Annotated in this window: 52 protein-coding genes and 1 pseudogene (1 of these 53 only partly in view); 32 read left to right on the forward strand and 21 right to left on the reverse strand. The window is 71.9% G+C overall.

From position 1 onward, the window contains the following. Positions 1-119: 119 nt before the first annotated feature. Positions 120-497 carry an ATP-binding protein gene (locus ABZ441_RS28215; RefSeq protein ID WP_358979254.1) on the reverse strand — a complete coding sequence of 126 codons (378 nt, stop codon included), beginning with the start codon at positions 495-497 and terminating at the stop codon, positions 120-122. Positions 498-802: 305 nt separating this feature from the next. Further along, positions 803-1699, reverse strand: coding sequence for a hypothetical protein (locus tag ABZ441_RS28220; protein ID WP_358979256.1), 897 nt, complete (start codon positions 1697-1699; stop codon positions 803-805). 62 nt (positions 1700-1761) lie between these two features. Between ABZ441_RS28220 and dapE the strand changes: the two genes are divergently transcribed. Together dapE and ABZ441_RS28230 are read left to right on the forward strand one after the other, a co-directional pair. Then, on the forward strand, positions 1762-2841 hold the full coding sequence (gene dapE / locus ABZ441_RS28225; protein WP_358979258.1) for a succinyl-diaminopimelate desuccinylase: 1080 nt from the start codon (positions 1762-1764) through the stop codon (positions 2839-2841). A gap of 85 nt (positions 2842-2926) precedes the next feature. Beyond that, entirely contained in the window at positions 2927-3712 is a 786-nt protein-coding gene (locus tag ABZ441_RS28230; RefSeq protein ID WP_358979260.1) for a TIGR00730 family Rossman fold protein, read from the forward strand. A 47-nt stretch (positions 3713-3759) separates the two neighbouring features. On the opposite strand, the gene folP is transcribed toward ABZ441_RS28230, so the two are convergent. After that, positions 3760-4632, reverse strand: coding sequence for a dihydropteroate synthase (gene folP / locus ABZ441_RS28235; protein ID WP_358979262.1), 873 nt, complete (start codon positions 4630-4632; stop codon positions 3760-3762). Positions 4633-4794: 162 nt separating this feature from the next. Here folP and ABZ441_RS28240 point away from each other — a divergent pair, with 162 nt between their 5' ends. Both ABZ441_RS28240 and ABZ441_RS28245 read left to right on the forward strand, forming a co-directional pair. Then, positions 4795-5187 carry a DivIVA domain-containing protein gene (locus ABZ441_RS28240; RefSeq protein WP_358979343.1) on the forward strand — a complete coding sequence of 131 codons (393 nt, stop codon included), beginning with the start codon at positions 4795-4797 and terminating at the stop codon, positions 5185-5187. After that, a complete protein-coding gene (locus ABZ441_RS28245; protein WP_358979264.1) occupies positions 5184-5765 on the forward strand; it encodes a DNA-3-methyladenine glycosylase I in 582 nt (193 codons plus the stop codon). Before ABZ441_RS28240 ends, ABZ441_RS28245 begins: the two co-directional genes overlap by 4 nt. A gap of 5 nt (positions 5766-5770) precedes the next feature. On the opposite strand, the gene ABZ441_RS28250 is transcribed toward ABZ441_RS28245, so the two are convergent. Next, positions 5771-6583, reverse strand: coding sequence for an enoyl-CoA hydratase-related protein (locus tag ABZ441_RS28250; RefSeq protein ID WP_358979345.1), 813 nt, complete (start codon positions 6581-6583; stop codon positions 5771-5773). A 321-nt stretch (positions 6584-6904) separates the two neighbouring features. On the opposite strand from ABZ441_RS28250, the gene ABZ441_RS28255 reads away from it, so the two are divergent. Next, complete coding sequence (locus tag ABZ441_RS28255) at positions 6905-7072, forward strand: DUF3117 domain-containing protein (protein WP_003966491.1); 168 nt, start codon at positions 6905-6907, stop codon at positions 7070-7072. A 177-nt stretch (positions 7073-7249) separates the two neighbouring features. Here the strand turns inward: ABZ441_RS28255 and ABZ441_RS28260 are convergent, their stop codons facing one another. Further along, entirely contained in the window at positions 7250-7915 is a 666-nt protein-coding gene (locus ABZ441_RS28260) for an O-methyltransferase (protein ID WP_358979266.1), read from the reverse strand. 177 nt (positions 7916-8092) lie between these two features. On the opposite strand from ABZ441_RS28260, the gene sigE reads away from it, so the two are divergent. From sigE to ABZ441_RS28285, 5 genes are all read left to right on the forward strand, one after another. After that, the gene (gene sigE, locus ABZ441_RS28265) at positions 8093-8854 is read left to right on the forward strand and encodes an RNA polymerase sigma factor SigE (RefSeq protein WP_205018669.1); all 762 of its coding nucleotides are present in this window, start codon (positions 8093-8095) and stop codon (positions 8852-8854) included. Then, the gene (locus tag ABZ441_RS28270) at positions 8851-9798 is read left to right on the forward strand and encodes a zf-HC2 domain-containing protein (protein ID WP_358979268.1); all 948 of its coding nucleotides are present in this window, start codon (positions 8851-8853) and stop codon (positions 9796-9798) included. Before sigE ends, ABZ441_RS28270 begins: the two co-directional genes overlap by 4 nt. A 90-nt stretch (positions 9799-9888) precedes the next feature. Next, positions 9889-11808 carry a trypsin-like peptidase domain-containing protein gene (locus tag ABZ441_RS28275; protein WP_358979270.1) on the forward strand — a complete coding sequence of 640 codons (1920 nt, stop codon included), beginning with the start codon at positions 9889-9891 and terminating at the stop codon, positions 11806-11808. 109 nt (positions 11809-11917) lie between these two features. After that, positions 11918-12394 (forward strand): sec-independent translocase, encoded by a 477-nt coding sequence (locus tag ABZ441_RS28280; RefSeq protein WP_358979272.1) that lies wholly within the window; start codon positions 11918-11920, stop codon positions 12392-12394. A 126-nt stretch (positions 12395-12520) separates the two neighbouring features. Further along, complete coding sequence (locus ABZ441_RS28285) at positions 12521-13180, forward strand: hypothetical protein (RefSeq protein WP_358979274.1); 660 nt, start codon at positions 12521-12523, stop codon at positions 13178-13180. Between the two features lie 70 nt (positions 13181-13250). Here the strand turns inward: ABZ441_RS28285 and ABZ441_RS28290 are convergent, their stop codons facing one another. The 3 genes from ABZ441_RS28290 to ABZ441_RS28300 are packed head-to-tail and all read right to left on the reverse strand — an operon-like array spanning position 13251 to position 16252. Continuing rightward, on the reverse strand, positions 13251-14384 hold the full coding sequence (locus ABZ441_RS28290) for an Mrp/NBP35 family ATP-binding protein (protein ID WP_031091168.1): 1134 nt from the start codon (positions 14382-14384) through the stop codon (positions 13251-13253). 25 nt (positions 14385-14409) lie between these two features. Further along, positions 14410-14988, reverse strand: coding sequence for a DUF1003 domain-containing protein (locus ABZ441_RS28295; protein WP_358979277.1), 579 nt, complete (start codon positions 14986-14988; stop codon positions 14410-14412). After that, positions 14978-16252 (reverse strand): CBS domain-containing protein, encoded by a 1275-nt coding sequence (locus tag ABZ441_RS28300; RefSeq protein WP_358979279.1) that lies wholly within the window; start codon positions 16250-16252, stop codon positions 14978-14980. Before ABZ441_RS28300 ends, ABZ441_RS28295 begins: the two co-directional genes overlap by 11 nt. A gap of 170 nt (positions 16253-16422) precedes the next feature. Between ABZ441_RS28300 and ABZ441_RS28305 the strand changes: the two genes are divergently transcribed. Next, positions 16423-17175, forward strand: a complete 753-nt coding sequence (locus ABZ441_RS28305; RefSeq protein WP_358979282.1) for a hypothetical protein — start codon at positions 16423-16425, stop codon at positions 17173-17175. 42 nt (positions 17176-17217) lie between these two features. Here the strand turns inward: ABZ441_RS28305 and ABZ441_RS28310 are convergent, their stop codons facing one another. Beyond that, positions 17218-17736, reverse strand: coding sequence for a hypothetical protein (locus ABZ441_RS28310; protein ID WP_358979284.1), 519 nt, complete (start codon positions 17734-17736; stop codon positions 17218-17220). Between the two features lie 30 nt (positions 17737-17766). Next, positions 17767-18882 (reverse strand): magnesium and cobalt transport protein CorA, encoded by a 1116-nt coding sequence (locus tag ABZ441_RS28315; protein WP_358979286.1) that lies wholly within the window; start codon positions 18880-18882, stop codon positions 17767-17769. Positions 18883-19295: 413 nt separating this feature from the next. Between ABZ441_RS28315 and ABZ441_RS28320 the strand changes: the two genes are divergently transcribed. After that, positions 19296-19880 carry a suppressor of fused domain protein gene (locus ABZ441_RS28320; RefSeq protein ID WP_358979348.1) on the forward strand — a complete coding sequence of 195 codons (585 nt, stop codon included), beginning with the start codon at positions 19296-19298 and terminating at the stop codon, positions 19878-19880. Positions 19881-19942: 62 nt separating this feature from the next. Here the strand turns inward: ABZ441_RS28320 and ABZ441_RS28325 are convergent. Continuing rightward, a pseudogene (locus ABZ441_RS28325) lies at positions 19943-21160 on the reverse strand (MFS transporter); the annotation flags it as partial. Positions 21161-21317: 157 nt separating this feature from the next. Here ABZ441_RS28325 and ABZ441_RS28330 point away from each other — a divergent pair. From ABZ441_RS28330 to ABZ441_RS28340, 3 genes are all read left to right on the forward strand, one after another. Further along, on the forward strand, positions 21318-21962 hold the full coding sequence (locus ABZ441_RS28330; RefSeq protein ID WP_358979288.1) for a DUF6758 family protein: 645 nt from the start codon (positions 21318-21320) through the stop codon (positions 21960-21962). Between the two features lie 115 nt (positions 21963-22077). Continuing rightward, positions 22078-22944, forward strand: a complete 867-nt coding sequence (locus ABZ441_RS28335; protein WP_358979290.1) for a PHP domain-containing protein — start codon at positions 22078-22080, stop codon at positions 22942-22944. 110 nt (positions 22945-23054) lie between these two features. Next, positions 23055-23660, forward strand: coding sequence for a MarC family protein (locus tag ABZ441_RS28340; protein ID WP_358979292.1), 606 nt, complete (start codon positions 23055-23057; stop codon positions 23658-23660). A gap of 112 nt (positions 23661-23772) precedes the next feature. On the opposite strand, the gene ABZ441_RS28345 is transcribed toward ABZ441_RS28340, so the two are convergent. Further along, positions 23773-23925 (reverse strand): hypothetical protein, encoded by a 153-nt coding sequence (locus ABZ441_RS28345; protein WP_167359504.1) that lies wholly within the window; start codon positions 23923-23925, stop codon positions 23773-23775. A gap of 209 nt (positions 23926-24134) precedes the next feature. On the opposite strand from ABZ441_RS28345, the gene ABZ441_RS28350 reads away from it, so the two are divergent. Next, positions 24135-25055, forward strand: a complete 921-nt coding sequence (locus ABZ441_RS28350; protein ID WP_358979295.1) for an NYN domain-containing protein — start codon at positions 24135-24137, stop codon at positions 25053-25055. Positions 25056-25165: 110 nt separating this feature from the next. Here the strand turns inward: ABZ441_RS28350 and ABZ441_RS28355 are convergent, their stop codons facing one another. After that, positions 25166-26020 carry an alpha/beta fold hydrolase gene (locus tag ABZ441_RS28355; RefSeq protein WP_358979297.1) on the reverse strand — a complete coding sequence of 285 codons (855 nt, stop codon included), beginning with the start codon at positions 26018-26020 and terminating at the stop codon, positions 25166-25168. A gap of 97 nt (positions 26021-26117) precedes the next feature. Then, on the reverse strand, positions 26118-28088 hold the full coding sequence (locus ABZ441_RS28360) for a DEAD/DEAH box helicase (protein ID WP_358979350.1): 1971 nt from the start codon (positions 28086-28088) through the stop codon (positions 26118-26120). 473 nt (positions 28089-28561) lie between these two features. Between ABZ441_RS28360 and ABZ441_RS28365 the strand changes: the two genes are divergently transcribed. Further along, entirely contained in the window at positions 28562-29308 is a 747-nt protein-coding gene (locus ABZ441_RS28365; RefSeq protein WP_358979299.1) for a ferritin-like fold-containing protein, read from the forward strand. Positions 29309-29322: 14 nt separating this feature from the next. Here the strand turns inward: ABZ441_RS28365 and ABZ441_RS28370 are convergent, their stop codons facing one another. The 4 genes from ABZ441_RS28370 to ABZ441_RS28385 form a co-directional block, all read right to left on the reverse strand. Next, positions 29323-29595, reverse strand: coding sequence for a hypothetical protein (locus tag ABZ441_RS28370; RefSeq protein WP_358979301.1), 273 nt, complete (start codon positions 29593-29595; stop codon positions 29323-29325). 204 nt (positions 29596-29799) lie between these two features. After that, positions 29800-30027 carry a DUF3107 domain-containing protein gene (locus ABZ441_RS28375; RefSeq protein WP_031091197.1) on the reverse strand — a complete coding sequence of 76 codons (228 nt, stop codon included), beginning with the start codon at positions 30025-30027 and terminating at the stop codon, positions 29800-29802. A 126-nt stretch (positions 30028-30153) separates the two neighbouring features. Beyond that, positions 30154-30795 carry a TetR/AcrR family transcriptional regulator gene (locus ABZ441_RS28380; protein WP_205018688.1) on the reverse strand — a complete coding sequence of 214 codons (642 nt, stop codon included), beginning with the start codon at positions 30793-30795 and terminating at the stop codon, positions 30154-30156. Positions 30796-30963: 168 nt separating this feature from the next. Further along, entirely contained in the window at positions 30964-31179 is a 216-nt protein-coding gene (locus ABZ441_RS28385; RefSeq protein WP_205018689.1) for a hypothetical protein, read from the reverse strand. A 110-nt stretch (positions 31180-31289) separates the two neighbouring features. On the opposite strand from ABZ441_RS28385, the gene ABZ441_RS28390 reads away from it, so the two are divergent. The 12 genes from ABZ441_RS28390 to moeZ all read left to right on the forward strand — a co-directional run bounded on the left by ABZ441_RS28390 (position 31290) and on the right by moeZ (position 45715). Then, a complete protein-coding gene (locus ABZ441_RS28390; protein ID WP_358979304.1) occupies positions 31290-32255 on the forward strand; it encodes an alpha/beta hydrolase in 966 nt (321 codons plus the stop codon). Between the two features lie 8 nt (positions 32256-32263). Next, entirely contained in the window at positions 32264-33589 is a 1326-nt protein-coding gene (locus ABZ441_RS28395; RefSeq protein WP_358979306.1) for a DUF3152 domain-containing protein, read from the forward strand. 88 nt (positions 33590-33677) lie between these two features. After that, positions 33678-33773 carry an Ms4533A family Cys-rich leader peptide gene (locus ABZ441_RS28400; RefSeq protein WP_315985674.1) on the forward strand — a complete coding sequence of 32 codons (96 nt, stop codon included), beginning with the start codon at positions 33678-33680 and terminating at the stop codon, positions 33771-33773. Between the two features lie 203 nt (positions 33774-33976). Further along, entirely contained in the window at positions 33977-35707 is a 1731-nt protein-coding gene (locus tag ABZ441_RS28405; RefSeq protein ID WP_358979309.1) for an ABC transporter substrate-binding protein, read from the forward strand. A 2-nt stretch (positions 35708-35709) separates the two neighbouring features. Then, positions 35710-36717 carry an ABC transporter permease gene (locus ABZ441_RS28410; RefSeq protein WP_358979311.1) on the forward strand — a complete coding sequence of 336 codons (1008 nt, stop codon included), beginning with the start codon at positions 35710-35712 and terminating at the stop codon, positions 36715-36717. Further along, positions 36714-37703, forward strand: coding sequence for an ABC transporter permease (locus tag ABZ441_RS28415; protein WP_358979313.1), 990 nt, complete (start codon positions 36714-36716; stop codon positions 37701-37703). Before ABZ441_RS28410 ends, ABZ441_RS28415 begins: the two co-directional genes overlap by 4 nt. Then, complete coding sequence (locus ABZ441_RS28420) at positions 37700-39340, forward strand: ABC transporter ATP-binding protein (protein WP_358979315.1); 1641 nt, start codon at positions 37700-37702, stop codon at positions 39338-39340. The genes ABZ441_RS28415 and ABZ441_RS28420 overlap by 4 nt, the downstream gene beginning before the upstream one ends. A gap of 189 nt (positions 39341-39529) precedes the next feature. Beyond that, positions 39530-41302 (forward strand): DUF3492 domain-containing protein, encoded by a 1773-nt coding sequence (locus tag ABZ441_RS28425; protein ID WP_358979352.1) that lies wholly within the window; start codon positions 39530-39532, stop codon positions 41300-41302. Continuing rightward, a complete protein-coding gene (locus ABZ441_RS28430) occupies positions 41295-42536 on the forward strand; it encodes a hypothetical protein (protein ID WP_358979317.1) in 1242 nt (413 codons plus the stop codon). Before ABZ441_RS28425 ends, ABZ441_RS28430 begins: the two co-directional genes overlap by 8 nt. A gap of 135 nt (positions 42537-42671) precedes the next feature. Continuing rightward, positions 42672-43637 (forward strand): NAD-dependent epimerase/dehydratase, encoded by a 966-nt coding sequence (locus ABZ441_RS28435; RefSeq protein WP_358979319.1) that lies wholly within the window; start codon positions 42672-42674, stop codon positions 43635-43637. After that, positions 43625-44452: a spherulation-specific family 4 protein gene (locus tag ABZ441_RS28440; RefSeq protein WP_358979321.1), complete on the forward strand. Its 828-nt coding sequence runs from the start codon at positions 43625-43627 to the stop codon at positions 44450-44452. The genes ABZ441_RS28435 and ABZ441_RS28440 overlap by 13 nt, the downstream gene beginning before the upstream one ends. 84 nt (positions 44453-44536) lie before the next feature. After that, a complete protein-coding gene (gene moeZ, locus ABZ441_RS28445; protein ID WP_358979323.1) occupies positions 44537-45715 on the forward strand; it encodes an adenylyltransferase/sulfurtransferase MoeZ in 1179 nt (392 codons plus the stop codon). Positions 45716-45781: 66 nt separating this feature from the next. Here the strand turns inward: moeZ and ABZ441_RS28450 are convergent, their stop codons facing one another. The 3 genes from ABZ441_RS28450 to ABZ441_RS28460 all read right to left on the reverse strand — a co-directional run bounded on the left by ABZ441_RS28450 (position 45782) and on the right by ABZ441_RS28460 (position 51843). Beyond that, a complete protein-coding gene (locus tag ABZ441_RS28450) occupies positions 45782-47323 on the reverse strand; it encodes an alpha/beta hydrolase (RefSeq protein WP_358979325.1) in 1542 nt (513 codons plus the stop codon). Positions 47324-47399: 76 nt separating this feature from the next. Further along, positions 47400-48998: an alpha/beta hydrolase gene (locus tag ABZ441_RS28455; protein WP_358979327.1), complete on the reverse strand. Its 1599-nt coding sequence runs from the start codon at positions 48996-48998 to the stop codon at positions 47400-47402. Between the two features lie 76 nt (positions 48999-49074). After that, on the reverse strand, positions 49075-51843 hold the full coding sequence (locus tag ABZ441_RS28460; RefSeq protein ID WP_358979330.1) for a lysylphosphatidylglycerol synthase domain-containing protein: 2769 nt from the start codon (positions 51841-51843) through the stop codon (positions 49075-49077). Positions 51844-52067: 224 nt separating this feature from the next. On the opposite strand from ABZ441_RS28460, the gene ABZ441_RS28465 reads away from it, so the two are divergent. The 3 genes from ABZ441_RS28465 to ABZ441_RS28475 form a co-directional block, all read left to right on the forward strand. Beyond that, positions 52068-52478: an MGMT family protein gene (locus ABZ441_RS28465; RefSeq protein ID WP_358979333.1), complete on the forward strand. Its 411-nt coding sequence runs from the start codon at positions 52068-52070 to the stop codon at positions 52476-52478. A 311-nt stretch (positions 52479-52789) separates the two neighbouring features. Beyond that, complete coding sequence (locus ABZ441_RS28470) at positions 52790-56302, forward strand: ATP-dependent DNA helicase (RefSeq protein WP_358979335.1); 3513 nt, start codon at positions 52790-52792, stop codon at positions 56300-56302. Positions 56303-56362: 60 nt separating this feature from the next. Further along, positions 56363-57090, forward strand: the beginning of a protein-coding gene (locus ABZ441_RS28475; protein ID WP_358979337.1) for an ATP-dependent DNA helicase. Its footprint extends 2743 nt past the window's final position; the window shows 728 of its 3471 coding nt (coding positions 1-728); it begins with the start codon at positions 56363-56365; its stop codon lies off the right edge, out of view.

Consider the following 57090-nt stretch of genomic DNA (forward strand, 5'->3'; position numbering starts at 1 on the left):
GCCCAGAACGACCGCTGAGCGGCCGTCAGTAGCGGGTGATCGCGGTCGGCCCGGACGCCGTACCGACCGCGATGTGAGGCCGGCGGACCGGGCCCACGCGTTGCCGCGGTCCGGTGCGATCAGCCGATCGGCAGGCCCTTGGTGGGCAGGTTCCCGGTCTTCAGGTCCTTGGTGGGCAGGCCCTTGGTCGGGAGAGAGTCCTCCGTCAGCTCGCCGTCCGCCACGGTGCCTGCTTTCCCGAGGGTCTTGCCCGCGGCGGGAAGGGTCGTGCCGACCACCTTGCCGCCGGTCTCGTTCGCCACCCCGGAGCCCTGCTTCGCGGCCGAGTCGAGCGTGCTGCTGACCCCGGCACCGTCGAGCGAGGTGAGGCCGCCGAGCGCGGGCGTCTGCGGGAGCCCCGCGGCGCCGGCGGCACCGGCCGCACCGACCACGGGGGCCGCGCCTGCGGCGATCAGCAGCGCGGCACGGGCGATCCTGCGGGTCAGGGGGAGGGACATGATGCTCCTTCGACGGGACGTCAGCGGTTTCGCGGATGTGGAATCCGCCTGTCCGGTGATCGGACGCACTGAACAACCGGTCCGGGGGCGGGGAAGGTTGCGGGGCACACGGGCAAAGACTGGGTAATGCGTCAGATAATCCGCAACGGAGCAACCCGGACGGACGGCGCATTCCGGTCGCTGCTGATGAACCGTCACTTCGCCCTGGGCGCAACGAAACTCGTACCTGTCGCCGGCTTCGGGGGAGCGGCGGCGGGAGCGGGGTCCGGGAGACGCCGGACGCCCCGCACGGATGACGGGTCGTACTACTGCGCGAGCCGCATCCGGACCGTGGTGCTGCCCGATTCCTCGCGTTCCGTCCGCCAGCCCGTGTCGGCGGTCCACACCCGGCCCGCGTACGCGACCTCCGTGATCCGCAGGGTCCCGGCCCGCGCGACCGCCCAGTGGGCGAGCTCCCAGCCGCGCCGGGACGCGGCGTCGCCCTCGGCCCGTGCGGGCACCGACACCGTGCCCGCCGCGGAGGCACCCGCCGAGCCGGCGGAAGGCAGGACGTCCTTCCCGAAGGCGCGCAACAGATCGGACCGCACCTCGGCCGCGTCCCCGGGGCCCTCCGCCGACGCCGCCGGCGGCGAGCAGGTCAGTGAGGCGGGGGCGCGTCCGGTCAGGGCCGCGGCCAGCAGCGAGGCATCCGGCTCGTGCTTCGCGTACGCCTGCGGGAACCCGCTCTTCTGTACCCGCTGGGCCGCTTCCGTCAGCGGAAGCCGCGAATAGCCCGGCACCTCGGCGAGGTGCTTGTAGAACTCCCCGGACGAGTAGACGGGGTCCATGATCTGCGCGGGCGTCCCCCACCCCTGCGAGGGACGCTGCTGGAAGAGCCCGAGCGAGTCCCGGTCACCGTGGTCGATGTTGCGCAGCGCGGACTCCTGCAGCGCGGTCGCCAGCGCGATCGTCACCGCGCGCTCCGGCAGCCCGCGCGTGGTGCCCACGGCGGAGACCGTGGCGGCGTTGGCTGCCTGCTCGGGGCTCAGCTGGTACGTACGGCCCTCGCCGCCGCCGGCCGGGCCGACGGTGCAGCGGGGGGCGCCCTTGTAGCCGGAGAGGTACTGGACGGCCAGATAACCGGCCACTGCCACGAGCACGAGGAAGGCGGCCGCGACACGGAGGGTGCGGCTACGGCGAGGAGGTGAGCTGGTCCGGGGCACGAGGCCCACCGTACTGGAGGGTACGAGCGGTGCCGATGCCGAAGTCCCTTAGGGTCGTGGCCATGGATGGACACACGCTTGACCTCGCCCTGGACGGTCCCGAGCTCACCGCCCGGCTGGTCGACTTCCCGTCGGTCAGCGGGCAGGAGAAGGACCTCGCCGACGCCATCGAGGCGGCCCTGCGCCCGCTGCCGCACCTGACCGTCGACCGCCACGGCAACAACATCGTGGCCAGGACCCAGCTGGGCCGTGGCGAGCGCGTCGTCCTGGCGGGGCACATCGACACCGTCCCGATCGCGGACAACGTGCCGTCCAGGCTCGACGGCGACGGCGTCCTGTGGGGCTGCGGCACCTCCGACATGAAGTCGGGCGTGGCCGTCCAGCTGCGGATCGCCGCGACGGTGCCGGAGCCCAACCGCGACCTCACGTTCATCTTCTACGACAACGAAGAGGTCGCGGCCCACCTCAACGGCCTCGGACACGTGGCCGAAGCGCACCCCGAATGGCTCGACGCGGACTTCGCCGTCCTCCTGGAGGGTTCGAACGGCGAGGTCGAGGGCGGCTGCCAGGGCACGCTCCGGGTCCATCTGCGCTTCGCGGGCGAACGGTCGCACTCCGCCCGGGGCTGGATGGGGTCCAACGCGATCCACGCGGCCGCCCCGGCGCTGGCCCGGCTCGCCGCGTACGAGCCGCGCCGGCCGGTCATCGACGGGCTGGAGTACCGCGAAGGGCTCAACGCCGTGGGCATCGAGGGCGGCGTCGCCACCAACGTCATCCCGGACGCCTGCACCCTGGTCGTCAACTACCGCTACGCACCCGACCTCACCGCCGAGCAGGCGGAGGCACACGTCCAGGAGGTCTTCGCGGACTGCGGCGTCGCCGAGTTCGTCGTGGACGACCACACCGGCGCCGCCATGCCCGGTCTGTCGCACCCGGCGGCAAAGGCGTTCATGGACGCGGTCGGCGGCATCGCACTGCCCAAGTTCGGCTGGACGGACGTCTCCCGGTTCGGCGCCCTGGGCGTCCCCGCGGTGAACTACGGCCCCGGTGACCCGCTGTTCGCCCACAAGCGGGACGAGCACGTGCGCGTCGAGCGGATCACGCACTGCGAGGAGCGTCTCCGCTCCTGGCTCACCAGCTGACTCACGGCATTCCCCTGCGCGTAACCTCCACCGATCTACGCTGAAGCGACACACGCACATCGCAGGTCGGCGGAGGGAGCAGGTCATGGGCAACCCGGAGGGCACACGGATCCCTGAGGGCGCGCAGATTCCCGAGGGTGCGCCGAAGCCCGACGAACAGCGGCTGGGGCCCGTACTGCGCCGCAGGGACCAGGTCCAGCCCGGCACGACCGATCAGCGGCTGCTGGACACCGAGGGCGACTCGGAGTGGGTGCACACCGACCCCTGGCGGGTCATGCGGATCCAGTCCGAGTTCGTGGAGGGCTTCGGCGCGCTCGCGGAGCTGCCGAGCGCCATCAGCGTCTTCGGCTCGGCCCGCACCCCGGCCGGCGGGCCGGAATACGAGGCGGGCGTACAGATCGGCAAGGCGCTGGTCGAGGCGGGCTTCGCCGTCATCACGGGCGGCGGTCCGGGCGCGATGGAGGCGGCGAACAAGGGGGCGCGGGAAGCGAAGGGCGTCTCGGTGGGACTCGGCATCGAGCTGCCCTTCGAGTCGGGGCTCAATCCACATGTCGACATCGGCGTCAACTTCCGCTACTTCTTCGTCCGCAAGACGATGTTCGTGAAGTACGCGCAGGGCTTCGTCGTCCTCCCGGGCGGCCTCGGCACGCTGGACGAACTGTTCGAGGCGCTGACCCTGGTGCAGACGGGCAAGGTGACGCGCTTCCCGATCGTCCTGTTCGGCACGGCGTACTGGGGCGGGCTGGTGGACTGGCTGAGGGACACGGTGATCGCGGGGGGCAAGGCGTCCGAGCGGGACCTGATGCTCTTCCACGTCACGGACGACGTGGAGGAGGCGGTCAGGCTGGTGACGAAGGAGGTCGGGCGCTAGGTCCTCCGTCCGGGTCCGGGTCCGGGCCGGCCGGTCCGGGGCCGGACCTACGCCAGCCCCCGCCGGGCCACCGAGGGCGCCCGGTGGCCCGCGATGGACGCCACCATGTCCAGCACCTGGCGGGTCTCCGCCACTTCGTGCACCCGGTACACCTGTGCCCCCAGCCACGCCGACACGGCCGTCGTCGCGAGCGTGCCGATCACGCGTTCCTTGACGGGCTTGTCGAGCGTCTCCCCGACGAAGTCCTTGTTGGAGAGGGAGACCAGTACGGGCCAGCCCGTCGCCGTCATCTCGTCCAGCCGACGCGTCGCCTCCAGCGAGTGCCGGGTGTTCTTGCCGAAGTCGTGACCGGGGTCGATCATGATCCCGTCCGGCCTGACCCCGAGGTCCACGGCCCGCTCGGCGAGCCCCACGGTCACCCGCAGGATGTCCGCCATGACGTCGTCGTACGAGGTCCGGTGCGGCCGTGTGCGGGGCTCCACGCCGCCCGCGTGCGTGCACACGAGCCCTGCTCCGTACCGGGCGGCCACCTCCGCGAGCTTCGGGTCGACACCGCCCCACGCGTCGTTCAGGAGGTCGGCCCCGGCCTCGCAGACGGCCTCGCCCACGTCGTGCCGCCAGGTGTCCACGCTGATGACGACGTCCGGATGGCGGCGGCGTACCTCGGCGACGAAGCCGACCGTGCGGCGCGCCTCCTCCTGCGCCGTCACCTCCTCGCCGGGGCCTGCCTTCACCCCGCCGATGTCGATGATCGCGGCGCCCTCCGTGACGGCCTGCTCGACCCGGGAGAGCGCGGCCTCGTCGTGGAAGGTCGCCCCCTGGTCGTAGAAGGAGTCAGGGGTCCGGTTCACGATCGCCATGATCACCGGCTCGTGCGGCCCGAACTCCCGTCGCCCCAGCCTGAGCGCCCCGCTTCGCATTCCCGCTTCCTCCCTGTAGCCCGCCTGCGACCTTAGGCCCTCTCCTGATCACCCGAGGGCCCCACGCAGCGCGTGCGGGCCGTGGCGACCCGGACGAAAAACCCTAACTGTCGGTGCCGCATGGCACGATTCGACCCGGACTGGTTTTCCGCTTCCGGGGAGATGCACGTGTTCTGGTTCTTGCTGCTCACGATGGCCGTGGTCGTGGCCGCGGTCACCCTGGCGGTGGTCGGCGGAGGCAAAAGCGCGGTGCTGCAGGACGTCGAGCCCGAGCGGCTCACCGACCCGCTGCCCGCGAACCGGCCCGTCGGCCGCGCCGATGTCGAGGCCATGCGGCTGCCGATGGCCGTGCGTGGCTACCGCATGACCGACGTGGACGAGGCCCTCGGCCGCCTGGGTGCCGAGCTCGCCGAGCGGGACGCCCACATCGCCGAGCTGGAGTCCGCGCTCGCCGGGGCCCAGGCGACCGCGGTGAACGGCCCCGACCTGTTCAAGAGGCAGGACGAGCCGCCCGCCGCCGAGGACGGCCCGCGGGACGAGGAGGGCGGGCGGTGAGCGGCGCCGAGGCGGCGCCGGACGGCCGCCTGCGCTGCCCGTGGGGCCTGTCCACGGACGACTACCTCGCCTATCACGACACCGAGTGGGGCCGCCCCCTCCACGGCGACGACGCCCTCTTCGAACGGCTCTGCCTGGAGGCCTTCCAGTCAGGGCTGTCGTGGCTGACGATCCTGCGCCGCCGCGAGGGCTTCCGCAGCGCTTTCGCCGGATTCAAGATCTCCGCCGTGGCGGAGTTCACCGACACCGACAGGGAGCGGCTCCTCACCGACACCGGAATCATCCGCAACCGCGCGAAGATCGACGCCACCCTCGCCAACGCCAAGGTGCTGGCCGGCTGGGGCGAGGGGGAGCTGGACGCGCTGATCTGGTCGTACGCGCCGGACCCGGCCACCCGGCCCGCCCCCCGCACCCTCGGCGACGTCCCCGCGGTCACCCCGGAGTCCACCGCGCTGGCCAAGGACCTGAAGAAGCGCTCCATCCGCTTCATCGGTCCCACGACCGCGTACGCCCTGATGCAGGCCTGCGGCCTGGTCGACGACCACCTGGCCGACTGCGTGGCCCGGGGCGGCAGCTAGCGGGACTACCTGCCGAGGTACTTCGGCCGCTGCTTCGCGAGGAACGCCTCGACCGCGATGGTGTGGTCCTGCGACGCGCCCGCCTTCGTCTGGAGCTCGTCCTCCTTCTCCAGGGTCTCGGCGAGCGTGTGCCCGGCCCCGTACGCCACGGAGGCCTTCAGGGCCGCGTACGCCACCGTGGGGCCGTCCGCGAGGGCGCGGGCCACCGCGTGGGCCTCCTTCGCCAGGTCGGCCGCCGGTACCACCTTGTTCGCGATGCCCAGCTCGTAGGCGTCCTGGGCGGAGATCGAGCGGGGGAAGAACAGCAGGTCGGCGGCGCGGCTTGCGCCGATCAGCCGGGGCAGGGTCCAGGACACGCCCGAGTCGGCGGTCAGCGCCACCCCCGCGAAGGACGTGTTGAAGACGGCGGTGTCGGCGACCACGCGGTAGTCGGCGGCCAGCGCGAATCCGAAGCCCGCCCCGGCCGCGGCACCGTTCACCCCCGCCACCACCGGCTTGTCCATCTCGGTGAGGGCACGCACGATCGGGTTGTAGTGCTCCCGCACCGTGCTGAGCGCGTTGCCGCCCTCCGACCCGCGGGCCTCGGCGAGCTTGGCGACGTGCTCCTTGAGGTCCTGGCCGACGCAGAAGGCACGCCCGGTGGCGGTGAGCAGGACCGCCCGCACGGCGGGGTCGTCAGCGACGGTCCTGAGGGCGTCGCGGAGAGCGACCTTGGCTGCGGTGTTCATGGCGTTCATCGCGTCGGGGCGATTGAGCGTGATCGTGGCGAGCCCGTCGCTCACGTCCATGAGCACGCTGTCAGCCGTGGTGTCGGCCATGTCGGCCATCGAAGGTCTCCTTACGGTCCGGCGTCGTACCTGTCCGGGCAAGCATGGCGGACCTCCGGCGCGCCGCACATGTGACCTGCGTCTAACGATTGGACCTCGGCTGAGGGCCGACGGCGGCGCAGTATCGCAGCCGGATCGCCGAATTGGGTGGTTATGAGAGAGCGCGTTGCGCAAGCGATGCCGACCGATGTTGGTCATCGGGGTCCCTGATGCGGGATAATGCGGAGGAAGCATTGTGTTCGACGCCGGTGAGGCAGCGCCTGTCATGGAGCCGCCGGCTGCGATGAGCTGGTTTCAGGAAGGGGAACGAGCATGGCGGCCATGAAGCCGCGGACGGGCGACGGCCCGCTCGAGGTGACAAAGGAGGGGCGGGGCATCGTCATGCGCGTTCCGCTCGAAGGCGGCGGTCGACTTGTCGTCGAGCTGACTCCGGACGAGGCCGATGCACTCGGTGACGCGCTGAAGAAGGTCGTCGGCTGAGGCGGAGCGCCCACACTTCACCACTGCCCCGGCACGGATTCCGTGCCGGGGCAGTGGTGCGTCCGGGGCCGGGATCCGGCAGGGCGCGCCAGGGCCGGCAGGCGGGCACGCACGCCGGTGCCGGATCGCGTACGCCGTGTCCGGGCCGCATCCCGCAGGTGTGTCCGGGCCCGACGGTCAGCCGCGCCGCACGGCGCACAGCAGCCCGTCGCCCACGGGCAGCAGCGTTGCCATGAGCTCCTGACTCTCGCGCACGGCCCGGAGCAGTTCGCGCAGGCGCAGCACCTCGGCCGGCTGTGCGGCCGAGTCGATCGTCCGGCCGTCCGCGAAGACGCCCTCGAAGCAGACCAGGCCGCCGGGACGCAGCAGGCGCAACGATTCAGCGAGGCACTCCAGGCTCTCGAGCCGGTCGCCGTCGCAGAAGACGAGGTCGTAAGCGCCGTCCGCGAGCCGCGGCAGTACGTCGAGTGCGCGGCCCGGGATGAAGCGGGACCGGTTCGTCGCGAAGCCCGCGGCGCGGAAGGCCTCACGGGCGAACTGCTGGCGCTCGGGTTCAGGGTCGACGGTGGTCAGTACGCCGTCGGGGCGCATGCCCTGCAGCAGGTAGATGCCGGACACGCCTGTGCCGGTGCCGATCTCGGCCACCGCTTTGGCATCCGCGGTGGCAGCGAGCAGGCGCAGTGCCGCCCCGGTGCCTGACGACACGGGGCGGAGCCCTGTCTCATGGGCCCGGTCCCGGGCCCAGAGCAGAGCTTCTTCCTCGGCGACAAAGGCGTCGGCGAATGCCCAGCTCGTCTGCCGGTTGGCGGTAATGACCCTCTCCTGTCCCCGTAGTTGGCGCAACGGTGACTGTATCCGCTGGACCCGGGAACCCGCAGATGGGACCGGGCGTTAGGAGAGGGCAGAGGGGAACACGCGGACCGGGCCCTGCGGCCTGGCCCGGAATGTGCCTCTTGGTCCCGGGGACACCGGGGCGCCAGCAGGCAAAAGGCTTATCCGGAGCTAACGGGCGAGGTGGCTATGGTAGGGGCTCCACTGGACACCACCAGAGCCGATAGGGGAGGTGCGGCTGCGCCTGTGGACCGGAGAGGTGCGCTGCGGCGCTTTCTCAGGCCGGCGGGTGAGCCGAAATCCGTGACCGACATTGCTGACCGTTCTTCCAACGATTCCGCACCGACCGCGACCTTCGCCTCAGATGCGGATTCCCAGGCGTGGACCCCGCCCTCATGGGAAGAGATCGTCAGCACGCACAGCGCTCGCGTGTACCGCCTCGCCTACCGGCTGACGGGTAACCAGCACGACGCCGAAGACCTCACCCAGGAAGTCTTCGTCCGTGTCTTCAGATCGCTGTCGACCTACACGCCCGGCACGTTCGAGGGCTGGCTGCACAGGATCACGACGAATCTCTTCCTGGACATGGTCCGCCGCAAGCAGCGGATCCGTTTCGACTCCCTCGGCGACGACGCGGCCGAGCGGCTGCCCAGCCGGGAGCCCTCCCCGCAGCAGGTCTTCAACGACACGCACTTCGACGCGGACGTACAGCAGGCGCTGGACACCCTCGCGCCCGAGTTCCGTGCCGCGGTCGTGCTCTGTGACATCGAGGGCCTCTCGTACGAGGAGATCGCCGCCACGCTCGGCGTCAAGCTCGGGACGGTGCGCAGCCGCATCCACCGAGGCCGGTCGCACCTGCGCAAGGCGCTCCAGCACCGTTCGCCCGAGGCCCGCGCCGAGCAGCGTTCCCTTGCCGACGCGGTCCTTGCGGGGGAGGGCGGAGCGGCATGAACGTCACAGGTCCGACCCCTGCGGAACAGCATCTGGGGGACCGGCTCGCCGCGCTCGTCGACGGCGAGCTGAAACACGATGCCCGCGAGCGGGTGCTGGCCCATCTGGCGACCTGCGCGCGGTGCAAGGCCGAGGCCGACGCCCAGCGGCGGCTGAAGAGCGCCTTCGCGACGTCCGCGTCCCCTTCGCCCTCCGAGGGTTTCCTCGCACGTCTGCAGGGGCTCCCCGGGGGCCCCAGTGGCGGTGACGACGGCACGGGCGGCGGCCGGCGCTTCGGGGACGGCCTATTCCCCGTGCTGCAGCCGGGCACGCCCGCGGAGCCGGGGCGCTCACCGCTGGGCGGCCTCGGGTACCTCCCCACCGCCCACGGATCGACCGCCGTGCTGCCGGGCGACGCGCCCCGGTCCGGGTTCCGCATCCACGACGTGGGCCGGGAGGCCGACCGCTCGCCCTGGCGCGCCCGGCGCTTCGCGTTCGTCGCGGCCAGCGCCGTCTCGCTCGCGGCCATCGCGCTCGGCGGATCGCTCCCGCTCGACTACGGTCCCGAGTCGCCGGTCAGCGCCGAGGGCGCGGGCAGCAACACGACTCCGCTCGCCGCCGAGGAACGCACCGGCGGTGCGGGCGTCGCGGCCAGCCGCAGTGGCGGCGGTGCCCTCGCGGCCGGAGAGACCCCGGGCGCCCTGCCTGGCCCCGCGCCGTACGTGTCCGCCCGCCCCGTGCTCGCCTCCGCCCCCTCGCTGCTGAGCACTTCGGCGCTCGCGGGAGGCACTTTCACCTTCCCCGTGCTGAACGTCACGGTGCCGCCCCTGATACGCCCGACCGACGCCGGCCCGCTGTACTCCGCCACCGGTGGGGAAGCGGCCCCGAAGCCGTCCGCACCGTCCGCGACGGCTTCCGCCTCACCGCTGCACGAGCGGGCGATGCCGCTTTCCCCGCTGCGCTGACCGGGACCCTGCGCGCGGATTCGCAAACCTGGTTGAATTCCCGCAAGGACGCCTCTGTGGGGGCGTGCAAGGGCCAGTTGCGGGGAGAGCATGGACGACGGGAAGCCCAGCGGGCCGAAGACGAAGTGGTGGAGCCGCCCCTCCGCGGAACGGAACCGCCCTGCCGGGCCGGACGACGCGGCGGCCGTCACCGGCGTGGGTGCGGCGTCGCCCGCCCGCACGGATCCGGACGCCGACGGGGCCACGGGACCGATGGCCGCCGAACCGCGCACCCATGTGACACCGGACGGCGACTACACGCCGGCACCCCCGGCCCCCGGGCCGTACACGCCGACGGTCACGGGGCCGCCCACGCCCGCACCGGATGCCACCGTGCCGGCCACGTACGTACCGTCGGCCGCCGAGCAGGGTGCACCCGCGCCCGGCGCCACCGAGCCGGCCGCGCCCGCACCGCCGCCGGCCGAGCCGCTCGTGCACCGTACGCAGCCGTTGCACGCGACCGACGAGTACAGCACCCCGCCCTACGGCGGCCCGGGGCCGTGGGCCCCCGCGCCTCCCGTTCAGCGCCCGGTGGCGACTCCGGCCCACGGGACCCCCGTACCGCCGCCGTACGCCGGGGCCGAAGCCGCGCCCCTTCCCGCTCCTCCCGCGGTGCCCGGCGGGCAGGGGCACGCCGAGACCTGGCCGCCCCCGCCGGCGCCGCACACCGTGCCGCAGCAGCACGCGGCCCCTCAGGACTCGCGGACCTTCGCGACGAGTCAGACGTCCCAGCAGACCCCGCAGGCCGCCCAGACCTCCCAGCAGGCCCCGCAGCAGCCCTCCCAGTGGCTGCGTTACGACCCGTGGGGCGCGGCCCAGCCGCTGACTCACCCCGGTCCCGGCCCGGACCCCCGGCCGCGCAGGGGCCGCCGGGGAACCGTCCTCGTCGGGGCCGCGCTCCTTGCCCTCGTCGCCGGCGGGATCGGCGGCGGGATCGGTGCCTACGTCGAGCGCAACGGCGGCCTGACCACGGTCGAACTGCCCCAGTCCGGCCGCGACGACGGGGACCGGGCTCCCGACAGCGTCGCCGGAATCGCCTCCAGCGCGCTGCCCAGCGTGGTCACCCTGCACGTCAACGGCTCCGCCGAGTCCGGCACGGGCACCGGCTTCGTCCTCGACGACAAGGGCCACATCCTCACCAACAACCATGTGGTCGCCCCCGCGGGATCCACCGGCGACATCACCGTCACCTTCAGCGGCGGGGAGAGCGCCTCGGCCGAGATCGTCGGCAAGGACAGCGGCTACGACCTGGCCGTCGTCAAGGTGACCGGTGTCTCGGGCCTCAAGCCGCTGCCGCTCGGGAACTCCGACAACGTGCGGGTGGGCGACCCCGTGGTGGCCATCGGCGCACCCTTCGACCTGTCCAACACGGTCACCTCCGGCATCATCAGCGCCAAGCAGCGCCCCATCACCGCGGGCGGCGAGAAGGGCGACGGCACCGACGTCAGCTACGTCGACGCCCTCCAGACCGACGCCCCGATCAACCCGGGCAACTCCGGCGGTCCGCTGGTCGACGCCGACGCCCGGGTCATCGGCATCAACAGCGCCATCCGCGCCGCGGACAGCGGCTCCGGTCCCGACGGCGGCCAGTCCGGCTCCATCGGCCTCGGCTTCGCGATACCGATCAACCAGGGCAAGCGCGTCGCCGAGGAGCTGATCAACACCGGCAAGGCGACCCACCCGGTGATCGGCGTCACGCTGGACATGGAGTTCACCGGCGACGGAGCCAAGGTCGGGGGCAAGGCGGCCGGCGGCGGAGAGGCGGTGACCGAGGGGGGCCCGGCGGACAAGGCGGGCATCCGGGCGGGCGACGTCATCACCGAGGTCGAGGGACGACGCGTGCACAGCGGCGAGGAACTGATCGTCAAGATCCGCGCCCACCGGCCCGGTGACCGGCTCGGGCTCGTCCTGACCCGCGGTGGCAAGGACCTGTCCGTCACTTTGACACTGGGGTCGGCGAGCGGTACCTGACGGACACCGGCAGGTACCGCACGGACAGCTTCGCCGGGTACCGTGGAGCGGTCCGGGCCCCTGACGACCTGGCGGCGGAGAACACGCAGAGAACACGAGGAGCAGCAAGGTGTTCAATGACATAGGCGCACTGGAGCTGCTGACGCTCGTGGTTCTCGCCGTACTCGTATTCGGCCCGGAGAAGCTGCCGAAGGTCATCCAGGACGTCACGCGCACCATCCGCAAGATCCGTGAGTTCTCGGACAGCGCCAAGGAGGACATCCGCTCGGAGCTCGGACCGCAGTTCAAGGACTTCGAGTTCGAGGACCTCAACCCCAAGACGTTCGTCCGCAAGCAGCTCATGGACGGGAACGACGAACTGGGGCTCAAGGAGATCCGCGAGAGCTTCGACCTGCGCAAGGAGATGGCCGACGTCACCGACGCGGTGAACGGCCGCGAGAGCGCCTCGTCGACCGGTGCCGCGGCTGCCGCGGCGGCGTCCGGCGCGGCGGCGTCGTCCCAGGGGACCGCCGAGCCCGACCTCCTCAAGAAGCCCGCGCAGCCGGCCAGTGCCGAGCGCCCGCCCTTCGACGCAGACGCCACCTGAGACCGGTCAATCCCGACTCGTCCGGACGGTATGGCTATTCTCCATCTGTCCGGTTGCGAGGTTGCCCATGCCCACGGGGGGAGGGCCGCTCCGGATCAGTGAAAGATCGAGGAGGCGGCCGGGCAGATGGAGACGACGAGTCGGGTAGGGGCGGACGGTGCGCCCAGCGCAGTCACCGAGGGGGTGGCGGCGACCCGGCGTACGGTCGACGGCTATCTCAAGGCGCCGTTCCCCTGGTACGGGCTGGACGACGCCTTCACGGGGCCCCGCTGGCTGATGCACGTCACCGCCGCGGCGGACGACACGGTGCAGCACGGGTCCACCGGGCACGGTGAGGAGCCCGTCGTGCGGGCGGACGCCGGGGCGGAGAAGGCGCGCTTCGCGGTGGTCGTGACCGTGGGCAGCAGCCCCGTACGGGACAGCGACGACGGCACGGGGGTCCTGGACGCCACCTCCGTCTCGTCGGCGGCCTGGCTTGCGGGCTCCGGCCTGCTGGACAGCACCTGGCCCCCGCAGATGGACCACACCCTGCGTGGCGAATGGCTGAACCAGCAGACGGAGACCGCGTTCGAACTCGCGGACGATCTGGGCCGGGCGCCCTGGTCGACGCTGTCCCTTCCGGTGGACGGCGTACCGGTGGACTTCCACTACCGCGAGTCCGAGTTCGGCTGGGTGCTGGCGGGATCGGCCCCCGACGGGGTGCACATCGGCGCGTACGGGCGTGGCATGAGTGCCTACGGCCTGGGATTCGCCGTGATCGGCGACATCGCCTCGTACGAGAGCTGAGCGGCACGCGGCAACCGGGCGAACGGGTGGGGGCGGCCTCCTGAAGAGACCGCCCCCACCCGTTCGACGCTCAGAACTTGTTGCGCGGGGTGAGCCCCAACGACATTCCGGACAGACCGCGCTGACGGCCGCTCAGCTTCTCCGCGATGGAGCGCAGCGCGGAGCCCGCGGGGGAGTCCGGGTCGGACAGGACGACGGGCTTGCCCTCGTCGCCGCCCTCACGCAGCCGTACGTCGATCGGGATGGACCCGAGGACCGGAACCTCCGCGCCGACCGTCTTCGTCAGCCCTTCGGCGACCCGCTGTCCGCCACCCGAACCGAACACGTCGACCATCTCGTCGCAGTGCGGGCACGGCATGCCCGACATGTTCTCGACGACGCCGACGATCTTCTGGTGGGTCTGTACGGCGATGGAGCCGGCCCGCTCGGCCACCTCGGCGGCGGCCTGCTGGGGGGTGGTGACGACCAGGATCTCGGCGTTCGGCACCAGCTGGGCCACGGAGATCGCGATGTCGCCGGTGCCCGGCGGCAGGTCGAGCAGCAGGACGTCGAGGTCGCCCCAGTACACGTCGGCGAGGAACTGCTGCAGCGCGCGGTGCAGCATCGGGCCGCGCCACACCACCGGGGCGTTGCCCGGGGTGAACATGCCGATGGAGATCACCTTCACGCCGTGCGCGGACGGCGGCATGATCATGTTCTCGACCTGGGTGGGCTTGCCGTCCGCACCGAGCATCCTGGGCACGCTGTGCCCGTAGATGTCCGCGTCGACGACGCCGACCTTGAGCCCGTCGGCCGCCATCGCCGCCGCGAGGTTCACCGTCACCGAGGACTTGCCGACGCCGCCCTTGCCGGACGCGACCGCGTAGACCCGGGTCAGCGAGCCGGGCTTGGCGAACGGCACCTCGCGCTCCGCCGTGCCCCCGCGCAGCGAGGAGGCGAGCTCCTTGCGCTGCTCGTCGCTCATCACGTCGAGGGTGACCTCGACCCGTGACACACCCTCGACGCGGGCCACCGCGTCCGTCACGTTCTTGGTGATCGTCTCGCGCATGGGGCAGCCGGAGACCGTGAGGTACACGGTGACAGCGACCACACCGTCAGGATCGATCTCGACCGATTTCACCATGCCCAGCTCGGTGATCGGTCGGTGGATCTCCGGGTCGTTCACTGTCGCCAGTGCTTCGCGCACCGCGTCTTCCGTAGCCATACCGACGATGGTACGGCGCGGGTGCCTACGGGCGGGTAGCCCCTCCGCGGTCGCCTTCGTCACTCTCGACCGGGAGGAGCACCCTGCGCTCCTCCATGTCCTTGACCATGGTCTCCAGCTCCGAGCGGATCCAGTCCCGGGTCGCGACCTCCCCGAGGCCCATCCGGAGCGCGGCGATCTCCCGGCTGAGGAACTCGGTGTCCGCGATCGAGCGCTCGTTCTGCTTGCGGTCCTGTTCGTGCGTGACCCGGTCGCGGTCGTCCTGGCGGTTCTGCGCGAGGAGGATCAGCGGGGCGGCGTAGGAGGCCTGGAGGGACAGCATCAGGGTCAGGAAGATGAACGGGTACTCGTCGAAGCGCACTTCCTCGGGCGCGAAGATGTTCCAGACCACCCACAGGATGATGATCAGGGTCATCCAGACGATGAACCGGCCGGTCCCCAGGAAGCGCGCGATGCGTTCGGAGAAGCGGCCGAAGGCCTCGGGGTCGTACTCGGGCAGCAGCCGGCGCCGTGGCGCCTTCGGCTGGTCGAGCCGGAAACGCGGTGGGCGCACGATGCCCGAGGCGCCCGTCGGCGTCGCCCGCGAACGCTCGTCAGAGGCCACCGGTGATCTCCTCCTCGCCCAGGAAGTCGGTCTCGCGCCAGTCCTCGGGGAGCAGGTGGTCCAGGACGTCGTCGACGGTCACCGCGCCCAGCAGCGAGCCGCTCTCGTCGACCACGGGCACCGAGACCATGTTGTACGCGGCCAGATAGCTGGTCACCGCGGGCAGCGGGGTGTCCGGTCCCAGAGGGACGAGGTCGCTGTCGACGATCGAGCTGACCAGGGTGAACGGCGGATCCCGCAGCAGCCGCTGGAAGTGCACGGTGCCGAGGTACTTGCCGGTGGGGGTCTCGTCCGGCGACCGGCAGACGTACACCTGGGCGGCGAGCGCGGGGGACAGGTCCTGCTGCCGGACCCTGGCCAGGGCGTCCGCGACCGTCGCGTCGGGCCGCAGGATGATCGGCTCGGTCGTCATCAGACCGCCGGCGGTCCGCTCCTCGTACGACAGCAGGCGCCGTACGTCGGCGGCGTCGTCGGGCCGCATCAGGGCCAGCAGCCGTTCCTTGTCCGCCTCCGGCAGCTCCGAGAGCAGGTCGGCGGCGTCGTCCGGGTCCATCGCCTCCAGGACGTCCGCGGCGCGGTCCTCCTCCAGCTTGCCCAGGATCTCCACCTGGTCGTCACCGGGGAGCTCCTCCAGGACGTCGGCGAGCCGGTCGTTGTCCAGGGCCGCGGCGACCTCGGCCCTGCGCTTGGGCGTCAGGTGGTGCAGGGCGTTGGCGACATCGGTGGGGCGCAGCCGTTCGAAGGTGGCCACCAGGTTCTCTGCGCCCTGCCCGTGCTCCTCCAGCGAGAAGCCGCTGATCGCCGACCACTCCACGGTGAGGGTCTCGCCCTTGCGGCGAAGGGCCCCGCCGCGCCCCTTGCGTACGAAGAACTTGTCGATCTCCCAGTCGCGGCGGGCCGGGAGCTGCTGGATCGCGACGTCGAGGACGGTCACCTCCTCGTCCGTCTCCTTCAGGCGCACCCGCCGGTCGAGGAACTCGCCGAGGACGAGCCGCTCGGTCGGGCGCTGCTCGAACCGACGCATGTTGACCACGCCGGTGGTGATGACCTGGCCCGACTCGACACCCGTCACCCGGGTCATCGGCACGAAGATGCGACGCCGGCTCACGACCTCGACGACCATGCCGAGCAGCCGCGGCGGTTTGCCGCCCACCCGGAGCATCGCCACCAGATCCCGGACCCGGCCGACCTGATCCCCGTTCGGGTCGAACACCGGTACGCCGGCGAGGTGTGAGACGAAAACCCTGGGAGTTCCTGCCGCCATCCTGTGCGCCTCCCTCGGTCCTCAAGTCCTCCTTCGCCGTGATCAGGCTAGCCCGTGCCGGTCGGCGACGCCTTGGCGGACCGTCCGTACGGCGCTCTGCCGAACGGCGTACCCGGCACGGGTACGCTGCCGTCTGCCACCCCCGACACACAGATGAGAGGCAGTGCGCCGTGACCTCTTCCACCCCGGCCGTCCGGACCCGTCGCCGGACCGCTTTCGCCGTGGTGCTCTGCGCAGGGCTGACCGTCTCGCTCACAGCCTGCGCGGGCGAGGACCCGGACAAGGGGACCAACGGTGTCGGCAAGCTGACGGCAGCGCAGATCGACAAGAAGGCGCGGGCCTCCGCGGACGCCGCCGACATGGTGCGGCTGACGGGGAAGCTGGTCAGCAAGGGCGGGACGTACACCCTGAACATGCGGCTCAGCAGCAAGGGCGGAGCGGGGTCGGTCACCTCCAGTCGGAACACCTTCGAACTGCTGCGCATCGGTGACGAGCTCTACCTCAAGGCCGACGCGGGCTTCTGGAAGGACGACAAGGCCGACGACGGGAGCGACCAGGCCGCCGAGAAGCTCGAAGGCAAGTACGTCAAGGTTCCCGAGGACGACCCCACCTACCGGCAGATGCGCGGGTTCACGGAGAAGGAGACGCTCCTCGACGGGGTGCTCGCACTCCACGGGAAGATCAACAAGGGTGACCGGGACACGGTCGGCGGGGTGCGCACCGTGCAGATCATGGGTGGAAAGGGTGAGGGGGGCGCACTGGACGTCTCCCTGGAGGGCGCTCCGTATCCCCTGCGCGTGGCCCGTGGCGGGGGCGGAGGCACCGTCACCTTCGCCGACTGGGGCGAGGCCTTCCCGCTTGAGGCTCCGGCCGAGGGCGACACGGTCGACTACGGCGGGGAGCTGCCCAAGTCCTCCGCCTGACGCGATCGGCCCGCCGTTCACGTCCTTCGCGAAGGAGGCCGTTCAGCGCTTTCCGCGGCGCTTCAGGAGCAGGCGCGGGAGTGCCGCGGGGGCGGTCCGCCGCGTGGTCGCCCCGGTGGGCAGCGGCCGCGCCGCCAGTGCGGTGTCCGGAAGGTCGGTGCTGGACGCCCCGGGCGTGAGCCGAAGGACACGGCACTCACGCGCCCAGCGTTCCGTCAGCCGGTCGGCGTCCGGTGCGTTGAGCCGCTTGCCCCTGAGTTCGCCGACCGCCGTCTCCCACTCCTCGGAGTGCGGCTCCAGCACCGCCACGGCGGCCGTCCAGGCCACGAGCCTGCCCCCCTTGTCCTTGCTGCGTACGGTCACCTCGGCGGCGCCACCGGCGTCCAGTCCGGCGGGGAGCGGCTGCTCCCCGGGGCCGTCCCCGACGAGCAGGGCGGCGCCCTCGTGCCACACGTGCCACAACGCCCGGGAGGGGCCGGTGGCCCGCACCCAGATCAGGGCGGACTTCTTGGTGGCCTCCTCGACGAGAGCCCGGGCAAGCAACACGTCAGCAGCAGTCATGCCCGAACTCTAGTGGCCGGGGGTTTCGGATCAGAGCCAGCCGTTGCGCTTGAGGGTGCGGTGGATGGAGAAGCAGACGACTCCGATGAGTGCCAGCACCATCGGATAGCCGTAGGTCCACCGCAGTTCGGGCATGTGCTTGAAGTTCATGCCGTAGACCCCGCAGATCATCGTCGGTACGGCGATGATGGCCGCCCACGAGGTGATCTTGCGCATGTCCTCGTTCTGCGTGACGGTCGCCTGCGCCAGGTTGGCCTGGAGGATCGAGTTGAGCAGCTCGTCGAAGCCGATGACCTCCTCGTGCACCCGGGCCAGGTGGTCGGCCACGTCGCGGAAGTACTTCTGGATGTCGGGGTCGATGAGCCGCATCGGGCGTTCGCTCAGCAGCTGCATCGGCCGCAGCAGCGGCGACACGGCGCGCTTGAACTCCAGGACCTCGCGCTTGAGCTGGTAGATCCGCCCGGCGTCCGAACCGCGGGGCGTGCCCTTGGCCGGGGTGGAGAAGACGTCGATCTCCACCTCGTCGATGTCGTCCTGCACCGAGGCCGCCACCGCGATGTAGCCGTCGACGACGTGGTCGGCGATGGAGTGCAGCACGGCGGAGGGGCCCTTGGAGAGCAGCTCGGGATCCTCCTGGAGGCGGTGGCGCAGGGCGCGCAGCGAACCCTGCCCGCCGTGCCGGACGGTGATCACGAAGTCCCGCCCGGTGAAGCACATCACCTCGCCGGTCTCGACGACCTCGCTGGTCGCGGTCAGTTCGGCGTGCTCGACGTAGTGGATCGTCTTGAAGACCGTGAACAGCGTGTCGTCGTACCGCTCCAGCTTGGGTCGCTGGTGCGCGTGGACCGCGTCCTCGACGGCGAGCGGGTGGAGGCCGAACTCCCGGGCGATACCGGCGAACTCCTCCTCGGTCGGCTCGTGCAGGCCGATCCAGGCGAAGCCGCCCTCCTCCCGCACCCTCAGCATCGCCTCGCGCGGTGTCTGGCAGGAGGCGTCGGCGAGCCGGCGTCCGTCCCGGTAGACCGCGCAGTCGACCACGGCGCTGGAGGCGGAGGGGTCACGGGTGGCGTCGTAGCTGTTGTACGGGGTGTTGCTCTTGCGCAGGGACGGGCGCACTGCGGCGCGCAGGTCACGGATCATCGACATGGCTGGCTCCTCTTCACGGAGGGCCGTCGGCGGGGGGCGTGGAACAGCCCGGAATGGGGACGTGCGCTCACGTCCGCAAAGCGGGCGGCACCGCGCGGGCACGATGACGGCGTTCGCTACAGACAGGCAAAAAACGAGGGGCTCTTCCGGTGCGCGAACTGCCGTGGTGACGTCCGGGAAGGCGTCAGGTCACAGAAGGAAGGCGTCGAGCGGAAGGGCGGTTGGTACTGCACGGTCGACTTGGATCCACCGCGGCCCCACCTCCTCCGGCCGGTCCCCCGTGGGGGATCACGTGTTGTCAGGACTGAGAGCGACGCTTCTGCGTGCTGTCCCGACCGACGCCTCAGGCTATCAGCCGGGTGAAGACCCAATCCCGTCCTTTGCCCGTTCCGGACGCGTTCTATGCTCGCGGCATGGGAGAAATTCTTGATCTGGTCGAAGCCAGGCTCCGGACGGCGCTGGGTGAGCCGGACGCGCGTGCGGAGGTGACGTTCCTCGGTACGGACCGCATCGAGGTGCTCCGCTTCGTCGACGGAGACGTGGTGCGCTACGCCACGCTCGGTATGTCCGACCGGCCGATGGCGGACCCGACCTCGCCCCTCGCCGACCAGGTGAAGGGCCCGCGTGCCGAGCTGGTCCTGTCCGTGCGGATGGGCCTCGCCGACACCGACCAGGTGCTGCGGCCCCTCGCGGTGCTGGCGGCCTCCCCGCAGGTCGAGGGGCTGATCGTGGCCCCCGGGGCCTCACTGGACCTCGGAGAGCCGCTGTGGTCCGGGGCCCCCTTCAGCTCCGTCCTGGTCGCCGAGCCGGGCGGCCTGGTCGAGGACCTGGAGCTCGACGCACCGATGGACCCGGTGCGCTTCCTCCCGTTGCTGCCGATGACGCCCAACGAGGCCGCGTGGAAGCGGGTCAAGGGCGCGCAGGAGCTCCAGGAACGCTGGCTCTCGCAGGGGACGGACCTGCGGGATCCGCTGCGTGCGTCCGTGCCGCTGGACTGACGCTCAGGGCGCGGGGTGCTTCGGCGCGCCGCCTGGAGGGGAGCCGCGGGCGGGGCCGGTCGGTCGGCGAGGACGGTGTCACCGCCCTGGGTCGCGTGCCGCTGCTCCGGTTCCCCGGCCTCGCGGGTCAGTGCCACGCGCCGGGCCCGGACGACCACGGCGCCGGTGAGTGCGGCGATCGCGGCGACCACGAACGGCATGTGGACGTCGCTCCACTCCTCGATCCTCGGTGCGAGGAAGGGTGCCGCCGCGGCGGTGAACCAGCGGACGAAGGTGTAGCCGGCGCTCGCCACGGGGCGCGGTGCGTCGGACACGCCGAGGGCGAGTTCGGTGTAGACCGTGTTGTTCATGCCGATGAAGGCGCCCGAGACGATGGTGCAGACGACGGCCGTCGTGTGGTTCCCGTATCCGAGGATCAGCAGGTCCGCGGCGAGCAGCACCAGGGAACCGCCGAGAACCTCCAGCGAGCCGAAGCGCCGCTGGAGTCGCGGTGCCACGAGCACGGAGAAGACGGCGAGCAGCAGGCCCCAGGCGAAGAACACCGCCCCTGACCTGTACGGCGACATGGTCAGCACGAACGGTGTGAACGCCAGGATCGTGAAGAACGCGTAGTTGTAGAAGAACGCCGATGCGGCGACCGAGGCCAGCCCGCCGTGGCCGAGCGCCTTCACCGGGTCCAGCAGCGAGGTCCTCCGGGCCGGCCTGGGCTGTTCGTCCAGGAACGCGGCGATGCAGAGGAATCCGATCGCCATGAGGGCGGCGGTTCCGAAGAAGGGGTAGCACCAGTCGGCGTCGCCGAGCAGGGCGCCGACCAGGGGCCCGCACGCCATGCCGAGGCCGAGGGCCGACTCGTACAGCAGGATGGCGGCCGCACTGCCGCCGGCCGCCGCGCCGACGATCACCGCGAGGGCGGTGGACACGAACAGGGCGTTGCCCAGGCTCCATCCGGCCCGGAAGCCGACCAGCTCGGCGACGGACGAGGAGGTGCCCGAGAGCGCGGCGAAGACGACGACGAGTGCGAGGCCGGCCAGCAGGGTCCTGCGTCCGCCGATACGGCTGGACACGAAGCCGGTCACGAGCATCGCGAAGGCGGTGATCAGGAAGTACGAGGTGAACAGCAGGGACACCTGGCTGGGCGTCGCCTCCAGCCCCTCGGCGATGGACGGCAGGATCGGGTCGACCAGGCCGATCCCCATGAAGGCCATGACCGAGGCGCCCGCCGTCGCCCGGACGGCCTTCGGCTGGCGCAGGATGCCGGTGGCCCCCGCCTCTCCGCGCATGGGTTCTCTCCTTCTCCGTCAGAGCGTCGCGTGGTGCGCAAAATAAATTAGACACTCTAATAAATGCAAGATGCATCTAGATTCTCCGGCCGGAGCCGCGCTGCGGACGGGTGATCGTCCTTGACGCGGCGACGACCGGAGAGGACCGTTGGGCGCTATGAGGGGCGAACCCAGTTGCCCGAAGTGCGGTGGCCGGGTCAGGGCGCCCGGTCTTTTCGCCGATGCCTGGCAGTGCTCCTCGCACGGCCAGGTGAACCCGATGCAGCCGGTGGTCCCGCCCAGCGTCGAGGCGCTGGGTGTCGTGGTGCACCGGGCCCAGGTGCCCGTGTGGATGCCCTGGCCGCTCCCGGTCGGCTGGCTGTTCACGGGCGCGGCGTACGCGGGCGACGACCGCAGCGGCGGCCGGGCCACCGTCGTCGCGTGTTCGGGCCCCGGGCCGCTCGGAGGCATGGGGGAGCTGCTGCTCGTCGCAGAGGAACTCGGCGTGGGGCTCGGCGCGCGCTACGCCGGCATCGAGGGCCCCGACCCCGGCTCCGGCCTGCGCGTCGACGCGGCGCCGGATGCCAAGGTGCTCGCGGCGGGACGCCCCACCGCCCTGTGGCACGTCAAGGACGCCCCCGCCGACCGCGCGGTCTTCGCGGGCGAGGCGCGCGGTCTGTGGCTCTGGGCGATCGTGTGGCCCGAGCAGTCCGGGCTCATGATGTACGACGAACTGGTGCTGACCGACCTGCGCGACGCGGGCGGCGAGGTGGACCTCCTGCCGTGCGGGGCGCTCACCCCCCGGCTGATCGCACCGCCCTGACGCACCGCCCTGACCGGGCCGCGCCGCCGCGCCGCCGGGACGGGGCCGGAAGGGTGACGCCCGGCGGTTACCCTTGAGCGTCCCCTGTCCGCCCACCAGCACCGGAGTACACGTCGTGCGCATCGATCTGCACACCCACTCCACCGCTTCGGACGGCACGGACACCCCCGCCGAGCTGGTGGCCAACGCCGCCGCGGCGGGCCTCGACGTCGTCGCCCTGACCGACCACGACACGGTCGGAGGCCACGCGGAGGCGGCGGCCGCCCTTCCCGTGGGGCTCACGCTCGTCACCGGCGCCGAACTCTCCTGCCGCGTCGACGGCGTCGGCCTGCACATGCTGGCCTACCTCTTCGACCCCTCCGAGCCCGAACTGGCCCGCGAGCGCGAGCTCGTCAGGGACGACCGGGTGCCTCGGGCGCAGGCCATGGTGGGCAGGCTCCGGGAGCTCGGCGTTCCGATCACCTGGGAGCAGGTCGCCCGGATCGCCGGGGACGGCTCCGTCGGCCGTCCGCACGTCGCGACCGCGCTCGTGGAGCTGGGGGTCGTGGACACGGTCTCCGACGCCTTCACCTCGGCCTGGCTCGGCAACGGCGGACGCGCGTACGCCGACAAGCACGAACTCGACCCGTTCGACGCGATCCGGCTGGTCAAGGCGGCGTGCGGCGTCACCGTCCTCGCCCACCCGCTCGCCGTCAAGCGCGGTGCGGTGGTCCCCGAAGCCGTGATCGAGAAGCTGGCGGTCGCCGGACTCGACGGCATCGAGGTCGACCACATGGACCACGACGAGCCCACGAGGGCCCGGCTGCGAGGGCTCGCCGCCGAGCTGGGTCTGCTGCCCACCGGGTCCAGCGACTACCACGGCAGCCGGAAGACCGTCCGGCTCGGGGAGTACACCACCGACCCCGAGATCTACGGCGAGATCACCCGGCGCGCCACGGGAGCGTTCCCCGTGCCGGGCGCCGGCGGGCCGGTCTCCGCGTAACGGGGCCCCTCCCCCTCTCTTCCTCTTTCCTTCGCGCGTCATGGTGTCGCCGTGACGCATCGGCGCGCGCACCCTCCTGTTCGGCCCGTACTTCTCTCGCAAGGCTCACCGTGTTCGACATAGCTGTCTTCGGATCCCTCTTCCTCACCCTCTTCGTGATCATGGATCCGCCCGGAATCACCCCGATCTTCCTGGCCCTCACCGCGGGCCGTCCCGCCAAGGTGCAGCGCAGGATGGCTCTGCAGGCCGTCAGCGTCGCCTTCGGCGTGATCGCCGTCTTCGGTCTGCTCGGCCAGCAGATCCTCGACTACCTGCACGTCTCCGTGCCCGCCCTGATGATCGCGGGCGGGCTCCTCCTGCTGCTCATCGCGCTGGACCTGCTCACCGGCAAGACGGACGAGCCGACGCAGACGAAGGACGTCAACGTGGCCCTCGTGCCGCTCGGTATGCCGCTGCTCGCCGGGCCCGGCGCGATCGTCTCGGTGATCCTCGCGGTGCAGAACGCCGACGGTGCGGCCGGCGAGATCTCGGTCTGGTCGGCGATCGTGGCGATGCACGTCGTGCTCTGGGTGACCATGCGGTACTCGTTGCTCATCATCCGTGTGATCAAGGACGGCGGAGTGGTCCTGGTGACCCGGCTCGCGGGCATGATGCTCTCGGCCATCGCCGTACAGCAGATCATCAACGGCGTCACCCAGGTCATCCAGAACTCCTGAGGGCCGACGGGCCCGGACACCACAGCGCCCCCGCACGAACCTTCCGTGCGGGGGCGCCTCGTCGTCAGCTCTTCATGCGCTCTTGCTCAGCGACTCGAAGCGGGAAAAGGTGTTACGAAGCCGACGTGTCGGCCGGCCGGATGTAGATGCGCTGGCCTATTGCCGCGGCCTGCTGCACGATCCGGTTGACGGAGGCGGCGTCCACAACGGTGCTGTCCACGGCGGTACCGTCGACATCGTCGAGTCGCATGATCTCGAAGCGCATACGGCTTCCCTTCGTCTGATCCTCCTGCTGGAGAACTACTGGGTGGACGGGCCTGCCGTCCACAAGGATGGGAGCGCAAGGCGTGTTCGTCCCGCGCTCCTCAGGGGGTACAACGACTTGCCTACTGCAAACATTCCCTACGCTAAGGAAATTTTTTGGATGTCTAAGTACCCGTCGGTAATCATGCATACGCGGACGATGAGGCCCGCATGAGTCACGAGGACGCGCGGACGGACGAGGAGCCGGGTATCCGCGAGCAGCTGGACCGCCTGGACCGCGCCAACGAGCTGCTCCAGCGCGTACTCGCCGAGGTGTCGAAGACCCCTTCCACCCACGCGATCTTCGTGGACGCGGGCTACGTCTACGCGGCGGCCGGACTGCTCGTCACCGGAACCGAGGACCGCCGGTCCTTCGACCTGGACGCCGAAGGGCTGATCGAGGCCTTCATCGACAAGGCCCGCACGATCTTCGCGGACAGCAGACTGCTCCGCGTGTACTGGTACGACGGAGCCAGACGCCGGATCCACACCGTCGAGCAGCAGTCCATCGCCGAACTCCCCGACGTCAAGGTCAGGCTCGGCAACCTCAACGCCAACAACCAGCAGAAGGGCGTCGACTCACTCATCCGCACCGACCTCGAGTCGCTCGCCCGGCACCGTGCCATCAGCGACGCGGCACTCGTCGGCGGCGACGAGGACCTGGTCTCGGCCGTCGAGGCCGCCCAGGGTTACGGTGCCCGCGTCCACCTCTGGGGCATCGAGGCGGGCGAAGGCCGCAACCAGGCCGAGCCGTTGCTCTGGGAGGTCGACAGCCAGCGCACCTTCGACCTCGACTTCTGCCGTCCGTACGTGACCCGGCGCTCCGTCACGATGTACGAGGACGCCGGCCCGGCCCCCGCGCGCGAGGACGTCCGTTTCGTCGGTGCGCAGATCGCCGCGGGCTGGCTCTCCTCGCGCGGCCGTGACGCCCTCGCGGACCTGCTGCCCGGACACCCCTACCTGCCGGGCTCCGTCGACCAGGACCTGCTCGTCGAGGCCGAACGGCTCCTCCAGCACTCGCTGCGCGGCCACGCGCACCTGCGCCGGGCGCTGCGCGACGGCTTCTGGCAGCACCTCCAGGCGCAGTACTGACATCCGGCCCGCACCGAGGGCTGCGGCGCGGGCCGTCGGTGTGGGACCGGCTCGTCACCTCAGCCGCCGAGTGCGGGCGGCCGGGCACGGAGGGCGCGGGGGGTGTGGGGTCAGAGACTCTTCCAGAACGACACCAGCGCCGCCGCCGTCTCCAGCGGGCGGGCCGTGTTGGGGGAGTGTTCCGCTCCCTCGATCACGGTGCGGTGGGCGCCCAGTCGCCGTGCCATCCCGTCGAACAGCGGCACCGGCCACACATCGTCGCGCTCGCCCGAGATCACATGCACGGGGAGGGCCAGCCCGGCGAGCTCGGCCACCCTGTCTGGCTCGGCCGACAGCTGTGTGCCGGTGGCGATCAGCTGCGCCGGGTTGTGGCGCATCCAGCGCCGGCGCAGGTCCTCGCCGTCCCCGGTGTCCGCGTCCTGCGGCGGGTCCAGGGCACGCATCGCCTGCCAGACGTCGGCCATGCTCCAGCGGCCGAGCGCGTCGCCGAGCAGCTGGGCCTTCTTCTGCTGGTCCGTGGAGATCTCGGCGGGCCCGGACGACATCAGGGTCAGCGAACGGAACGGCGCGGCGTCCAGCAGCACCGCCGCGCGGGCGATCTGGCCCCCCAGGGAGTGCCCGAGCAGATGAATGCCCCCGGCTGGGGGAGCGTCGGCGAGGGCAGCGGCCTGAGCCAGGACGTCGCGGGCCAACTCGCCCTGCGCGTAGGCCTCTTGTCCGTCCGGGCCCTCGGTCTCGTACTGCCCCCTGCCATCCACCGCAAGGACACGGAATCCGGCTTCGGCGAGAGGTTCGAGCAGCGCGACGAAGTCCTCCTTGCTGCCGGTGTACCCGGGCAGCAGGAGCGCGGTGGAATGCGCGGCCGTACGCGGTGCGGCGTCCAGCACGGCGAAGTCCCCGCGCTCGGTACGCAGTACACGGGCGCGGGCACAGGAGGGCGGGGTGAAGGTGGGCGGCCGGCTCATGAGGCCGAGCGTATCGCCGGGTGCCGGTGCGTGCCCGGGCAGGCGTACGGCCCCGGCCCCCGCGCAGGCGGGAACCGGGGCCGTGGGGAAAGCCGGATCAGCTCTCGGTCGTCTCGGCCGCGGCCGCCGCGCGGGAACGGCGCCTGCGCGGCTTGGCGGGTGCCGTCCCGCCGTCCGTCGCGGCCTCGGTCACCGCTGCGGTCTCCGCCTTCTCCGCGGCCGTGGCGCGCGGGCGGCGGCGACGCGGCTTGGTCTCCGCCGCGTCCCCGGTGGTGACCGCGGTGTCGACCGCCACCTCGGTCTTCGGCTTGGCGGCGGCACGGGGCCTGCGGCGCTGCTTCGTCTCGGTGACGGGCTCCGACACAGGGGCGATCTGGAAGTCGACCTCGTCGGCCGGCTTCACGACCCGGGTGCGGCGGCGCGGCTTGGTGGCCACGGGCTCCGCGGCCGGTGCCGAGATGGCGACCGTCTGGAAGTCGACGACGGGCTCGGCTGCCGGGGCCGGCGCGACGGCCGACCGGGTGGCCGTGGCACGCGGAGCGCGACGGCGGCGCGGCTTCGCCTCGTCGGCCGGCTCGTCCTCGGGGGCGGCCACGGCCACCGGGGTCTCGGCCACGGCCACCGGGGTCTCGGCGACGGCCACCGCGGCCTCCGCCACGGCCTCGGGTGCCGCGGCACGGGTACGACGCCGACGGCGCGGGGTACGCGGCTCCTGCGCGTCGTCACCGCTCGCCTCGACGGCGGGCGCGGGCACGGTGACGGCACCCTCGTCGAGGGCTCCACCGCCACGTGTACGACGACGCTGACGCGGGGTGCGCGGCGGACGCTCCTCGCGGGGCGCCGCAGCGGGCGCCGCGGACTTGCGGCCACGGCCGCCCGTCTCGCCGAGGTCCTCGATCTCCTCCGCGCGCAGACCGGCACGGGTCCGCTCGGTGCGCGGCAGGACACCCTTGGTGCCGGCCGGGATGCCGAGGTCCTCGTAAAGGTGCGGGGACGTGGAGTAGGTCTCCGGCGGGTCCGGGAACTTCAGATCCAGCGCCTTGTTGATCAGCTGCCAGCGCGGGATGTCGTCCCAGTCGACCAGCGTGATCGCGATGCCCTTGGCGCCCGCGCGGCCGGTACGGCCGATGCGGTGGAGGTAGGTCTTCTCGTCCTCCGGCGACTGGTAGTTGATGACGTGGGTCACACCCCCGACATCGATGCCCCGCGCGGCGACGTCGGTGCAGACGAGGACGTCCACCTTGCCGTTGCGGAAGGCGCGCAGCGCCTGCTCGCGAGCGCCCTGGCCGAGGTCACCGTGGACCGCGCCGGACGCGAAGCCGCGCTTCTCCAACTGCTCCGCGATGTCCGCCGCCGTCCGCTTGGTGCGGCAGAAGATCATCGCCAGCCCGCGGCCGTCGGCCTGCAGGATGCGGGAGACCATCTCGGGCTTGTCCATCGAGTGGGCGCGGTAGACGTGCTGCACCGTGTTCTTGACGGTGGTGCCCTCGTCGTCGGGCGACGTGGCGTTGATGTGCGTCGGCTGCGACATGTAGCGACGCGCGAGGCTGATGACGGCACCGGGCATGGTGGCGGAGAACAGCATCGTCTGGCGCTTCGGCGGCAGCATGGTGATGATGCGCTCGACGTCGGGCAGGAAGCCCAGGTCGAGCATCTCGTCGGCCTCGTCCAGCACGAGGGCACGGATGTGCGACAGGTCGAGCTTGCGCTGGCCCGCCAGGTCGAGCAGTCGCCCGGGGGTGCCGACGATGATGTCGACGCCCTTCTTCAGGGCCTCGACCTGGGGCTCGTAGGCCCGGCCGCCGTAGATCGCGAGAACGCGGACGTTACGCACCTTGCCGGCGGTCAGCAGGTCGTTGGTGACCTGCTGGCAGAGCTCACGGGTGGGGACGACGATCAGGGCCTGCGGCGCGTCCGTCAGCTTCTCGGGCGCGGCGCGCCCTGCCTCGACATCGGCGGGGACGGTCACGCGCTCGAGGAGCGGGAGACCGAAGCCGAGCGTCTTGCCGGTGCCGGTCTTGGCCTGGCCGATGACGTCGGAGCCGGAGAGCGCTACGGGGAGCGTCAGCTCCTGGATGGGGAAGGGGGACGTGATGCCGACCGCCTCGAGGGCTTCGGCCGTCTCGGTGAGGATTCCGAGGTCGCGGAACGTAGTCAGGGTGCTGCCTCTTCTGTGAGACGCGGCCCGAGGCGAACGCTGGGGGTCGTACCGTGCCGGGGTCGGTCATCCGGCCGTGGATGGGCCGGGTGGCGCGGGACCACTGCCGTCGCTCGAGCGCTCGTGCCGCTGAGGGGGCCCCTCATCTGCGGTCGTACGTGTCGTACGCCCCGCGTGGAGGGCTTTCGGGTCGGAGCCGATCGGGCCACCGACCGGGCATCCTCATTCAAGGTCGCGCTTCTGGCACAACAAATGCTCAGTAAGCGCAATACCACTGTACCCCGGATTCGCGCACGCGTGTTGGGCGAATTCATCGGAACGGTGTGATGTCTCCCGCTGACCGGGCCCTCGGGCCCTCCGTCGGGCGGGATATTCTGCGCTTCATGGAGACGCCTGACAACGCCATTGAAGCATCCGACGCAGCGCCCGCACCGACCGGGATCGCGGCCCAGGACTGGGGCACCGCTTCCGCCGACCCGCAGTACCGCGCCGCGGTCGTGGATCTGCTGGGCGCGCTCGCCTACGGGGAACTCGCGGCCTTCGAGCGGCTCGCCGAGGACGCCAAACTCGCGCCGACGCTCGGTGACAAGGCGGCACTGGCCAGGATGGCGTCCGCGGAATTCCATCATTTCGAGAAGCTGACCGACCGGCTGACCGCCATCGACGAGCAGCCGACCGCCGCAATGGAGCCGTTCGCCAAGCCGCTGGACGACTTCCACCGCCAGACGGCCCCGTCGGACTGGCTGGAAGGCCTGGTCAAGGCGTACGTGGGCGATTCGATCGCCAGTGACTTCTACCGGGAGATCGCCGCACGGCTCGACATGGACACGCGCTCCCTCGTCCTGTCCGTGCTCGACGACACGGGCCACGGGAACTTCGCGGTCGAGAAGGTCCGCGCCGCCATCGAGGCGGAGCCCCGAGTGGGGGGCAGGCTCGCCCTGTGGGCGCGCAGGCTGATGGGGGAGGCGCTCTCGCAGGCGCAGCGGGTGGTCGCGGACCGCGACGCCCTGTCCACGATGCTGGTGGGCGGCGTGGCGGACGGCTTCGACCTGGCCGAGGTCGGCCGCATGTTCTCCCGGATCACCGAGGCGCACACCAAGCGCATGGCGGCGCTCGGCCTCGCCGCCTGACGGGCGCCCGGGCCCTACTGGGCCGCCGCCGACCGCACCGGCCGGCGGCCCCGCGGCCTGATCAACAGGGACAGGGTCACCGCTCCGACCAGCACGGCGCCCGTGGGGGTCGCCAGGACATGGCCGGAGCCCAGGGTCGAATGCGTCAGGTACGCGCCGAACAGGGCACCCAGCCCACCCGTGACGAACACCACGCGGGAGGACGGGAGGCGGTCGGACAGTGAGCGGAGCGCGACCCAGGAAAGGGCGAGTCCGAGAACGACGGAGCTGATGGATTCCCAGAACACAGGGTGTCACCTCGCTTGACGGCGTGGCGGTCGGTCGGTCCTAGCCGGTCCTACCCGTGGCCTGCGGACTACAACCCTTCCCGCCCCCGGTGAACCCCACCGAGGGAGAGATCGCGGGCAGATCCGTGGAAGAAGTGGAAGAAACGGTGGAGGCCCGGCGGACGATTCCGCCGGGCCTCCACCTGTGCTGCCGCGTCGCGCGGGCTACAGCGCGCCGAATCCCACCCGCCGGGTGCTGGGCTCGCCGATCTCCACGTACGCGATCCTGTCGGCCGGCACCAGGACCTTGCGGCCCTTGTCGTCCGTGAGGCTGAGCAGCTGTGCCTTGCCGCCGAGCGCCTCGCCGACCGCGCTCTCGACCTCTTCGGCGGAAAGCCCGCTCTCCAGAACGATCTCGCGGGGCGTGTGCTGCACCCCGATCTTGACCTCCACGGCTATGTCCCTCCGACGGTCCGTCTCTGCGCGGTGAACCGCGCCGTACGCAGCACACATTAGCCCGGTGAAGGGACGGACCACGGGTCGACCTGCAACGCCCGCAGCGAACACCGGCGCCGGGGCTCAGTGCTGATCGGTGCCGTGCAGCGGGAATCCCGCGATACCGCGCCAGGCGAGCGAGGTCAGCAGCTGCACGGCGGACTCGCGCGGGATGCCGGACGGGCTGGAGAGCCAGTAGCGCGCGACGACCTGCGAGACACCGCCGAGGCCGACGGCGAGCAGCATCGATTCGTCCTTGGACAGTCCCGTGTCACCGGCGATGACGTCGGAGATGGCCTCCGCGCACTGCAGCGAGACGCGGTCGACCCTCTCGCGGACCGCCGGCTCGTTGGTCAGGTCGGACTCGAAGACCAGACGGAAGGCGCCGCCCTCGTCCTCCACGTACGCGAAGTAGGCGTCCATGGTCGCCTCGACGCGCAGCTTGTTGTCCGTGGTCGAGGCGAGCGCCGTACGGACCGCCTGGAGCAGGGACTCGCAGTGCTGGTCGAGGAGCGCGAGGTAGAGCTCCAGCTTGCCGGGGAAGTGCTGGTAGAGCACCGGCTTGCTGACGCCGGCCCGCTCGGCGATGTCGTCCATCGCCGCGGCGTGGTAGCCCTGGGCGACGAAGACCTCCTGCGCGGCGCCCAGCAGCTGATTGCGTCGGGCACGGCGGGGGAGCCGGGTGCCCCGTGGGCGCGCCGCCTCTGTTTGCTCGATGGCTGTCACGCCGCCTCCCAGATTCGTGATCGAACACAGTCGTACCGTGCACGCTGCGCCGTCGGGCCATCGTACTTTTGAGTAACCCGGGTGTGCGCGGTGCGGACAGAGAATTTCACGGACCGGACGGCTGCGATAGCCGCACATGTACCGGTCCACGCCGCAAAGTGGTGCGATCTACCGGTAATCGTCCTCATCCTGTGTCACAACGCGGGCCTGCTCCGCCGCATCCGCCTCGTTCGCCGCACCGCGGTCGATGCCGGTGAGCGGTTCGTCGCGCTCCGGCCGGACGGCGGCCTGCTGCTCGGCGGTGTCGGCTTCGGGAGCTTCGGGGTCCGGTTCGTCGGGCTGGGGATCCTCGAAGGTCTCCGGGTCGCTCGGGTCGACCGTCATGATGGCTCCCTTCCTTCCCTTGCAGCCTAGGAGCAACCCCCGAGGGGCGCTATGCGGCCTGTGACCGCGAACACATGAACCGCCGCGTGATCATCTCGTAACATTGCCGCATGTCTTCGACCGAGCTGCCCGGTATCCACGCCGCCGCTGCCGCGGTGGCGCCCACCGTGAGCGCCGTACGGGTCGCGGAGGGGGAGAAGCTGCGGTCCGTCGCCCTGGCGGGCCTCTCCCTGAGCGTCCGTTCCCGTCCGGCGCTGACGACGGGGTCTGCTCCCGCTCTCTTCGTGCACGGCCTGGGGGGCTCCTCGCAGAACTGGTCGGCGCTGATGCCGCTGCTGGCCGACACCCTCCACTGCGAGGCGGTCGACCTGCCCGGCTTCGGGGACTCCCCGCCGCCGGACGACGGCAACTACTCCGTCACCGGACACGCCCGGGCGGTGATCCGGCTGCTGGACGCCGGCGGGCGTGGGCCCGTTCACCTTTTCGGTAACTCTCTGGGCGGTGCCGTAGCCACCCGGGTCGCGGCCGCCAGGCCGGATCTGGTGCGCACACTGACGCTGATCTCCCCTGCCCTGCCCGAGATCCGGGTCCAGCGGCCCGCCGTACCGACCGCGATGCTCGCGCTTCCGGGTGTCGCCTCCCTGTTCGCCCGGCTCACCCGTGGGTGGACCGCGGAGCAGCGCACCCGCGGCGCCATGGCACTCTGTTACGGCGATCCGGCACGAATCTCCGACGAAGCCTTCCGTCACGCGGTGGCCGAGATGGAGCGACGGCTGGAACTGCCGTACTTCTGGGACGCCATGACCCGCTCGGCACGGGGCATCGTCGATGCCTACACGCTGGGAGGACAGCAGGGGCTGTGGCGCCAGGCCGAGAGGGTGCTCGCACCGACCCTGCTCGTGTACGGCGGACGTGACCAGCTCGTCTCGTACCGGATGGCACGCAAGGCGTCCGCGGCCTTCCGCGACTCGCGCCTGCTGTCACTGCCCGACGCCGGGCACGTGGCGATGATGGAGTACCCGGAGGCGGTCGCCCAGGCCTTCCGGGAACTGCTCGACGAACGCGGCGGGAGCTGATCCGGGGCGTGGGACGACATAGCCGAAAGGGCCCCGAGGCCACCCGGACCGAGACCGGTGCCACTACGGGCGCCGGTGTGGAGCGGGGTACCGGCCGACGCGGGCGGGACTCCGCCACACCGCCTCCGAGGGACGGTCACGGCCCGTTCCGCGACGCACCGCAGGTGCGCGGCGGGCACCCCGAACAGCGTGAGCCGGGCGGTGGCTGGGGCACGGGACCGCAGCCGCAGCACGGCGGCCGGCGGGATCCGGCGGGTCCGGGCGGTCAGGAGGTCTTCCGCGCCGGGCAGGCCGCCATGGCGCGGCAGCATGCCGCGCAGCAGGCGGCCGGGCGTCGGACGGCCGGGCCGGAGACCGGCGGGGCCGCGTCGGTACCGGGCCCGCGCAGGGAGTTCCTGGAGGCGTTCGAGACCGCACCTGCGCGTCCCGGGCCGCCGGCCCCGCCGGAGGACGCGGTCCGCACCCCGCCGGTTTCCGACGGACCCGACGAGGACGCGGACGACGGAGACGGCCGGCGGACGAGGAACGGGAAGGGGCGGGCGTTCACCGGGATCGCGGCCGCCGCCGTGACGACGGTGCTCGCGGTCGTGGTGGCCGGGCAGGTGGCGCAGGACTCCGGCAGCACGACGGACGGCCCGCGGTCCGCCGAAGCCGACCGGCAGGACTCCGGGGACGCCTCCCGCTCGCTGGACCGGTCGGCGCCCGAGGCGCAGCGGCAGGAGGGCAAGCCCCTGTCCTACGGGCAGAAGATGGCCTCCGCTTTTCCCCTGGCGCCCGACCTCGAGGCCTCCGGGAAGTTCGAGGCGGTGCCCGGACTGGCCAAGGCGCCGGGCAAGGGCCAGAAGCACCGGTACCGTATCGACGTCGAGCAGGGGCTGGGACTCGATTCCGCCCTCTTCGCCGACGCCGTGCAGAGGACGCTGAACGACGATCGCAGCTGGGCGCACAACGGTGCCATGACCTTCGAGCGGATCTCCTCCGGGGAACCCGACTTCGTGATCACCCTCGCGAGCCCGGGAACCACGGCCGTCTGGTGCGAGAAGTCCGGCCTGGACACGGCCGAGGACAACGTCTCCTGCGACTCGGCCGCCACCGACCGCGTGATGATCAACGCCTACCGCTGGGCGCAGGGTGCCTCGACCTTCGGGGCGGAAAGGCTTCTGGCCTACCGTCAGATGCTGATCAACCACGAGGTGGGCCACCGGCTGGGGCACAACCACGTGAACTGCAGCACCCCTGGTGCCCCGGCCCCCGTGATGCAGCAGCAGACCAAGACCCTGGACCTGGACGGCGTCAAATGCCGTCCCAACCCCTGGGTCTATCCGGAGAGTTGAGCCGGCCGGAGGCCGTCGTGTCCGTATGGCGGGACGGGCGTCTCATCTCGCGTTGACATCGGGAGAGGGGTCGTCCATATTTCTCCGCATGTCACGCAGCCCCGCATCCTCCGAGCGCGCCGCCCTTGAGCTGGCGCTCCTCGGCGTTGCCGGGCACTGCGTAGCCGACATTCTCTGTCGCTGACGCCTGCTCGAGCGCGCGTCGACCCCCTGAAGAGCCTTTTCCGGCTCCTCGGCCCTCCTCTGCCGCGCCCGGGCGTACTCCGTCCGCAGGCGCGGCATTTCCGGTCTTCCCGGTCCCCTTCCCCTCACCCGGGCGGGACCTGCTGCGCCCGTGCGGACATGTCTCCTCCTCCTTGCCGCAGCACACCGAGAGGTCATCTTCCGATGAGTCAGCCGTCCGTCATACCGCGCCGTGTGGCAACCGCCGCCGCCGTCAGCCTCGCCCTGGTCGCCGGCCTCGCGGCCTGCGCAGGTCCCCAGAACAACGGGGGCGACGGCGCCGGCTCCGGCGCCTCGGGCGAGCCGCGCAAGGGCGGCACCCTCACGGTCCTCAACAGCAACCCGCAGGAGGACTTCGACCCGGCGCGGCTCTACACCTCCGGCGGCGGCAACGTCCCCTCCCTGGTGTTCCGCACGCTCACCACCCGCAACCGTGAGGACGGCGCGGCAGGCACCGAGGTCGTCCCCGACCTGGCCACCGACCTGGGTACGCCGAGCAAGGACGCCACCGTCTGGACGTACACCCTCAAGGACGGGCTGAAGTACGAGGACGGCACCGCCATCACCAGCGCGGACATCAAGTACGGCATCGAGCGGTCGTTCGCCGCGGAACTGTCCGGCGGAGCGCCCTACCTGCGCGACTGGCTGATCGGCGGCGCCGACTACCAGGGCCCGTACAAGGACAAGAAGGGCCTCGACTCGATCGAGGTGCCGGACGACAAGACCATCGTCTTCCACCTGAACAAGCCCGAGGGCGAATTCCCCTTCCTCGCCACCCAGACCCAGACGACCCCGGTGCCGAAGGCCAAGGACACGGGCACCAAATACGAGGAGCACCCCGTCTCCTCCGGGCCGTACAAGGTCGTCACGAACGAGAACGACGGCGAGCGGCTCGTCCTGGAGCGCAACGAGCACTGGTCGGCAGAGACCGACGAGGAGCGCAAGGCATACCCGGACAAGATCGACGTACGCTCCGGCCTCGACTCCGCCGTCATCAACCAGCGGCTCTCCGCCTCGCAGGGCGTCGACGCCGCCGCCGTCACGACCGACACCAACCTCGGCCCGGCCGAGCTCGCCAAGGTCTCCGGCGACAAGAAGCTCGCCGCCCGCGTCGGCACCGGCCACTTCGGCTACACCAACTACATCGCCTTCAACCCGAAGGTGAAGCCGTTCGACGACCCCAAGGTGCGCCAGGCGATCTCCTACGCCGTCGACCGCTCCTCCGTGATCAACGCGGCCGGCGGCTCCTCGCTCGCCGAACCCGCCACCACCTACCTGCCGAACCAGAAGTCCTTCGGCTACACGCCGTACGACCACTTCCCGGCGGGCGAGACCGGCAACGCCGCCAAGGCCAAGGAGCTGCTGAAGGAGGCCGGTTACCCCAAGGGCCTGAAGGTCACCCTCACGCACTCCAACGACAAGGACTTCGAGACCAGCCCGGAGATCGCCACTGCGCTCCAGGCCGCCCTCAAGAAGGCCGGCATCACCGTCGAGCTCAAGGGACTGGAGAGCAACGACTACTCCGACACCATCCACAGCGCGTCCAAGGAGCCGGGCTTCTTCCTCGCGCACTGGGGTGCCGACTGGCCCTCCGGCGGCCCGTTCCTCGCACCGATCTTCGACGGCCGTCAGATCGTGAAGGACGGGGCCAACTTCAACACCGGCTTCCTGAACGACGCGTCGGTCAACAAGGAGATCGACGAGATCAACAAGCTCACCGACCTGGATGCAGCCGCCACGCGCTGGGGAGCGCTCGACAAGAAGATCGGTGAGCAGGCGCTCACGGTGCCGCTCTTCCACCCGGTGTACAAGCGGCTCGTCGGCAAGGACGTCAAGAACGTGGTCATCAGTGACTGGACCGGCGTTCTCGACGTCTCCCAGGCCGCGGTCAAGTAACCATGTCGGAAGCACTTCTGGTCCAAGAAGCGGGAGCGGCACCCCTCGCCGCCCCCGCCTCGGGGGCCCGGCAGTTCTGGCGGCGGCTGCGCGCACAGCGCGCGGCCGCCGCCGCGGCGGCCGTGGTCCTCCTGCTCTTCCTGGCCGCGCTCGCCGCGCCGCTGCTCAGCGCGCTGGCGGGCCAGGACCCCAACACCTACCACCCCGACCTCGTCGACTCTGCGGCCGGCGGGGTCCCCATCGGCCCCTTCGGGGGCGTCAGCGCGGACCACTGGTTCGGCGTCGAACCGCAGACCGGCCGCGACCTGTTCGCCCGTGTCGTCCACGGGGCCCGGGTCTCGCTGGGCGTGGCGGTCGCGGCCACCCTCCTCCAGGTCACCATCGGAGTGGTGGTGGGACTCGCCGCGGCCCTCGGCAACCGCTGGGTCGACCAGGTCCTCAGCCGGATCACCGACATCAACGTCGCCCTGCCGCTCATGGTCATCGCCCTGGGGCTGCTCGCCGTCGTACCGCCCTCGTTCCCACGGCCCGTCCTGATCGCCCTGGTCATCGGCGGCATCAACTGGGCCGGGACGTCGAAGATCGTGCGGGCCCAGGCGCTCGCCCTGAAGTCACTCGACTTCGTCTCCGCGGCCCGGCTCAGCGGACGTGGGCGCTGGAGCATCGCCCGGCGCGAACTGCTGCCCTCGCTCGCCGCGCCGGTCATCACGTACGCCGCGCTGCTCTTCCCCGTCAACGTCACCGTCGAGGCGGCCCTGTCCTTCCTCGGCGTGGGCATCAAACCGCCCACACCGTCCTGGGGACAGATGCTCACCGAGGCCGACACCTGGTACCAGTCGGCTCCCACCTATCTCCTGCTGCCGGCCGGGCTGCTCTTCGTCACCGTGCTCGCCCTGACCGTCCTCGGCGAGGGCGTGCGCACGGCACTCGATCCCAGGGCCGCGTCCCGGCTGCGGATCGGCACCGGACGCGGGGATTGCAAGGAACGTACGAAGGAGCAGACGTCGTGACCGGGTTCCTGCTGCGACGGCTCGCAGGGGCCGTCTTCGTGCTCCTCTCCCTGACGGTCATCCTGTACGCGGTCTTCTACGTGGCCCCCGGCGACGTCGCCCAGATCGCCTGCGGACCGCGCTGCTCGCCCGCCCAGGTCGCCCAGGTGACCGAGCAGCTCCGGCTCGACGACCCCGTGTACACGCAGTACTGGCACTTCCTCCAGGGCATCGTCGCGGGACGGGACTTCTCCACCGGCACGGGCGTGGAACACTGCTCCGCGCCCTGCCTCGGTGTCTCGTACCAGAGCGACCAGCAGGTCATGCAGCTGATCCTGACCAAGCTGCCGGTGACCGGTTCGCTCGTCATCGGGGCGTTCCTCTGCTGGATCCTGCTCGGCGTCGGCACCGGAGTGCTGTCCGTCCGGCGGCGGGGCCGGATCACCGAGCGGGTCCTGACCTGGCTGACCCTGGCCGGTACGGCCACCCCGGTCTTCGTCATCGGACTGCTGCTCATCATCGTCTTCTGCTCCACGCTGCAGTGGCTGCCGTCGCCGACGTACGTGCCGTTCACGGAGGACCCCGAACAGTGGGCCTGGGGGCTGCTGCTGCCCTGGGTGTCCCTGGCGCTCATCGAGTCCGCCAAGTACGCCCGCCTGACCAGGAGCTCCATGCTGGAGACACTCGCCGAGGACCACGTACGCACCTTTCGCGCGTACGGCGTCAGCGAGCGCGCCGTCGTCGGGCGGCACGCGCTGCGCGGCGCGGTCGCACCCGTGATCGCGCTCAGCGCGCTCGACTTCGGGAGCATGTTCGGCGGCGCGGTCCTGACCGAGTCCCTCTTCGGGATTCCGGGACTCGGACGTGAACTCGTCCACGCCGTCAAGGTCGTCGACCTGCCGGTGGTCGTCGGCATGGTGCTGGTGACCGGCTTCTTCGTGGTGCTCGCCAACGCCGTCGCGGACATGCTGTACGCGCTGGCCGACCGACGGGTGGTCCTGTCATGACAACTCCGCTGGTGCAGGTCGAGGACCTCACCATCGACTTCGGTGCCGTCCGCGCCGTGGACGGGCTCTCCTTCACGTTGGAGGCGGGCGCCGCCCTCGGTGTCGTCGGCGAATCCGGATCGGGCAAGAGCGCGTCCGCCTCCGCACTTCTCGGGCTGCACCGGGGCACCGGGGCCCGGGTCACCGGGACCGTCCGGGTCGCCGGTACGGACGTGGGCACCGCGGACGAGGCCGAACTGCGCGCGTTGCGGGGCGCGAAGGCGGCGATGGTCTTCCAGGACCCGCTGTCCTCGCTCGACCCGTACTACACGGTCGGCGACCAGATCGCCGAGGTGTACCGGGTGCACAACCGCGTCTCCCGCCGGGCGGCACGGGCCCGGGCCGTCGAGGTCCTGGACCGGGTCGGAATCCCGGACGCGGGCCGCCGCGCCCGGTCCAGGCCGCACGAGTTCTCCGGCGGGATGCGCCAGCGTGCTCTCATCGCGATGGCCCTCGCCTGCGAGCCCCGGCTGATCGTGGCGGACGAGCCGACCACCGCCCTCGACGTCACCGTGCAGGCGCAGATCCTGGACCTGCTGCACGACCTTCGCCGGGAGACGGGCATGGGACTGCTGCTGGTCACCCACGACGTGGGTGTCGCCGCGGAGAGCGTCGACGACATCCTGGTGATGCAGCACGGCCGTGCGGTGGAGCGCGGAGCTGTCTCCGAGGTGCTGGGCGCGCCCCGGCAGCCGTACACCCGCGAGCTCCTGGCCTCGGTACCCCGGCTCGACGAGAAACGGGCCGGTGTCCCCGGGCCGAGGACCGCTTCGCCCGACGCCGAACCGCTCCTCGAAGCCGTCGGGCTCCGGAGGGAGTTCGGCCGGGGCGCGAAACGGGTCACGGCCGTGGACGGGGTCTCGCTCACCGTCCGGGCCGGCGAGACGCTCGGGATCGTGGGGGAGAGCGGCAGCGGCAAGACGACGCTCGGGCGCATGCTCGTACGGCTGGAGGATCCCACGGCGGGCCGCCTGCGGTACGGGGGCAGGGAGATCGGATCGCTGCCGGAGAAGGGCCTCCGTCCCTTCCGCCGCGAGCTGCAGATGGTCTTCCAGGACCCCGTCGCCTCGCTCAACCCGCGGCGCTCGATCGGCGAGTCCGTGGCCGACCCGCTCCGTGCCGCCGGAGAGACCGACGAGACCCGGATCCGGGACCGCGTACGCGAACTCCTGGAGAGGGTCGGCCTCGACGCCGACCGGTACGAGCGCTATCCGCACGAGTTCAGCGGTGGGCAGCGTCAGCGGATCGGCATCGCGCGGGTGCTCGCCGCCGAGCCGAAGCTGATCGTGTGCGACGAGCCGGTCTCCGCGCTCGACGTGACGACCCAGGCCCAGGTGATCGCACTCCTCGCGGAGCTCCAGCGCGAGCTCGGCATCGGACTCGTCTTCATCGCCCACGATCTGGCCGTGGTCAGGCAGGTCAGCGACCGGGTGGCCGTGATGCGGCAGGGCCGGATCGTCGAGCAGGGCGCCGTGGACGAGGTCTACGGATCGCCGCAGGACCCGTACACGAGACAGCTCCTCGCCGCGGTCCCCACGCTCGATCCCGCGCACGCCGCCGCGCGCCGTGCGACCCGCTCGGAGCTGGCCGCAGCCTGACTCCGCGTAACCGAAGAGCCGTGGGTCGCAACAGAACGCGACCGGGCCGGGAAAGTTACGCCGGTTCACCCCTTTCGGTGGTGCGACGGACAACAGTCCGTCGCACCACCCGTGTGTCCGCATACGGTCGTCCCGCTGCGAGCCGCCGATCAACGGCGGCCGTCCACAAGGGAGATCGGGGGTGTGCTCGTGCGGATCGGACTCCTCACGGACGGTGGCTATCCGTATGCGACCGGTGAGTCCAGACTCTGGTGCGACCGTCTGGTGCGCGGGCTCCCCCAGCACGAGTTCGACGTCTTCGCACTCAGCCGCTCCGCCGACCAGGAACAACGGGGCTGGGTCAGGCTCCCCGACCGGGTCGGACGGGTGCGGACGGCGCCGATGTGGACGCACCCGGTGGACGCCCGTCACGCCGGCCGGCCCAGAGGCCTGGCGGGCAGGATCGCCACGGGCCTCGGGCGAGCGTACGGACGGCGGGACCGGCTGCGTTTCACCACCCATGTGAAGGCGCTCGTCGGCGCGGTCTGCGAGGGTGCGGAGGCCGACGGTGCGGCGGCCGGCCGCTTCGCGGACGGACTCTACGGCCTCGCCGAACTGGCGCGGGACCGCGGTGGGCTGCACCGCGCGCTGCTCGGCGAGACGACCGTACGCATCGTGGAGGGAGCCTGCCGGGCTCCCGGCACGGGCCGGACCGTCCACAGCGCCACCGTCCCCGACTACCTCGGCTTCGTGGCCGAACTGGACCGCGTCCTGCGTCCCCTCTCCCTCGACTGGTACGACGGGGACGGCCTCGGCGCGGTCGACCTCTGCCACGCGGCGTCGGGCGGAGCGGCCGCCCTGCCGGGACTGCTGGCCAAACGCTTCTTCGGTGTGCCGCTGCTGGTGACGGAGCACGGAGTGCCGCTGCGGGCCCACTACCTCGCGGCGCCCGAGGCCCCGCTGAGTGCGCCGGTGCGCGCCCTGCTCGCGAACCTCCACGGACTGCTCGCCTCCGAGGTGTACCGGCAGGCCGCGCTCATCACGCCCGGCAACACCCATGTCCGCCGCTGGCAGGAGCGGTTCGGCGCCGACCGGAGCAAGCTGCGCACGGTCTACCCGGGCATGGACGCGGAGCGGTTCGGAGCCGTGGGGGAGGGGGCCGACGAGGGCGGCCCCGGCACGCTGGTGTGGATCGGGCGGATCGAACCCGCCAAGGACCTGATCGCCCTGCTCCACGCGTTCACCGAGGTGCGCAGGGCCGAGCCGGACGCCCGGCTGCGGATCTTCGGCGCACCGGTCCGGGCGGGCGAGGGCGACACCTACCTCGCCCACTGCAGGGCACTCGCCGCCCAGCTCTTCCCCGACGAGGCCGCGGACGCGCATGCCGTCGGCGACAACCCGGTCACCTTCGAGGAGATCGGCGGACCCGAGGTGCCCGACCTCGCGGAGGCCTACGCCGCGGGCGGCGTCGTCGTGCTCTCCAGCGTCGTCGAGGGCTTTCCCATCAGCCTGGTCGAGGCGATGTTCTGCGGGCGGGCCACCGTCTCGACGGACGTGGGCGCCGTGGTCGAAGTCGTCGGCGGTACGGGTCTGGTCGTGCCCCCGCGCAATCCGCGGGCGCTCGCCGACGCCTGCGTCGCGCTCCTGCGCGACCCGGAGCGCCGTGCACGCCTGGGTGCGGCGGCGCGCGCCCGGGCACTCGAACTCTTCACCGTCGAACAGAACCTCGCCGCGTTCCGCGGCATCTACCTGGACCTCGTCGGGCACGCCCCCGCCCGATGGACGACAGCGGAGGACCCCCACGACCCGGCCGGTCCGCCGCGCCCGTTCGCCACGCCCCCGGAGGCGCATGTGCTGGGGGCCCTGCCCCCCGGCCCGGTCGCGCCGGCACCCGGAGGCATCCCCGATCGGGTGCCGAGCTGGGCCATCGGCGTGGAGGGCGTGTGCGCCGGCGCACACGGAGCCGGAGGCGGCGATGCGTGACGACACGAGCGGTCACGGTCACGGAGGGACCCCGAAGGGCGGACCGCCCGAGGCCCCGGACCCGGGCACCGGGGACGCGCCCGCGGAGGAGGGCCCGGCCGCGGTCCTTTCCGCCGTACGGGCACCGGAGATCGGCTACCACCCGACCCGGAGACCGGCGGTCCGGCGCGGACCCGCGGACCCCGTGAAGGCGCTCATGCACCGGCACCGGGACCTCTGCGAGCGCGCCGTCGACCCCCTGGAGATCGCCGCCGGTCTGGAGGCGCACGGGCTCACCGACAGGACGGCCGCGCGCTACCGGCACCGTGACGTCTTCTCACTGGCGGAGGAGCTCTACGCCCGCGCCCCCGGCGTGAACGGGCGGGCACCCCGCGCCGCCGTGACAAAGCCGGACACCGGCAGGGACGTGCGGGCCGGCTGGACGCTCGCGGCGCTGCTGCCCGGCGCCGCCTGCCTCGCGACCGCCGGGGTGCTCAGACTCACCGAGGAGGTGCTCGGCGGAGAGGCCCGGTTCGCGGTGACCGCCGTCGGAACCCTGCTCGTGGTCCTCGGACTCCGGCTCGCCCTGCGCGACGGCCCGCTGCGCGTCGCCGACCCCGCCGGGGGCGTCACGCCGTACGTCTGCTGGCTCCTCGGCTACGTCGTGTACGGCGACGACCTGCTCACCCAGGTCGTCAGCGGGGGTCCCGACGGTCACTGGACCGCCGCGCCCGCCCCGCTGCTCGGGCTCGTGCCGGCCCTGGCCCCCGCGGCCTGGTGCGCCCACCTGTTCGCCGTCCACGCGCGCCGCAGACTCGCCGCGTCCCACGGTCTGTCCGACTTCGGCTCCGGCGTACGTCCCCTGCTCCTCGGTGTCGTCGCGCTCTTCCTCTGTGCGCTGACCGCGCTGCTCCTCCTCGCCGACCTCGGCCACCCCGGGCAGGGCGGAAGCCTCCTGGGCCCGGCCGCCCTCGGCGCCCTGCTCTTCCTGGCCCGCCTGCTGGCCGTACACGGCTTCCCGGAACCGGCCGCCACCGGACTCGCCGCCGCCTGCGCCGTCGAAGTGGCGGCCCCCTTCCTGGTCCTCGCCGGGCGGCTGCCCGGCCTGGGCCTCCTCGCCCGTCCCGTCGACGCCGTCGTCATGGCGGCAGGCCCCGGCGGCGTGGCCGTCCTCGCCTGCGGCGTCGCCGCCGGGGGGCTGCTGCTCCACGCATCGGTCACCCTTACCCGGGCATCCGCCCACGCCTCGGCCTAGCCGGGCTTGCCCCACCCCCGCGGAGCCGACGCCGCGGGTCTCCCGTACCGCACACACCTTCCTCAAGGAGACACCGGACATGACCCCCCAATCCCCCGCACCGGCAGCCCGCCGTCGGCACCGAGGGAGCGCGCGATGAGGGTTCTGCTGCTCGGAGCCAACGGATTCCTCGGCCGCTTCGTCGCCGACCGCCTGCTCGCCGACCCCGCCGTGCACCTCACGGCGCTCGGTCGCGGCGACGACGCCGACGTCCGCTTCGACCTCGCGGGCGGCAGCCCGGGAGCGCTCACCCGCTTCCTGGACGCCGTCCACCCCGGTGTCGTCGTCAACTGCGCGGGCGCCACCCGCGGTGGTGCCCGCGACCTGACCCGCCACAACACGGTCGCCGTGGCCACCGTCTGCGAGGCCATGCGCCGGAGCGGCTGCAGCCCACGGCTCGTCCAGGTCGGCTGCGCCTCCGAATACGGGCCCTCGCAGCCCGGCTCCTCCACCGCCGAGGACGCGGTGCCCCGGCCGGGAGGCCCGTACGGCGTCAGCAAGCTCGCGGCGACCGAGCTCGTCCTCGGGTCCGGTCTGGACGCGGTCGTGCTGCGGGTCTTCTCGCCGGTGGGGCCGGGCACCCCGGCCGGATCCCCGCTCGGCAGGCTGGCCGAGACCATGCGCCGGGCCATGCAGACCGGCGACCCCGAGCTCAAGCTCAGCGGCCTCGGGGTGCAGCGCGACTTCGTCGACGTGCGCGACGTGGCGCGCGCCGTCCACGCTGCCTCGCTCTCCGCCGCGCAGGGCGTCGTCAACATCGGCACCGGCAGGGCCGTACGGCTGCGTGACGCCGCGGTGGTCCTCGCCAGGGTCGCCGGATACGCGGGCGCACTCCACGAACTCGACACGCCCCCCGGACGGCTCCCCATCGGCGCCCCCCGGGTCTCCGCCGAATCGGCGGCGGAGCACCTCGTGGCGACCCCGTCCCCCTACCCCGACGGCTGCGGGGCCTGGCAGCAGGCCGACGTGCGCACCGCCAGGGACCGGCTCGGCTGGCGTCCCCGCATCAACCTGGAGGAGTCCCTCGCGGACATCTGGATGGAGGCGGCGTGCCGTATCTGACCAGCACCGCCTCCACCCTGCGGACCGGGGGCGCCGAACAGCTCGGCGTGGGCGTGCCCGGTTACGCCCACCCGCTGCTCGCGCCCGCCGAATGGGCCGGACTCAACCGGCCCGGCACGCCGCTGCACTGGGCCGTCCTCAACGTCGACGACGGGCCGGGCGCCCGCCCCGACCCGCACTGTCTGGAGGCCGCCGGCCGGCTGCGCAACGCCCGCGAGCGTGCTCTGCACGGGGAGGCCCCCGAGGACACCGTCCGCGCCTCCGGCGGCAGACTGCTGGGCCACATCGACCTGGCCTACGGCGGCCGTCCCTTCGGCGAACTGGTGGCCGACGCCCGGTCCTACCTCGACTGGTACCGCGTCGGCGGCTTCTACCTGGACCACTGCCCGGCCGGACGCGACGGGCTCCCGGCGGCCCGCCGGCTGACCAGCACCCTCTACGCGCTGCTGGCCGACAGCGACAGCGCGGACCGGGAGGGCGGGCGGCTGGTCCTGGGCCACGGCACCCACCCGCACCCGGGCTATGCCGAGGCCGCCGACCAGCTGGTCACCTTCCGGGGGCACTGGACGGACTACCGCTGGTCGCAGGTGGCCGAGTGGACGGCGGCGTACGAACCGGGACGCTTCGCGCACTTCGTCCACGGGGTCCCGCGCACCCACCTGGAGGAGGCCATGCGCATCGCCCGCTGGCAGGGCGCGGGCACGATCTTCTTCACGGACCGGGACGGTACGAACGGGCAAACCGACCCATTCGCGGCACTGCCCGGCTACTGGGACGAATTCGTCTCGCGGATCGGACCCGGTATCTCGGAATGAGGAGCGGCGTGGCAGTGTTACGGGAGAACAACCGTACGTAGATGAAGTACGTAGAAACCGACCACCTGCATTGTTGAGGTTCCTGTGTCGCTGCCACCCCTGGTCGAGCCGGCTGCCGAGCTCACCGTCGATGAGGTCCGCAGGTACTCCCGCCACCTGATCATCCCGGATGTCGGGATGGACGGTCAGAAGCGGCTGAAGAACGCGAAGGTGCTCTGTGTCGGCGCCGGCGGCCTCGGCTCGCCGGCCCTGATGTACATGGCCGCGGCCGGCGTCGGCACGCTCGGCATCGTCGAGTTCGACGAGGTCGACGAGTCGAACCTGCAGCGCCAGGTCATCCACAGCCAGGCCGACATCGGCAAGTCCAAGGCCCTGTCGGCCAAGGAGACCGTGCAGGGGATCAACCCCCTGGTGAACGTGGTCCTTCACGAGGAGCGGCTCGAAGCCGACAACGTGATGGACATCTTCGCCCAGTACGACCTGATCGTGGACGGCACGGACAACTTCGCCACCCGCTATCTCGTCAACGACGCCGCGGTCCTGCTGAACAAGCCGTATGTCTGGGGCTCGATCTACCGGTTCGACGGCCAGGCGTCCGTCTTCTGGTCCGAGCACGGTCCCTGCTACCGCTGCCTCTACCCGGAGCCGCCGCCCCCCGGCATGGTTCCGTCCTGCGCCGAGGGCGGTGTCCTGGGTGTGCTCTGCGCGTCCATCGGCTCCATCCAGGTCAACGAGGCCATCAAGCTGCTCGCCGGTATCGGTGACCCGCTGGTCGGCCGTCTGATGATCTACGACGCGCTGGAGATGCAGTACCGCCAGGTCAAGGTCCGCAAGGACCCCGACTGCGCGGTCTGCGGCGAGAACCCCACCGTCACCGAGCTCATCGACTACGAGGCCTTCTGCGGCGTCGTGTCCGAGGAGGCCCAGGAGGCGGCGGCCGGTTCCACGATCACTCCCAAGCAGCTCAAGGAGTGGATCGACGGCGACGAGAAGATCGAGATCATCGACGTCCGTGAGCCGAACGAGTACGAGATCGTCTCGATCCCGGGCTCCCGGCTGGTTCCGAAGAACGAGTTCCTGATGGGCTCCGCCCTCCAGGACCTCCCCCAGGACCGGCGCATCGTCCTGAACTGCAAGACGGGCGTCCGCAGCGCCGAGGTCCTCGCGGTCCTCAAGTCGGCGGGCTTCGCCGACGCGGTGCACGTCGGCGGCGGGGTCATCGGCTGGGTCCACCAGATCGAGCCCGAGAAGCCGGTCTACTAGACCTGCGGCACCACGTACGAAGGGGCCGGTTCCTCCGCGGAGCCGGCCCCTTCGCGTACCCGGACGTCAGGAGCAGGTACGTCCGTCGGCCGGGACCTCGCCCTTCAGGAAGTAGGCGTCGACGAGCGAGGTCACGCAGGCGCTCTCGCCGTACGAGCCGTGCCCCTCACCCTTGTTGGTCAGCATGACGCCGACCCCCTCGCCCAGCTCGTCCGCCATCCGGCGCGCACCTTCGTACGGCGTCGCCGGGTCGCCGGTCGTGCCGACGACGAGGATCGGAGCGGCGCCCGGGGCGCTCGCCTCCGGGGTGTCGTGCTCGCCCTCCACCGGCCACCCCGCGCACCAGCCTGCCGTGTCCCAGGCCAGGAACGGTCCGAAGACCGGCGACAGTTCCCGGAATTCGGGGAGCAGCGCCCGGGCCTCGGCCACCGTCGGCCGCGCCTTGGCGTCGGCGCAGGAGATCGCCCGCTGGGAATGGCTCCGGTTGTCGTAGTGCCCGTTCTCGTCCCGGCCGTTGTACGAATCGGCCAGCGCGAGCAGGCGGTCGCCCCTGCCCGTCTTCTCGGCCTCGTGGAGGGCGGCCGTCAGAGTGGGCCAGCCGCTCTTCGAGTAGAGGGGACTCACGATGCCGGTCACGGCGAGCGATTCGTTGAGCTCACGCCCGGAGGCGGTGGGCAGCGGGTCCCGGTCCATCCGCTCCAGCAGTGCCGCTATCCGGCGGGTGCCCGCCGCCGGGTCCTGGCCGCGGTCCTTCAGGTAGTTCTCCAGCGCCCGCTGGAAGCCCGTCGTCTGGTTGCGGGCGTGGCCCACCGAGTCCGCCGTCGGGTCGACCACGGCGTCCAGCACGACCCTTCCCACGGACTTCGGGAAGAGGTGCGCGTAGGTCCCGCCGAGCTCCGTACCGTACGAGATGCCGAAGTACGACAGCTTCCGGTCGCCGAGCGCCCGGCGGATCTCCTCCATGTCCCGGGCGGCGTTCGCCGTGCCGACGTGGGGGAGTACCGCGCCGGAGAGACGCTCACAGCCGGCGCCGAAGTCGGTGCCGTCCGCGATGAACGCCGCCTCCTCAGCCGTCGTGTCGGGGGTCATGTCGACCTCCCGGTGGGCCTTCTCCTGCTCCTCGTCGCCGCGGCAGCGGACCCCCGAACTGGCCGCGACCCCGCGCGGGTCGAAGCCCACCAGGTCGTAGCGGGTGTTGAGCTCCTCGTACGAAGCGGCTGCGCGCGGCAGGATGCCGACCCCCGAACCCCCGGGACCGCCGAAGTTGAAGAGCATCGAACCGAGCCGCGCGTCCTTCTTCGTGGCCGGCTTCCGGATCAGCGCGATGCCGATTCTCTCCCCGTCCGGCTTCGCGTGGTCCAGCGGTACGTCGACGGTGGCGCACCGCCAGCCCGGGCCGGGGGCGGTGCCGCCCTCCGGCGCGTCGCAGCGCTTCCAGTCGGTGGACGCCAGGGGCGAGGCCGGCCCTTCCTGGGATGTCCGCCGTGACGAGTCCTTCGACGACTGCGGCGGAGCCGGAGTGCCGTCGCACCCCGCCAGGACTGCCGTGACCAGCAGGACCGCTCCGGCCTGCACCGCACCCCCGCGGGCGCGTCCACGTGCGCGCATGTGTGCGCTCCCCTCCCTGCCCCGAGGCTGCCGCCGGGGCGGCCCGGGCACTGTTTCCCGGCCGTGCAACGAGTGGTCACCCGCAGACCGTTCCCGACTTCGGGACCTTCCCTTCGAGGAGGTAGCCGTCCACGGCCTTCTGCACGCAGGTGCTGCCGCCGTTGTACGCCCCGTGGCCCTCGCCCTTGTACGTGAGCTCGATCCCGACTCCCTTGCCGAGCTCGGCGGCCATCGCCTTCGCGCCCGCGTACGGGGTCGCCGGGTCCCCGGTGTTGCCGATGACCAGGATCGGGGCCGAACCGGGCGCGCTGACGTCCGGGGTGTCCCGGGCGCCCGCGACGGGCCAGCCGGTGCACGACATCAGTCCCCATCCCAGGTACTCGCCGAAGACGGGGGAGGCCTCGCGGAACCGCGGGAGGGCCTTCCTGGTCTGTTCCAGGGTGAAGCGCTGCTTGGAGTCCGCGCAGTTGACGGCGGCGTTCGCGGCGTTCGAGTTGTCGTAGTGCCCGTCCTCGGAACGGCCGTTCAGCGAGTCGGCGAGCGCCAGCAGCAGCCCCCCGTTGCCGCCGTCCGCCTCGTCGAGGCCCTGTTCGAGCAGCGGCCAGGTCTCCTTGGAGTAGAGGGCCGAGGCGATGCCGGTGGTGGCCTGGGTCTGCGTCAGCTCACGTTCACCGAGTCCCGGGACCGGCTTCTCGTCCAGCTGGGCGAGGAGATCGGCGATCCCGGCCTGGACCTCCTGCGCGGTGGTCCCCGGGAGCTTGCAGTCGTCGCGTTCCGCGCAGTCGGCCGTGAAGTTGTCCAGGGCGAGCTGGAAGCCCTCGGCCTGTCCGAGCGAGGACTTCAGGGTGTCCTCCGTCGGGTCGACGACCGCGTCCAGGACGGCCCGTCCGACGTTCTTCGGGTACAGGTGGGCGTACACCCCGCCCAGCTCGGTGCCGTACGAGATCCCGAAGTAGTGCAGCTTGTCGTCGCCCAGCACCTGACGCAGCAGATCCATGTCCCGGGCCGCGTTCGTGGTGCCGACGTAGGGCAGTTCGTCCCCGGAGTTCTCCTCGCAGTCCGCGATGTAGGACTTCTGGTCCTCGACGAACGCCTTCTCCTCCCCGGCGTCGTCCGGTGTGCCGTCCAGCTCGTAGCGGGCGTCCAGGGTCCGGTCGTCCGAGCACTCGATGCCCTCGCTGCGGCCTACCCCGCGCGGGTCGAAGCTGACCAGGTCGTAGCGGGTGCGGAGCGTGTCGTAGTCGCTGCCGAAGGACGGCAGTGTGGCGACCCCGGAGGCGCCCGGGCCGCCGAAGTTGAAGATCAGCGAACCGATCCGCCGGTCCTTGTTCCTGGCGGCGGCGCGGATCAGGGCCAGCTCGATGGTCCGGCCGCCGGGATCGGCGTAGTCGAGGGGGGCGTCCATGAAGGAGCACTCCCAGGACGCCCCGCCCGGCAGGGGCGAGGGGGACGTGCCGCTGCCCTGGGCCTGGTTGGGGGCGGGACAGGGCTTCCAGTCGAGCTTCTGGGAGGACAGTTCCTCCGCCGTCGCGGTCGGGGCGGCCGTCGACGCGGACGACGGCGTCGACCTGTCCGCACCTCCGTCGCCACCGTCGTCCGAACACGCGGCCAGCGGGAGCAGCACGGTGGCGGTGGCGGCGAGGGCGGCGGCACGCAGAGCGGGGGAGGTCCTCATGGACCCATCGTGCGGCGGGCCGCGGGGGACCGCGCGGGGCGTCGTCCATGCGAGTGGTACGCCCCGCGCGTATGTTCTAGAGCTCGCCCTTGCGGGTCAGTAGGTTGAAGCAGATCCAGCCGGGGAGCACGGGGAGCCAGAGCGTCATCACGCGGTAGAGCAGCACGGACGGCACGGCGGCCTCCGACGGCAGGCCCACCGCGATCAGACCCAGGGTCAGCGCACCGTCGACCGCGCCGATGCCACCCGGGGTGGGGGCCGCGGACCCGAGGGCGTTGCCCGCGAGGAAGACGACCGCGATGCTGGCGTAGCTGAGCTCGGGGACGCCCGGACCGCTGAAGGCGCGGATCGACGCGTCGAGGCACATGACGAACAGCCCGGTCAGCAGCAGCATGCCGCCGATGCCGGTGACCAGCTTCTGCGGACGCTGGACCACGTCGAGCATGCGGGGCACCACGCCGGCGAACAGCGACCGCACCCGGGTGACGACGAACTTCCGCAGGAACGGGATCGCGGTCACCACCAGCACGAGAACGGCGACCGTGAGCAGGCCCGCGATGACGGTCCTCGACGGGGTGAGCGAGTCCGGGGTCTTCTCCGTGCCGGTCAGATACCCGAACAGGGCAAGCAGCAGGATGTGGCAGCCGAGACCGAACAGCTGGGACGCGCCCACGCTCGCGACGGCCAGCCCCGGGCGCACCCCGGCGCGTTGCAGGAAGCGTGTGTTCAGCGCCACGCCGCCGATCGCCGCAGGGGCCACGATCTTCACGAACGACCCGGCGACCTGCGCCAGCACGGTCTTCCCGAACGCCACCCGCTCGGGCACGAAGCCGAGGAGGCTCATGGCCGCGGCGACGTAGCTCAGGGCCGAGAAGCCCATCGCCGCCGCCACCCAGCCCCACTCCGCCTGCTCCACGACCGTGCTGAAGTCGGCCCTGGTGATCTGGGAGATCAGGTAGTAGGCGGCGATCGCACCCGCGATGAAGCTCAGGAGGGTGCGCGGTTTGATGCGCTCCAGGCGGACCGGCTCGACCGGCGCCTGCGGCCTGATCAGCAGCACCTGGCGGCGGATCTGGGCCAGCATGTCCTCCTCGCGGGCACCTTCCATCGCATCGTCGATCGCCCGCTTCTCGGCCTGCTTCTCCGTGCGCAGGGACTTGCGGGCGGCCTTGCGGTCGTTGGAAGCCGCCGCGTCGTGCTCCTCGGCCTTCGCCTCCTTGGCCGCCTGCGAGGCCTCCAGCACCGCCTCGCGCTCGCGCTGCGAACGCTCCCGGGCGAGTCTGCGGAGCGTCGCCCGGGTGGGGCGGCTCAGCGCGATCGGCTGGAGCAGCGGCAGGCAGTCGGCGACGGCGTCCGGCCCGAGCACGGCGAGCGCCCCGGCGACGGCCCGTTCGGCGCCCACCCGCAGGCCCGTGGTGGTGAGCAGCTGGGCGACGTCCATGCGGAGGATCAGGTCGCCGGCCGCGATCTCGCCGCCCCGCAGGTCCGTGACGAACACCGTGCCGGAACGATCCACCAGGATGGCGTCGCCGGTGAGCCTGCGGTGCGCGATCCGCCGCGACTGGAGCGCCTGCACCTGGCGCCAGGCGCCGCGCACCAGGTCGTCGGTGATCTCCTCGTCCTCCATCGCGTCCAGCGAGCGACCTCCGATGTGCTCGTACACGAGCATCACGGCGTCGGGTCCGAGCTCGGACGTGGCGATCAGCTTGGGCGCGTTGGCCCCGGCGGCGATCGCCGCGTACGCGAGGAGCGCCTCCTGCTCCAGGGCCTGGCGCAGCGACTGGATGGAGCGGCGCTGGGTGATGGTGCGCAGGGTGAGCCTGCGCCAGACCCGGTAGAAGAAGCCCTGGGCCTGCTGTTCGCGGTCGACGACCGTCACGTCCAGCGGTGGCCCGTCCTCCAGGGTGACCAGATAGCGGCGTCCCTGGTCGCTCTGGTCGGTGTTGTCGGCGGCGTCCTCGGTGCGCATCGCGGCGACCGGCCGGAAGCCGACGTGGCGCAGACCTGCCATCAGGTGCTGGCCGGTCGGGCGGACGTTCGGCGAGCCGACCGCGTACAGCGTGCCGTAGGCCACGGTCCAGCCGATCAGCACGGTGAGGACGATCGAGAACGGTGTGGTGTAACCACCGACCAGCATCGCGAAGGCGTCGAGGAGCAGCACCACCCACAGCACGACCCGCCAGCGCGGTCTGCGGGCCATCCCGACCGCCGTCATGTAGGCGATGACGGGCGCGAGGTATCCGTGCACGGGATCGGTGAGCGCGTCCCCCGGCTGGAGCTGGGTCAGCGCCTCCCTGATCGTCCCCGGCGCGGACCGGGCGACCCAGAGATCGGTGGCCAGGGTCACCCCGTGGGCCAGCACGGCCGCCAGCACCCCGTCCGCGATCCGCAGCCCGTCGCGCTTCACCAGGCGCTCGATCGCGAAGGCGACCGGCACGAGGAGCACGGCGATGCTGGACACCAGGCCCGCCAGCTTGATCAGCAGATCGGGGGCCTGGTCGGTGCCCTTGGAGATGTCGTTCTCGAGGCCCGTGGTGGTCCCCTGGGCGAAGGCGGCGATCGAGAACAGCAGGGCGATCGCGAGGACGCCGATCAGGAGCCGCAGCAGATCCGATGGGCGGTGGACCCGTGCCGGAAGGAGCGGTTCGTCGCCCGAGACCCGGTCGTTCAGGGCCGCGTCGGCCGACGCGAGGGTCGAGCCCGAGAGGGGCTCCGGCGAGGACCCGTGTGCCTCCTCGGTGCCGGGGGCGTCAGGGGTCACGGCATCAGGGGCGTCCGCACCGGGGGCGTCGGACGCCTCCGGGCGCGCCTCGGCATCAGAGGCGCCCGCCTTCGATGGCTGCACGCCCTGCTCCTTAACCTCTGGATCCTCTGACGAATCTTCGTGTTCCCGTATCACCGGCACCGCCCGCACGATGGTGGCACGGCCTGCAGACAGAGGGGGGCATCAGGGTGCATTGCGCGGGCGCGAAGGGCAACATACGCTGCTGCGCCCGCGGGTGCACGGTGTGTGACCAGGACGACACCGAGCACAGCCGGTTGTCGGTGGCGTACGGCAGGATGGGACGGATGAGCGAAAACCGGACGAGCGGCTCTCCGGCCGGGGCGGCGCCCCCGAGCCCCGGGCCCGCCGAGCTGCCCGTCTACGCCGAGCGGGTCCTGGACGTGGCGGACCTGATCCCGCCGGGCCGCGTCATGACGTACGGCGACGTCGCGGAGTGGCTCGGCGACGGCGGGCCGAGGCAGGTCGGCCGCGTGATGGCCCTGTACGGCTCCGCCGTGCCCTGGTGGCGCGTGGTGCGCGCCGACGGAGCCCTGCTGCCGGGCCATGAGATACGGGCCCTCGGCCACTACCGCGAGGAGGGCACACCGCTGCGCGCTGCCCCGCGCGACGCGGACGGGCACGTTCCGCGCCTCGACATGAAGCGCGCCAGATGGGACGGCGTGACCGGTGGTCCGGGCGACGAAACTCACAACTGACAGCTTCCGCCATCGTGCGCCGCCAGGACAGGCGCCGGGCCGGTGAACGGGACGTACCGGCGCGCCGGTCGCCGGGTGTGACGGAGTACGCCGCCCACCGTCCGATGTCCGCATCGCCGCTGGCGTAGCGTCGTCCACACGCGGCATGCTCCGTACCCCGTTCCCTCCGTCACGACCGGGCCCGTCCGCACCGGACCCCGCCACCGCCCGTACCGGGCGGGCTCCACGACCAGCAGCCGTCTCACCCGGGCCGTCACCCCATGGCCCGCCACCGCACAGACCGAGCACTCCCACCAGGACCGGCGACCCACGTGAGCTCCTCCTCCACCACCCGGAACAGCCCGCACCGTCAGACACGGCGGCGGGTTCCGGGCGCGTACCGGCTGGTGCGCACACCACCTGGCTCGGTGGACCCTCCTCTCCTGGACGCACCGCAGCGCGCGGTGGTTGACCACCGGGACGGCCCGCTGCTGGTCCTCGCCGGCCCCGGTACGGGCAAGACCACGACGCTGGTCGAGGCGGTCGCGCAGCGCGTGGCCCGGGGCACCGACCCCGCCCGCATCCTCGTCCTCACCTTCAGCCGCAAGGCGGCGGTCGAACTGCGCGACAGGATGGCGGCCCGGCTCGGCGGCACCCGGGGCCCGCAGGCCACCACCTTCCACTCGTACTGCTACGCCCTGGTCCGTGCCCACCAGGACGCCGACCTCTTCGCCGAACCGCTGCGCCTGCTCTCCGGACCCGAGCAGGACGTCACCGTCCGTGAACTCCTGGCCGGCCAGCTCGGCCTCGAACGGACAGGGCTGGCCCATGTCCGCTGGCCCGACGAGCTGCGCGCCTGCCTGACCACCCGGGGCTTCGCGGACGAGGTGCGCGCGGTGCTGGCCCGCAGCCGCGAGCTGGGCCTCGGCCCGGACGCCCTGGCCGCGTTCGCCCGCCGTACGGGCCGCCCGGACTGGAGCGCCGCCGCCCAGTTCCTCGCCGAGTACCTGGACGTCCTCGACGCCCAGGGCGTCCTCGACTACGCGGAACTGGTCCACCGGGCGGTCCTCCTCGCCGAGCGCCCCGAGGTGGCGGCGGAACTGGCCCGGAACTACGACGCCGTACTCGTCGACGAGTACCAGGACACGGACCCCGCCCAGGTACGGCTGCTGCACGCCCTGGCGGGCAACCCTCGAAGCGCCGCGCCGGGCAGCGGCGGCGGCCGCACGCTCATCGCGTTCGGCGACCCCGACCAGTCGATCTACACCTTCCGGGGCGCCGATGTGAACGGCATCCTCGACTTCCCCGACACCTTCCGCCGTGCCGACGGCGCTCCCGCCCCCGTCGGGGTCCTCACGACCTCGCGCCGCTCCGGCGCACGGCTGCTCGAGGCCACGCGGCTGCTCACCCGCCGGATGCCGCTCACCCGCCTGCCCTCGGACACGGTCCGCGCCCACCGTGAGCTGTCGGCCGTGCGCGGAGGCGGGCAGGCCGAGACGTACACCTATCCGACCCCCTCCACCGAGCTGGACAACATCGCCGACCTGCTCCGGCGCGCGCACCTGGAGGACGGCGTGCCCTGGAGGGACATGGCGGTCCTCGTGCGCTCCGGCGGCCGTTCGATCCCGGCCGTGCGCCGGGCGCTCACCTCGGCCGGCGTCCCTCTGGAGATCGACGGCGACGATCTCCCGCTGCGTCACGAACCGGCGGTCGCCCCGCTCCTGACCGCCCTGCGCACCGTCGCCACGGCGGCGCTGCGTCCCGCCGCGCCGGAGGACGAGCCGGAACACCGGCCGGAGGACGAGCCGGAGGAGGGGGAGGAGTCCGGCGACCCTGAGTTGACCGGCGATCCCGTATCGACCGGTGGTACGGAGGAGACCGAGACCGGCGCCCCTGAGTTGACCGGCGATCCCGTATCGACCGGTGGTACGGAGGACCGCGCCGCCGGCGGGAGCGGCAGCGCGGCATCCGGTCTGCTGGACACCGAGACCGCCCTCGCCCTCCTCACCTCACCCCTCGGGTCCATGGACGCAGCAGACCTGCGCCGTCTCGGCCGGGCCCTGCGTGACGAGGAGCGGGCCGCCGGGAACCGCGTACCGCCGCCGTCCGGGGATCTGCTGGCCCGGGCACTGGCCGAGCCCGAGCGCCTGGTCACGCACGACCCGGCGTACGCCCGCGGAGCCCAGCGCCTCGGTGCGCTCCTGCGCAGGACCCGTGAGCTCCTGGAGGGCGGCGGCACCGCCGAGGAGGCCCTGTGGATCCTCTGGAACGGCACCCCCTGGCCCGGCCGGCTGGAGCGGGCGGCACTGCGCGGCGGCGCGGGCGGCCGGAACGCCGACCGTGACCTCGACGCCGTATGCGCCCTCTTCGACACCGCGGCGCGGGCCGAGGAGCGCACCGGTGGCCGTGGCGCGCTCAACTTCCTGGAGGAGGTCGACGCCCAGGACATCGCCGCCGACACCCTGTCCCGGCGCGCCGTACGCCCCGACGCCGTACGGCTGATGACCGCACACCGGTCCAAGGGCCTGGAGTGGCGCCTGGTGGTCGTCGCCGGGGTGCAGGAGGGGCTCTGGCCCGACCTGCGCCGCCGGGGATCGCTCCTCGAGGCGGACCGCATCGGGCGCGACGGTCTGGCGGAACCGCTCACCCCGGGGGCGCTCCTGGCCGAGGAACGCCGCCTGTTCTACGTGGCCGCGACCCGGGCCCGTGAACGCCTGATCGTCACCGCCGTCAAGGCTCCCGCCGACGACGGCGACCAGCCCTCCCGCTTCCTGACCGAACTCGGGGTCGAGCCACGTGACGTCACCGGCCGCCCCCGACGCCCGCTCGCGGTCGCCGCGCTCGTCGCCGAGCTCCGGGCCACGACGGTCGACCCCGCGGCCTCGGACGCCCTGCGCGACGCGGCCGCCCGCCGGCTCGCCCGGCTCGCGGCGCTCACCGACGACGAGGGGCAGCCGCTCGTGCCGGCGGCCCACCCGCACCGCTGGTGGGGACTGAACGAACCGACCCGCTCCGAGGTCCCGCTGCGTGACCGGGACCGCCCCGTCGCCCTCTCCGGCAGCGCTCTCGACCAGCTCGCCAACACCTGCGCCCTCCAGTGGTTCCTGGGCCGCGAGGTGAAGGCCGACGCCCCGGCGACGGCGGCCCAGGGCTTCGGCAACGTGGTCCACGTCCTCGCCGACGAGGTGGCCTCCGGACGCACCGCCGCCGACCTGGACGTCCTGATGGAACGCCTGGAATCCGTGTGGGACGGGCTGGTCTTCGACGCCCCCTGGAAGTCGCAGCAGGAGAAGGGCCAGGCGCGCGCCGCCCTGGAACGCTTCCTGCGCTGGCACGTCATGGACCGCGGGGGCCGCACCCCCACCGCCAGCGAGCACGACTTCGACGTGACCCTCGAAGCGGGCGAGTACGCGGTCCGTATCCGGGGCTCCATGGACCGGGTCGAACAGGACACCGAGGGCCGGGCCTACGTGGTCGACTTCAAGACCGGGAAGGGGGCGCCGACCAGGGACGAGGTGGCTTCCCACCCCCAGCTCGCCGTCTACCAGCTGGCGGTCAGGGAAGGCGCCGTGGACGAGGTCTTCGACGGTCGCCGGCCCGGTCCCGGCGGCGCGGAACTGGTCCAGCTGCGCCAGCCCGCCCCGAAGAAGGAGGGCGGCGACACACTCCCCAAGGTGCAGGCGCAGGAGCCGCTCTCCGGGGAGTGGGTCTCCGACCTGCTGGCCACGGCGGCCGGCCGGGTCCTGGACGAGCGGTTCACCCCCACGACCGGCCAGCACTGCACCCACTGCACCTTCAAGGCGTCGTGCAGCGCACAGCCCGAAGGCCGTCAGATCATCGACTGACCGGCCTGGCCGCATCCGGGCGGGACGGCGTTGTCGGTGCGTCCGGCTAGCCTTTCCGGAGTGTCCTCCCCCCTCACCGATCCCGAGCAGCTCAAGGAGCTCCTCGGGATTCCCTTCACCCCGGAGCAGACGGCCTGCATCATCGCGCCGCCCGCCCCGCAGGTGATCGTGGCCGGAGCCGGCTCGGGGAAGACCACGGTGATGGCCGCCCGGGTGGTCTGGCTGGTCGGGACCGGCCAGGTCGCCCCGGAGCAGGTCCTCGGCCTCACCTTCACGAACAAGGCGGCCGGCGAGCTCGCCGAGCGGGTCCGCAAGGCCCTCGTCGCGGCCGGGGTCACCGACCCCGACGTCATCGACCCGGACAACCCCCCGGGCGAGCCCAGCATCTCCACCTACCACGCCTTCGCCGGCCGGCTCCTCACCGACCACGGCCTGCGGATCGGCCTCGAACCCACCACCCGGCTCCTCGCCGACGCCACCCGCTACCAGCTCGCCGCCCGGGTCCTGCGCGAGGCACCCGGCCCCTACCCGTCGCTGACCAGGTCCTTCCCCACCCTCGTCAGCGACCTGCTGGCCCTGGACGCCGAGCTCGCCGAACACCTCGTACGCCCCGAGGATCTCGTCGAGCACGACACCGGGCTCCTCCGGACCCTGGAGACGGCCCGGCTGACCAACGCGGAACTGCGCAAGATCCCCGAGACCGCCGGGGCCCGCCGCGAACTCCTCGAACTGACCCGGCGCTACCGGGCGGCCAAGCGCAGCCGCGACCTCCTCGACTTCGGCGACCA

Source organism: Streptomyces sp. NPDC005752 (genome assembly GCF_040630715.1).
GTDB lineage: Bacteria > Actinomycetota > Actinomycetes > Streptomycetales > Streptomycetaceae > Streptomyces.

Bases quoted from the DNA above. Each gene is read 5' to 3' on its own strand.
- ABZ441_RS28430 (WP_358979317.1), top strand. From the start codon at position 41,295: ATGCGTGACGACACGAGCGGTCACGGTCACGGAGGGACCCCGAAGGGC.
- ABZ441_RS28350 (WP_358979295.1), top strand. From the start codon at position 24,135: ATGAGTCACGAGGACGCGCGGACGGACGAGGAGCCGGGTATCCGCGAG.
- ABZ441_RS28345 (WP_167359504.1), bottom strand. From the start codon at position 23,925: ATGCGCTTCGAGATCATGCGACTCGACGATGTCGACGGTACCGCCGTG.
- ABZ441_RS28250 (WP_358979345.1), bottom strand. From the start codon at position 6,583: ATGGCCGACACCACGGCTGACAGCGTGCTCATGGACGTGAGCGACGGG.
- ABZ441_RS28405 (WP_358979309.1), top strand. From the start codon at position 33,977: ATGAGTCAGCCGTCCGTCATACCGCGCCGTGTGGCAACCGCCGCCGCC.
- ABZ441_RS28420 (WP_358979315.1), top strand. From the start codon at position 37,700: ATGACAACTCCGCTGGTGCAGGTCGAGGACCTCACCATCGACTTCGGT.
- ABZ441_RS28365 (WP_358979299.1), top strand. From the start codon at position 28,562: ATGGAGACGCCTGACAACGCCATTGAAGCATCCGACGCAGCGCCCGCA.
- dapE (WP_358979258.1), top strand. From the start codon at position 1,762: ATGGATGGACACACGCTTGACCTCGCCCTGGACGGTCCCGAGCTCACC.
- ABZ441_RS28215 (WP_358979254.1), bottom strand. From the start codon at position 497: ATGTCCCTCCCCCTGACCCGCAGGATCGCCCGTGCCGCGCTGCTGATC.
- ABZ441_RS28390 (WP_358979304.1), top strand. From the start codon at position 31,290: ATGTCTTCGACCGAGCTGCCCGGTATCCACGCCGCCGCTGCCGCGGTG.
- ABZ441_RS28230 (WP_358979260.1), top strand. From the start codon at position 2,927: ATGGGCAACCCGGAGGGCACACGGATCCCTGAGGGCGCGCAGATTCCC.
- ABZ441_RS28255 (WP_003966491.1), top strand. From the start codon at position 6,905: ATGGCGGCCATGAAGCCGCGGACGGGCGACGGCCCGCTCGAGGTGACA.
- ABZ441_RS28300 (WP_358979279.1), bottom strand. From the start codon at position 16,252: ATGGCGGCAGGAACTCCCAGGGTTTTCGTCTCACACCTCGCCGGCGTA.
- ABZ441_RS28450 (WP_358979325.1), bottom strand. From the start codon at position 47,323: ATGCGCGCACGTGGACGCGCCCGCGGGGGTGCGGTGCAGGCCGGAGCG.
- ABZ441_RS28240 (WP_358979343.1), top strand. From the start codon at position 4,795: ATGCACGTGTTCTGGTTCTTGCTGCTCACGATGGCCGTGGTCGTGGCC.
- ABZ441_RS28410 (WP_358979311.1), top strand. From the start codon at position 35,710: ATGTCGGAAGCACTTCTGGTCCAAGAAGCGGGAGCGGCACCCCTCGCC.
- ABZ441_RS28385 (WP_205018689.1), bottom strand. From the start codon at position 31,179: ATGACGGTCGACCCGAGCGACCCGGAGACCTTCGAGGATCCCCAGCCC.
- ABZ441_RS28285 (WP_358979274.1), top strand. From the start codon at position 12,521: ATGGAGACGACGAGTCGGGTAGGGGCGGACGGTGCGCCCAGCGCAGTC.
- ABZ441_RS28315 (WP_358979286.1), bottom strand. From the start codon at position 18,882: ATGTCGATGATCCGTGACCTGCGCGCCGCAGTGCGCCCGTCCCTGCGC.
- ABZ441_RS28455 (WP_358979327.1), bottom strand. From the start codon at position 48,998: ATGAGGACCTCCCCCGCTCTGCGTGCCGCCGCCCTCGCCGCCACCGCC.
- ABZ441_RS28330 (WP_358979288.1), top strand. From the start codon at position 21,318: ATGAGGGGCGAACCCAGTTGCCCGAAGTGCGGTGGCCGGGTCAGGGCG.
- folP (WP_358979262.1), bottom strand. From the start codon at position 4,632: ATGCGAAGCGGGGCGCTCAGGCTGGGGCGACGGGAGTTCGGGCCGCAC.
- sigE (WP_205018669.1), top strand. From the start codon at position 8,093: ATGGTAGGGGCTCCACTGGACACCACCAGAGCCGATAGGGGAGGTGCG.
- ABZ441_RS28275 (WP_358979270.1), top strand. From the start codon at position 9,889: ATGGACGACGGGAAGCCCAGCGGGCCGAAGACGAAGTGGTGGAGCCGC.
- ABZ441_RS28290 (WP_031091168.1), bottom strand. From the start codon at position 14,384: ATGGCTACGGAAGACGCGGTGCGCGAAGCACTGGCGACAGTGAACGAC.
- ABZ441_RS28270 (WP_358979268.1), top strand. From the start codon at position 8,851: ATGAACGTCACAGGTCCGACCCCTGCGGAACAGCATCTGGGGGACCGG.
- ABZ441_RS28355 (WP_358979297.1), bottom strand. From the start codon at position 26,020: ATGAGCCGGCCGCCCACCTTCACCCCGCCCTCCTGTGCCCGCGCCCGT.
- ABZ441_RS28465 (WP_358979333.1), top strand. From the start codon at position 52,068: ATGAGCGAAAACCGGACGAGCGGCTCTCCGGCCGGGGCGGCGCCCCCG.
- ABZ441_RS28320 (WP_358979348.1), top strand. From the start codon at position 19,296: ATGGGAGAAATTCTTGATCTGGTCGAAGCCAGGCTCCGGACGGCGCTG.
- ABZ441_RS28310 (WP_358979284.1), bottom strand. From the start codon at position 17,736: ATGACTGCTGCTGACGTGTTGCTTGCCCGGGCTCTCGTCGAGGAGGCC.
- ABZ441_RS28400 (WP_315985674.1), top strand. From the start codon at position 33,678: ATGTCACGCAGCCCCGCATCCTCCGAGCGCGCCGCCCTTGAGCTGGCG.
- ABZ441_RS28435 (WP_358979319.1), top strand. From the start codon at position 42,672: ATGAGGGTTCTGCTGCTCGGAGCCAACGGATTCCTCGGCCGCTTCGTC.